The 56435-nt window shown below is 71.4% G+C and carries 54 protein-coding genes; 39 read left to right on the top strand and 15 right to left on the bottom strand.

The window, feature by feature from the left end; translation table 11 throughout:
- Window positions 1-259: 259 nt before the first annotated feature.
- The 8 genes from map to truA all read left to right on the top strand — a co-directional run bounded on the left by map (window position 260) and on the right by truA (window position 5869).
- Entirely contained in the window at window positions 260-1096 is an 837-nt protein-coding gene (gene map, locus ACPT94_RS11120; RefSeq protein WP_360332161.1) for a type I methionyl aminopeptidase, read from the top strand.
- Between the two features lie 322 nt (window positions 1097-1418).
- Window positions 1419-1640 carry a translation initiation factor IF-1 gene (infA, locus tag ACPT94_RS11125; protein ID WP_003948620.1) on the top strand — a complete coding sequence of 74 codons (222 nt, stop codon included), beginning with the start codon at window positions 1419-1421 and terminating at the stop codon, window positions 1638-1640.
- Between the two features lie 71 nt (window positions 1641-1711).
- On the top strand, window positions 1712-1825 hold the full coding sequence (gene rpmJ, locus ACPT94_RS11130) for a 50S ribosomal protein L36 (protein ID WP_004984509.1): 114 nt from the start codon (window positions 1712-1714) through the stop codon (window positions 1823-1825).
- A 203-nt stretch (window positions 1826-2028) separates the two neighbouring features.
- Window positions 2029-2409: a 30S ribosomal protein S13 gene (gene rpsM / locus ACPT94_RS11135; protein WP_055632357.1), complete on the top strand. Its 381-nt coding sequence runs from the start codon at window positions 2029-2031 to the stop codon at window positions 2407-2409.
- Window positions 2410-2477: 68 nt separating this feature from the next.
- Window positions 2478-2882: a 30S ribosomal protein S11 gene (gene rpsK, locus ACPT94_RS11140; protein ID WP_010354218.1), complete on the top strand. Its 405-nt coding sequence runs from the start codon at window positions 2478-2480 to the stop codon at window positions 2880-2882.
- A gap of 301 nt (window positions 2883-3183) precedes the next feature.
- Window positions 3184-4206, top strand: a complete 1023-nt coding sequence (locus tag ACPT94_RS11145; protein WP_003966937.1) for a DNA-directed RNA polymerase subunit alpha — start codon at window positions 3184-3186, stop codon at window positions 4204-4206.
- Window positions 4207-4409: 203 nt separating this feature from the next.
- On the top strand, window positions 4410-4925 hold the full coding sequence (gene rplQ, locus ACPT94_RS11150; RefSeq protein WP_360332164.1) for a 50S ribosomal protein L17: 516 nt from the start codon (window positions 4410-4412) through the stop codon (window positions 4923-4925).
- Between the two features lie 86 nt (window positions 4926-5011).
- Complete coding sequence (gene truA, locus ACPT94_RS11155; protein ID WP_360332167.1) at window positions 5012-5869, top strand: tRNA pseudouridine(38-40) synthase TruA; 858 nt, start codon at window positions 5012-5014, stop codon at window positions 5867-5869.
- Window positions 5870-5888: 19 nt separating this feature from the next.
- Here the strand turns inward: truA and ACPT94_RS11160 are convergent, their stop codons facing one another.
- On the bottom strand, window positions 5889-6764 hold the full coding sequence (locus ACPT94_RS11160) for a hypothetical protein (protein ID WP_360332170.1): 876 nt from the start codon (window positions 6762-6764) through the stop codon (window positions 5889-5891).
- A 441-nt stretch (window positions 6765-7205) separates the two neighbouring features.
- Here ACPT94_RS11160 and rplM point away from each other — a divergent pair, with 441 nt between their 5' ends.
- From rplM to glmM, 3 genes are all read left to right on the top strand, one after another.
- The gene (gene rplM / locus ACPT94_RS11165; protein ID WP_137303147.1) at window positions 7206-7649 is read left to right on the top strand and encodes a 50S ribosomal protein L13; all 444 of its coding nucleotides are present in this window, start codon (window positions 7206-7208) and stop codon (window positions 7647-7649) included.
- A gap of 44 nt (window positions 7650-7693) precedes the next feature.
- Window positions 7694-8206: a 30S ribosomal protein S9 gene (rpsI, locus tag ACPT94_RS11170; protein ID WP_146463584.1), complete on the top strand. Its 513-nt coding sequence runs from the start codon at window positions 7694-7696 to the stop codon at window positions 8204-8206.
- A 247-nt stretch (window positions 8207-8453) separates the two neighbouring features.
- The gene (glmM, locus tag ACPT94_RS11175; RefSeq protein ID WP_360332174.1) at window positions 8454-9812 is read left to right on the top strand and encodes a phosphoglucosamine mutase; all 1359 of its coding nucleotides are present in this window, start codon (window positions 8454-8456) and stop codon (window positions 9810-9812) included.
- Between the two features lie 121 nt (window positions 9813-9933).
- On the opposite strand, the gene ACPT94_RS11180 is transcribed toward glmM, so the two are convergent.
- Entirely contained in the window at window positions 9934-10866 is a 933-nt protein-coding gene (locus tag ACPT94_RS11180; protein ID WP_360332176.1) for a DUF389 domain-containing protein, read from the bottom strand.
- Between the two features lie 16 nt (window positions 10867-10882).
- Window positions 10883-11851 (bottom strand): type I pantothenate kinase, encoded by a 969-nt coding sequence (gene coaA / locus ACPT94_RS11185; RefSeq protein ID WP_360332178.1) that lies wholly within the window; start codon window positions 11849-11851, stop codon window positions 10883-10885.
- A gap of 172 nt (window positions 11852-12023) precedes the next feature.
- On the opposite strand from coaA, the gene glmS reads away from it, so the two are divergent.
- Entirely contained in the window at window positions 12024-13871 is a 1848-nt protein-coding gene (gene glmS, locus ACPT94_RS11190; RefSeq protein WP_360332181.1) for a glutamine--fructose-6-phosphate transaminase (isomerizing), read from the top strand.
- Between the two features lie 179 nt (window positions 13872-14050).
- On the opposite strand, the gene ACPT94_RS11195 is transcribed toward glmS, so the two are convergent.
- The 3 genes from ACPT94_RS11195 to ACPT94_RS11205 form a co-directional block, all read right to left on the bottom strand.
- A complete protein-coding gene (locus ACPT94_RS11195; RefSeq protein ID WP_425245735.1) occupies window positions 14051-15793 on the bottom strand; it encodes a M16 family metallopeptidase in 1743 nt (580 codons plus the stop codon).
- A 14-nt stretch (window positions 15794-15807) separates the two neighbouring features.
- Window positions 15808-16767, bottom strand: a complete 960-nt coding sequence (locus tag ACPT94_RS11200; protein WP_360332185.1) for a hypothetical protein — start codon at window positions 16765-16767, stop codon at window positions 15808-15810.
- 156 nt (window positions 16768-16923) lie between these two features.
- Window positions 16924-19395, bottom strand: coding sequence for a hypothetical protein (locus tag ACPT94_RS11205; protein ID WP_360332188.1), 2472 nt, complete (start codon window positions 19393-19395; stop codon window positions 16924-16926).
- Between the two features lie 132 nt (window positions 19396-19527).
- Between ACPT94_RS11205 and ACPT94_RS11210 the strand changes: the two genes are divergently transcribed.
- The 6 genes from ACPT94_RS11210 (at window position 19528) to ACPT94_RS11235 (ending at window position 25335) form a co-directional block, all read left to right on the top strand.
- Window positions 19528-19899 (top strand): holo-ACP synthase, encoded by a 372-nt coding sequence (locus ACPT94_RS11210; RefSeq protein ID WP_360332190.1) that lies wholly within the window; start codon window positions 19528-19530, stop codon window positions 19897-19899.
- 71 nt (window positions 19900-19970) lie between these two features.
- Window positions 19971-21404, top strand: coding sequence for an NAD(P)H-hydrate dehydratase (locus tag ACPT94_RS11215; RefSeq protein ID WP_360332192.1), 1434 nt, complete (start codon window positions 19971-19973; stop codon window positions 21402-21404).
- A 135-nt stretch (window positions 21405-21539) separates the two neighbouring features.
- Complete coding sequence (gene alr, locus ACPT94_RS11220; RefSeq protein WP_360332195.1) at window positions 21540-22715, top strand: alanine racemase; 1176 nt, start codon at window positions 21540-21542, stop codon at window positions 22713-22715.
- Between the two features lie 303 nt (window positions 22716-23018).
- Entirely contained in the window at window positions 23019-24272 is a 1254-nt protein-coding gene (locus ACPT94_RS11225; protein WP_360332198.1) for an alpha/beta fold hydrolase, read from the top strand.
- The gene (tsaE, locus tag ACPT94_RS11230) at window positions 24238-24750 is read left to right on the top strand and encodes a tRNA (adenosine(37)-N6)-threonylcarbamoyltransferase complex ATPase subunit type 1 TsaE (protein ID WP_360332200.1); all 513 of its coding nucleotides are present in this window, start codon (window positions 24238-24240) and stop codon (window positions 24748-24750) included. Before ACPT94_RS11225 ends, tsaE begins: the two co-directional genes overlap by 35 nt.
- Window positions 24751-25164: 414 nt before the next feature.
- Complete coding sequence (locus ACPT94_RS11235; RefSeq protein WP_360332203.1) at window positions 25165-25335, top strand: hypothetical protein; 171 nt, start codon at window positions 25165-25167, stop codon at window positions 25333-25335.
- A gap of 37 nt (window positions 25336-25372) precedes the next feature.
- Here the strand turns inward: ACPT94_RS11235 and ACPT94_RS11240 are convergent, their stop codons facing one another.
- The gene (locus ACPT94_RS11240) at window positions 25373-25921 is read right to left on the bottom strand and encodes a hypothetical protein (RefSeq protein ID WP_360332206.1); all 549 of its coding nucleotides are present in this window, start codon (window positions 25919-25921) and stop codon (window positions 25373-25375) included.
- Between the two features lie 242 nt (window positions 25922-26163).
- Between ACPT94_RS11240 and tsaB the strand changes: the two genes are divergently transcribed.
- From tsaB to ACPT94_RS11260, 4 genes are read left to right on the top strand one after another with little or no spacing between them, the layout of a single operon-like run.
- Window positions 26164-26817, top strand: a complete 654-nt coding sequence (gene tsaB, locus ACPT94_RS11245; protein WP_360332209.1) for a tRNA (adenosine(37)-N6)-threonylcarbamoyltransferase complex dimerization subunit type 1 TsaB — start codon at window positions 26164-26166, stop codon at window positions 26815-26817.
- A 29-nt stretch (window positions 26818-26846) separates the two neighbouring features.
- On the top strand, window positions 26847-27377 hold the full coding sequence (gene rimI, locus ACPT94_RS11250) for a ribosomal protein S18-alanine N-acetyltransferase (RefSeq protein ID WP_360332674.1): 531 nt from the start codon (window positions 26847-26849) through the stop codon (window positions 27375-27377).
- Entirely contained in the window at window positions 27370-28467 is a 1098-nt protein-coding gene (gene tsaD / locus ACPT94_RS11255; RefSeq protein WP_360332211.1) for a tRNA (adenosine(37)-N6)-threonylcarbamoyltransferase complex transferase subunit TsaD, read from the top strand. Before rimI ends, tsaD begins: the two co-directional genes overlap by 8 nt.
- 19 nt (window positions 28468-28486) lie before the next feature.
- Window positions 28487-28747, top strand: coding sequence for a hypothetical protein (locus ACPT94_RS11260; protein ID WP_360332213.1), 261 nt, complete (start codon window positions 28487-28489; stop codon window positions 28745-28747).
- 74 nt (window positions 28748-28821) lie between these two features.
- On the opposite strand, the gene ACPT94_RS11265 is transcribed toward ACPT94_RS11260, so the two are convergent.
- Window positions 28822-31137, bottom strand: a complete 2316-nt coding sequence (locus tag ACPT94_RS11265; protein WP_360332216.1) for a beta-xylosidase/alpha-l-arabinosidase — start codon at window positions 31135-31137, stop codon at window positions 28822-28824.
- Window positions 31138-31278: 141 nt separating this feature from the next.
- Here ACPT94_RS11265 and ACPT94_RS11270 point away from each other — a divergent pair, with 141 nt between their 5' ends.
- From ACPT94_RS11270 to ACPT94_RS11280, 3 genes are all read left to right on the top strand, one after another.
- Entirely contained in the window at window positions 31279-32352 is a 1074-nt protein-coding gene (locus ACPT94_RS11270; protein ID WP_360332219.1) for a LacI family DNA-binding transcriptional regulator, read from the top strand.
- A gap of 160 nt (window positions 32353-32512) precedes the next feature.
- A complete protein-coding gene (locus tag ACPT94_RS11275) occupies window positions 32513-33877 on the top strand; it encodes a glycoside hydrolase family 10 protein (protein WP_425245736.1) in 1365 nt (454 codons plus the stop codon).
- A 93-nt stretch (window positions 33878-33970) separates the two neighbouring features.
- The gene (locus tag ACPT94_RS11280; protein WP_425245737.1) at window positions 33971-35047 is read left to right on the top strand and encodes an LCP family protein; all 1077 of its coding nucleotides are present in this window, start codon (window positions 33971-33973) and stop codon (window positions 35045-35047) included.
- Here ACPT94_RS11280 and ACPT94_RS11285 read toward each other — a convergent pair.
- Window positions 35034-35708, bottom strand: a complete 675-nt coding sequence (locus tag ACPT94_RS11285) for a TetR/AcrR family transcriptional regulator (RefSeq protein WP_360332228.1) — start codon at window positions 35706-35708, stop codon at window positions 35034-35036. The two genes, ACPT94_RS11280 and ACPT94_RS11285, sit on opposite strands and share 14 nt — an antisense overlap.
- Window positions 35709-35828: 120 nt before the next feature.
- On the opposite strand from ACPT94_RS11285, the gene ACPT94_RS11290 reads away from it, so the two are divergent.
- The 3 genes from ACPT94_RS11290 to ACPT94_RS11300 are packed head-to-tail and all read left to right on the top strand — an operon-like array spanning window position 35829 to window position 39141.
- Window positions 35829-37322 carry an MFS transporter gene (locus tag ACPT94_RS11290; RefSeq protein ID WP_425245738.1) on the top strand — a complete coding sequence of 498 codons (1494 nt, stop codon included), beginning with the start codon at window positions 35829-35831 and terminating at the stop codon, window positions 37320-37322.
- Between the two features lie 47 nt (window positions 37323-37369).
- Window positions 37370-37726 (top strand): YciI family protein, encoded by a 357-nt coding sequence (locus ACPT94_RS11295; protein ID WP_360332677.1) that lies wholly within the window; start codon window positions 37370-37372, stop codon window positions 37724-37726.
- Between the two features lie 56 nt (window positions 37727-37782).
- Window positions 37783-39141 carry an RNA polymerase sigma factor gene (locus tag ACPT94_RS11300; RefSeq protein ID WP_425245739.1) on the top strand — a complete coding sequence of 453 codons (1359 nt, stop codon included), beginning with the start codon at window positions 37783-37785 and terminating at the stop codon, window positions 39139-39141.
- A gap of 153 nt (window positions 39142-39294) precedes the next feature.
- Here ACPT94_RS11300 and ACPT94_RS11305 read toward each other — a convergent pair whose 3' ends face one another.
- Entirely contained in the window at window positions 39295-40470 is a 1176-nt protein-coding gene (locus ACPT94_RS11305; protein WP_425245740.1) for a THUMP-like domain-containing protein, read from the bottom strand.
- Window positions 40471-40560: 90 nt separating this feature from the next.
- Between ACPT94_RS11305 and ACPT94_RS11310 the strand changes: the two genes are divergently transcribed.
- The 6 genes from ACPT94_RS11310 to ACPT94_RS11335 all read left to right on the top strand — a co-directional run bounded on the left by ACPT94_RS11310 (window position 40561) and on the right by ACPT94_RS11335 (window position 45764).
- Entirely contained in the window at window positions 40561-41487 is a 927-nt protein-coding gene (locus tag ACPT94_RS11310) for a polysaccharide deacetylase family protein (RefSeq protein ID WP_425245741.1), read from the top strand.
- A gap of 35 nt (window positions 41488-41522) precedes the next feature.
- Window positions 41523-42335, top strand: a complete 813-nt coding sequence (locus ACPT94_RS11315; protein ID WP_425245800.1) for a polysaccharide deacetylase family protein — start codon at window positions 41523-41525, stop codon at window positions 42333-42335.
- Between the two features lie 127 nt (window positions 42336-42462).
- A complete protein-coding gene (locus tag ACPT94_RS11320) occupies window positions 42463-42666 on the top strand; it encodes a hypothetical protein (protein WP_425245742.1) in 204 nt (67 codons plus the stop codon).
- Window positions 42667-43008: 342 nt separating this feature from the next.
- The gene (gene groES / locus ACPT94_RS11325) at window positions 43009-43317 is read left to right on the top strand and encodes a co-chaperone GroES (RefSeq protein ID WP_039652762.1); all 309 of its coding nucleotides are present in this window, start codon (window positions 43009-43011) and stop codon (window positions 43315-43317) included.
- 122 nt (window positions 43318-43439) lie between these two features.
- The gene (gene groL / locus ACPT94_RS11330) at window positions 43440-45065 is read left to right on the top strand and encodes a chaperonin GroEL (protein WP_360332236.1); all 1626 of its coding nucleotides are present in this window, start codon (window positions 43440-43442) and stop codon (window positions 45063-45065) included.
- Between the two features lie 276 nt (window positions 45066-45341).
- Complete coding sequence (locus ACPT94_RS11335; protein ID WP_360332239.1) at window positions 45342-45764, top strand: hypothetical protein; 423 nt, start codon at window positions 45342-45344, stop codon at window positions 45762-45764.
- Between the two features lie 132 nt (window positions 45765-45896).
- On the opposite strand, the gene ACPT94_RS11340 is transcribed toward ACPT94_RS11335, so the two are convergent.
- The 3 genes from ACPT94_RS11340 to ACPT94_RS11350 all read right to left on the bottom strand — a co-directional run bounded on the left by ACPT94_RS11340 (window position 45897) and on the right by ACPT94_RS11350 (window position 48201).
- The gene (locus ACPT94_RS11340) at window positions 45897-46586 is read right to left on the bottom strand and encodes an ester cyclase (RefSeq protein ID WP_360332242.1); all 690 of its coding nucleotides are present in this window, start codon (window positions 46584-46586) and stop codon (window positions 45897-45899) included.
- A gap of 76 nt (window positions 46587-46662) precedes the next feature.
- Complete coding sequence (locus tag ACPT94_RS11345) at window positions 46663-47436, bottom strand: SDR family NAD(P)-dependent oxidoreductase (RefSeq protein WP_360332245.1); 774 nt, start codon at window positions 47434-47436, stop codon at window positions 46663-46665.
- Between the two features lie 96 nt (window positions 47437-47532).
- Window positions 47533-48201 (bottom strand): MOSC domain-containing protein, encoded by a 669-nt coding sequence (locus tag ACPT94_RS11350; protein WP_425245743.1) that lies wholly within the window; start codon window positions 48199-48201, stop codon window positions 47533-47535.
- An 81-nt stretch (window positions 48202-48282) separates the two neighbouring features.
- On the opposite strand from ACPT94_RS11350, the gene ACPT94_RS11355 reads away from it, so the two are divergent.
- Window positions 48283-49179, top strand: a complete 897-nt coding sequence (locus tag ACPT94_RS11355; RefSeq protein WP_360332251.1) for a LysR family transcriptional regulator — start codon at window positions 48283-48285, stop codon at window positions 49177-49179.
- Window positions 49180-49379: 200 nt separating this feature from the next.
- Here ACPT94_RS11355 and ACPT94_RS11360 read toward each other — a convergent pair whose 3' ends face one another.
- Entirely contained in the window at window positions 49380-49706 is a 327-nt protein-coding gene (locus ACPT94_RS11360; RefSeq protein ID WP_360332254.1) for a WhiB family transcriptional regulator, read from the bottom strand.
- A 379-nt stretch (window positions 49707-50085) separates the two neighbouring features.
- On the opposite strand from ACPT94_RS11360, the gene ACPT94_RS11365 reads away from it, so the two are divergent.
- The 4 genes from ACPT94_RS11365 to ACPT94_RS11380 all read left to right on the top strand — a co-directional run bounded on the left by ACPT94_RS11365 (window position 50086) and on the right by ACPT94_RS11380 (window position 54717).
- Complete coding sequence (locus ACPT94_RS11365) at window positions 50086-50697, top strand: response regulator transcription factor (protein ID WP_003948568.1); 612 nt, start codon at window positions 50086-50088, stop codon at window positions 50695-50697.
- 512 nt (window positions 50698-51209) lie between these two features.
- On the top strand, window positions 51210-51797 hold the full coding sequence (locus tag ACPT94_RS11370) for a sigma-70 family RNA polymerase sigma factor (protein ID WP_360332257.1): 588 nt from the start codon (window positions 51210-51212) through the stop codon (window positions 51795-51797).
- Window positions 51798-51961: 164 nt separating this feature from the next.
- Window positions 51962-53467 carry an IMP dehydrogenase gene (gene guaB / locus ACPT94_RS11375; RefSeq protein WP_360332260.1) on the top strand — a complete coding sequence of 502 codons (1506 nt, stop codon included), beginning with the start codon at window positions 51962-51964 and terminating at the stop codon, window positions 53465-53467.
- A 125-nt stretch (window positions 53468-53592) separates the two neighbouring features.
- Window positions 53593-54717: a GuaB3 family IMP dehydrogenase-related protein gene (locus ACPT94_RS11380; protein WP_360332263.1), complete on the top strand. Its 1125-nt coding sequence runs from the start codon at window positions 53593-53595 to the stop codon at window positions 54715-54717.
- A gap of 366 nt (window positions 54718-55083) precedes the next feature.
- Here the strand turns inward: ACPT94_RS11380 and ACPT94_RS11385 are convergent, their stop codons facing one another.
- The gene (locus ACPT94_RS11385; RefSeq protein ID WP_425245744.1) at window positions 55084-56292 is read right to left on the bottom strand and encodes a nucleotide sugar dehydrogenase; all 1209 of its coding nucleotides are present in this window, start codon (window positions 56290-56292) and stop codon (window positions 55084-55086) included.
- Window positions 56293-56435 lie beyond the last annotated feature (143 nt).

The following is a 56435-nucleotide window of genomic DNA, read 5'->3' on the forward strand; positions in this document are numbered from 1 at the left end:
GCGCGACGTCCGGGTCTTCATGCTCCAGATTGCTCTCCGCCTGGGCGTAGCGGGTGGAGAGGTCCGGACGGCGGGCGATTTCGATCTCCTTGGCCCAGTCCCGGCCGAGCGCCTTCGTCGTCGAGAAGACCATCGACGACGGCGGTACGCCATGGTGCCGTGCTGGAACGGCGGCGGCGCCTGGCCGTTTCGGCGTACGTCTGTACGTACGCGTATCCTGGAGCGCCGCGATACCAGTGGCCAGGAGGCGCAACCCATCATGGTGCAGATCAAGACCCCCGAGCAGATCGCGAAGATGCGTGCGGCGGGGCTTGTCGTCGCCGCCATCCACGCGGCGACGCGGGAAGCGGCGGTGCCGGGGGCGACGACGAAGGACCTGGACGAGGTCGCCCGCAAGGTCCTGGCGGAGCACGGCGCGAAGTCGAACTTCCTCGGCTACGGCGGCTTCCCCGCGACGATCTGCACCTCCGTGAACGACGTGGTGGTCCACGGCATCCCCTCCGAGGAGGTCGTCCTCAAGGACGGGGACATCATCTCCATCGACTGCGGCGCGATCGTCGACGGCTGGCACGGCGACGCCGCCTACACCGCCTTCGTCGGCTCCGGTCACGCCCCGGAGCTGATCGAGCTCTCCCGGGTGACCGAGGAGTCGATGTGGGCCGGCATCGCGGCCATGAAGCAGGGCAACCGGCTCGTCGACGTCTCCCGTGCCATCGAGACGTACATCCGCCGCCAGCCGAAGCCCGGCGGCGGCCGCTACGGCATCGTCGAGGACTACGGCGGCCACGGCATCGGCACCGAGATGCACATGGACCCCCACCTGCTGAACTACGTCGACCGCCGCCGCGGCAAGGGCCCGCGGCTGGTCCCCGGCTTCTGCCTGGCCATCGAGCCGATGGTGTCCCTGGGCACCCCCAAGACGGAGGTCCTGGAGGACGACTGGACCGTCATCACGACGGACGGCACCTGGTCCTCGCACTGGGAGCACTCGGTCGCGCTGACCGAAGAGGGCCCGCTGGTGCTGACGGCGCCCGACGGGGGCAAGGCGAAGCTGGCGGAGCACGGGATCGAGGCGGCACCGGACCCGCTGGGCTGACGGCCTGCGCCACCGCCGCCGGTCGGAGGCCGGCGCAGCTGTGCCTCGGCTGGTCGGGTGGGGAGGGCGACGCCGGTCAGGGGTGCGAGGAACTGCGCGACCGGCCGTCGGCGGCCCGCACTCGCACGACCACGGAACTCGGCGGGCGCCTTTGCTTAATGATCTCCCCGATGGGGCAGGCTTTCCCGATTCGTGTTTCTGGGTGCGCTGACGTAGACTGACTCGTCGGCTCTTGTGCACCCGCATGTCTGCATGCGCTCGCTGATTACCCCAGCGGGAAAGCCCGGGAGTCGATCAAGGTAGTCGATTCGAAGGGCGAAGCGTGGCCAAGAAGCAAGGTGCCATCGAGATCGAGGGCACTGTCGTCGAGTCTCTGCCGAACGCCATGTTCAAGGTCGAGCTCCAGAACGGCCACCAGGTCCTGGCACACATCAGCGGCAAGATGCGTATGCACTACATCCGCATCCTCCCTGACGACCGGGTCGTGGTGGAGCTGTCTCCGTACGACCTGACGCGTGGCCGGATCGTTTACCGCTACAAGTAGATCTTGCCCATGCCCCGTGCCCTCCCTGTGCACGGGGTTGCCGGCAACTGACCCGGAGAACCTCACATCCCATGAAGGTCAAGCCGAGCGTCAAGAAGATCTGCGACAAGTGCAGGGTGATCCGCCGTCACGGCCGGGTCATGATCATTTGCGAGAACCCGCGCCACAAGCAGCGCCAGGGCTGATCGCACAGAGATCACAACCCTCTGCATCGATATCGCAGAGACTTCGCGCGACGCGAGCTGAATATGTTCATACGCAGGACCCAGGCGGGGTTTCTTCTTGCCTGACACCCCCGGTTCGGAGGCCGGGGACCCAGTTCGTACCTGGTACGGCGGCTGGGAACCGGTTCTGTGGAAGACCTCCGAAGATCACCAGGAGCCATTGAATGGCACGCGTTTCCGGTGTTGACATCCCGCGCGACAAGCGCGTGGAGGTCGCCCTCACCTACGTGTTCGGCATCGGCCGGACCCTCTCGCAGGAGACGCTGGCTGCGACCGGCGTCGACCCGAACACCCGCGTTCGCGACCTGACCGAAGAGCAGCTGGTCGCCATCCGCGAGTACGTCGACAACAACATCAAGACCGAGGGTGACCTCCGTCGCGAGATCCAGGCCGACATCCGCCGCAAGGTCGAGATCGGCTGCTACCAGGGTCTGCGTCACCGTCGCGGTCTGCCCGTCCGCGGTCAGCGCACCAGCACCAACGCCCGCACCCGCAAGGGCCCGCGTCGCGCCATCGCCGGCAAGAAGAAGCCGGGCAAGAAGTAGTCCGCAGCGGACTCGCCGTCCAGCGGTCTTCGCTGTAGGACCGACCACCTCCCCGTAGGAGTTAGTAGATGCCCCCCAAGGGACGTCAGGGCGCTGCCAAGAAGGTGCGCCGCAAGGAAAAGAAGAACGTCGCGCACGGCCAGGCGCACATCAAGAGCACGTTCAACAACACGATCGTGTCCATCACGGACCCGGCCGGCAACGTGATCTCGTGGGCCTCCGCCGGCCACGTCGGCTTCAAGGGTTCCCGCAAGTCCACGCCGTTCGCCGCGCAGATGGCCGCCGAGTCGGCTGCCCGCCGCGCCCAGGAGCACGGCATGCGCAAGGTCGACGTCTTCGTCAAGGGCCCGGGCGCCGGTCGTGAGACCGCGATCCGTTCCCTGCAGGCCACGGGCCTCGAGGTCGGCTCCATCCAGGACGTCACCCCGACCCCGCACAACGGCTGCCGTCCGCCGAAGCGTCGTCGCGTCTGACGCACCGGCTCACGACGGCTCGGCTTCCGGCTGGGGGTGTGGGGGTTATCCCCCACATGTCGCAGTACGGCTGCCGTCCGCCGAAGCGTCGTCGCGTCTGACGCCAGCGCTTGAAGGACTTGCTGTGGCTCCGGGCTTTTCGGCCGGGGGTGTGGGGGTTGCCCCCCACTGATAGCAGTCGGGCGGTACGGCTCTTTCGGGTCGTGCCGCCCGTACCCTTGCAGTACCCGTACCTCTCAGGGTGCGGTTTCCGTCGGACGTCAAATAGCGGGCGTCCACGAATGAAGGATCTGATCACCACATGCTGATCGCTCAGCGTCCCTCGTTGACCGAAGAGGTCGTCGACGAGTTCCGCTCCCGGTTCGTGATCGAGCCGCTGGAGCCGGGCTTCGGTTACACCCTCGGCAACTCCCTGCGCCGGACCCTGCTGTCCTCCATCCCCGGTGCGGCTGTCACCAGCATCCGCATCGACGGTGTCCTGCACGAGTTCACCACCGTGCCGGGCGTCAAGGAGGACGTCACCGACCTGATCCTCAACATCAAGCAGCTGGTCGTCTCCTCGGAGCACGACGAGCCGGTCGTGATGTACCTGCGCAAGCAGGGCCCGGGTCTGGTCACCGCCGCCGACATCGCGCCCCCGGCCGGTGTCGAGGTGCACAACCCCGACCTCGTCCTCGCCACGCTCAACGGCAAGGGCAAGCTGGAGATGGAGCTGACCGTCGAGCGCGGTCGCGGTTACGTCTCCGCCGTGCAGAACAAGCAGGTGGGTCAGGAGATCGGCCGTATCCCGGTCGACTCGATCTACTCGCCGGTTCTCAAGGTCACGTACAAGGTCGAGGCCACGCGTGTCGAGCAGCGCACCGACTTCGACAAGCTGATCGTCGACGTCGAGACCAAGCAGGCGATGCGTCCGCGTGACGCCATGGCCTCCGCCGGCAAGACCCTGGTCGAGCTGTTCGGTCTCGCCCGCGAGCTCAACATCGACGCCGAGGGCATCGACATGGGCCCGTCCCCCACGGACGCCGCCCTTGCCGCCGACCTGGCGCTGCCGATCGAGGAGCTCGAGCTCACCGTTCGGTCGTACAACTGCCTCAAGCGTGAGGGCATCCACTCCGTGGGTGAGCTCGTCGCTCGCTCCGAGGCCGACCTCCTGGACATCCGTAACTTCGGTGCGAAGTCCATCGACGAGGTCAAGGCGAAGCTGGCCGGCATGGGCCTGGCCCTGAAGGACAGCCCGCCCGGATTCGACCCGACCGCCGCGGCGGACGCCTTCGGCGCGGACGACGACGCGGACGCCGGCTTCGTGGAGACCGAGCAGTACTGAGCGCTCCGCGGGGAGGCCGTACTGCGTCTGCGGGCCGGTTGCGGCTGGTCGCGCCCACGCGGCGGAGCCGCATACCGATACAGCCCCGCGCCTTCCGGGAGCGCCCCTTCGGGGCTGCTCCCGGATCTCCGACGGGCAACCGCCCGCTCGGATACTGACCCCGGTACCTGACACGGCCGGGGCAGACACACAGGAGAAGAACAATGCCGAAGCCCACCAAGGGTGCCCGTCTGGGCGGCAGTGCCGCGCACGAGAAGCTGCTCCTCGCGAACCTCGCGAAGGCGCTCTTCGAGCACGGTCGTATCACCACCACCGAGGCGAAGGCCCGCCGTCTGCGGCCGTACGCCGAGCGTCTGGTGACCAAGGCGAAGAAGGGCGACCTTCACAACCGCCGTCAGGTGCTCCAGGTCATCACGGACAAGAGCGTCGTCCACACGCTCTTCACCGAGATCGGCCCGCGCTACGAGAACCGTCCGGGTGGCTACACCCGCATCACCAAGATCGGTAACCGCCGTGGCGACAACGCGCCCATGGCCGTCATCGAGCTGGTCGAGGCGCTGACGGTGGCGCAGCAGGCGACCGGTGAGGCCGAGGCCGCGACGAAGCGTGCGGTCAAGGAGGCCGAGGAGGCCAAGGTCGAGGAGACCAAGGCCGAGGAGACCCCGGTCGAGGACGCCAAGGCCGACGAGGCTCCCGCCGAGGAGTCCAAGGACGCCTGAGGCTCTGCCTCGCAGTGAACGGGTCCGCCCTTCGGGGCGGGCCCGTTCCACGTTTTCGTAGCGGACAGTGCTGAGAGGATCCAGGGGTGAGTGACGAAGTACAGCCCGGGTTCGTGCGGGTGCGGCTGGATCTTTCCTACGACGGGACCGAGTTCTCCGGGTGGGCCAAGCAGGCCGGGGGACGGCGGACCGTGCAGGGGGAGATCGAGGACGCCCTGCGGACCGTCACCCGGTCCAGGGAGACGTACGAGCTGACCGTGGCCGGGCGGACGGACGCCGGGGTGCACGCGCGGGGGCAGGTCGCCCATGTCGATCTGCCGGAGACGGTCTGGCGTGAGCACCACGAGAAGCTGCTGAAGCGCCTCGCCGGGCGGCTGCCCAGGGACGTGCGGGTCTGGGCGCTCAGGGAGGCGCCCAGCGGCTTCAACGCGCGGTTCTCGGCGGTCTGGCGGCGGTACGCGTACCGGGTCACCGACAACCCCGGCGGGGTCGATCCGCTGCTGCGCAACCACGTCCTCTGGCACGACTGGCCCCTCGACGTCGACGCCATGAACGAGGCGGCCCGGCGGCTGCTCGGCGAGCACGACTTCGCCGCCTACTGCAAGCGGCGGGAGGGGGCGACCACCATTCGCACGCTGCAGCAGCTGAGCCTGGAGAAGGGCGCCGACGGCATCATCACCGCCACCGTGCGGGCCGACGCCTTCTGCCACAACATGGTGCGCTCGCTCATCGGGGCGCTGCTGTTCGTGGGGGACGGGCACCGCCCCCCGGACTGGCCGGGGAAGGTGCTCGCCGCGGGCGTACGGGACTCGGCGGTGCACGTCGTACGGCCGCACGGGCTGACGCTGGAGGAGGTCGGCTACCCGGCCGACGAGCTGCTGGCCGCCCGCAACAAGGAGGCGCGGAACAAGCGGACGCTGCCCGGTGCGGCCGGGTGCTGCTGACGCCGGACGGCCTCCGGGATCACTGGCTCGCCGCGGCCGACGCCTGAGTCTCGCCGCGGCGGCGGATCTGCGTGAACGCGAACTCGGCGAGGTCGTCACCGGTGGTGAAGACCTGCGTGTCCTTCGTGGTCACGTCCTTGCCGTTGGTGAAGCCGGCGATGGTGAAGTAGGCGTAGCGGCCGTAGGAGTTGGTCGTCGAGCGGCAGACGGCGCCGTTGCAGAAGGCCTTGACGCCGTTGCCGGCGAGGGCCTTCACGAAGCTGTTCTTGTCGGCCTGCTCCTTGGCCTTGAGGGCCTGCGCCTCGGTGTCGAAGACGGCCACGCCGACCGTCACCGCGATGCCGTCCCTGGTGTACGTGACGCGCATCAGGCGGGTGCAGTCGTTGGCGGTCAGGACCTTGGGCAGGCTGCCCTGGACGCCGGTGGAGCAGTTCGTGGTGTCGGCCTTCGCGGCCTTCTTGTAGACGGCCGACTCCATCGTCAGCTGTGTGCCCGGGAAGAGCAGGTCCGGGCCGTTGGGCGCGGTGTCCTTGTTCTTGCTGGAGACGAACTCCTTCGGGTCCAGCGGCGGCGGGGCGCTGGTCGGGGCGAAGGAGGGGGTGGAGGACGCGCTGGGCAGGTCGGCGGACGCGGGCAGCGAGGAGGTCGGACGGTTCGTCTTGTCGTCGCCGTCCGCCGACACCACGGCCATGGCGACGGCGGCGCCGATCCCGATCGTCGCGAGCGCGCCCCCGCCTATGAACAGCAGCCGACGGCGTTTGTTACGCGTCTCGGACGCCTCGGCCAGCGCGGCCCAGTCCGGCGTCTGGTCCGTGGCGCCGCTGCTCCACGGCTGCTGGGAGTTCGGTTTCCACGGATCCCACTGGGACTGAGGTCCCCCCTGCCCATAGCTCATGGGCCGCATCTTAGACGTGGCAAGCGCTGTGCTGTTCCGTCTCGGCCAACGCCGGAGCCCCTCGCGTTCCAGGGATGAGTGCGGGCAAACATCGCATCTCCGGGTGCTTGGTGCGGCGTTCTCCCTGGCCGCGGTGGTGGGGGCGTGCGGCGGCGTCCGTCCGTGCGGGCGGTCCGTGTGGCGCGGGCCACCTCAGCTGCGGACATCCTCCGCCGCGGTCGGGGCGGACCCGTTTTGACCCGGCCCCGGCGGCGCGGGTATCCTGCATCTTCGTTGTGTATTGGCTTGCTCATTCTCACGGGACGGGCCCTTACACCGGTCCACCGGGCCGATGACCAGCGACCAGCACGCGGTTTGCGTCACCGCAGTGCGGTCTGGGCTGTCGTGATCGTCTTCGGTGACCTTGTCAGGACCACTCACTCGAAGCGAAGGCTACGAACCGTGCGTACGTACAGCCCCAAGCCCGGCGATGTGACGCGCCAGTGGCACGTCATCGACGCTCAGGACGTTGTCCTGGGCCGTCTCGCCAGCACTGCCGCCTCCATCCTGCGCGGCAAGCACAAGCCGATCTACGCCCCTCACGTCGACACCGGTGACTTCGTCATCATCATCAACGCCGACAAGGTGCACCTGTCCGGCAACAAGCGGACCCAGAAGATGGCGTACCGCCACTCCGGCTACCCGGGTGGTCTGCGCTCCGTCCGTTACGACGAGCTGCTCGACAAGAACCCGGAGAAGGCCATCGAGAAGGCCGTCAAGGGCATGCTCCCGAAGAACTCGCTGGGCCGTCAGATGCTCTCGAAGCTGAAGGTCTACAAGGGTGACCAGCACCCGCACGGCGCGCAGCAGCCGCAGCCGTTCGAGATCACCCAGGTCGCGCAGTAACACCGGCCAGACCAAACCAAGCCAAGAGAATCTGAGGAATCACCGTGGCCGAGACCACTGCCGAGCAGCCGCTCGAAGAGCTTGACATCGACAGCTACACCACCGAGTCCGAGGTCCCCGTCGAGGGCGAGTACACCTCGGAGTCCCTGGCCTCCCGCTTCGGCGAGCCCCAGCCGGCCGCCGGCCTGGGCCGCCGCAAGAACGCCATCGCCCGCGTCCGGATCGTCCCGGGCACCGGCAAGTGGAAGATCAACGGTCGCACCCTCGAGGACTACTTCCCGAACAAGGTGCACCAGCAGGAAGTCAACGAGCCGTTCAAGGTTCTCGAGCTCGAGGGCCGTTACGACGTCGTCGCCCGCATCGCCGGTGGCGGTGTCTCCGGTCAGGCCGGTGCGCTCCGTCTCGGTGTCGCCCGCGCGCTGAACGAGGCGGACGTCGACAACAACCGCGGTCCGCTGAAGAAGGCCGGCTTCCTCCGCCGCGACGACCGCGCGGTCGAGCGGAAGAAGGCCGGTCTGAAGAAGGCCCGCAAGGCTCCGCAGTACAGCAAGCGCTAAGCCTCGCTGCCTGCTCGTACGTCGCGGGCCTGATCGCTCGAACGTCGTACTCCGAACGCCCCGGCGGCACGCCACAGTGCCGTCGGGGCGTTCGTTTTCTCGCAGTCGTGGGCGTATAACGGCACAAGGTGCTCAAAGGCTTGTGTGATCGGATGTTCAGGGCATCAAATGCCTGGATGCGGGAGCCGCCGCTGATCAACCGACGCGCCGCACGGCTTTCGAAACTGACGCTTCCTCAGGAGGACAAGTGGGACGACTCTTCGGCACGGACGGCGTGCGCGGTGTCGCCAACGCGGATCTGACGGCCGAGATGGCGCTCGGTCTGTCCGTGGCGGCGGCGCATGTGCTGGCCGAGGCGGGCACCTTCGCGGGCCACCGGCCGGTGGCGGTCGTGGGACGGGACCCGCGCGCGTCCGGGGAGTTCCTGGAGGCGGCCGTGGTGGCGGGCCTGGCGAGCGCCGGCGTGGACGTGCTGAAGGTCGGTGTGCTGCCCACCCCGGCCGTCGCGTACCTGACCGGCGCGCTCGGCGCCGACCTCGGCGTGATGCTCTCCGCCAGCCACAACGCCATGCCCGACAACGGCATCAAGTTCTTCGCCCGCGGCGGCCACAAGCTCGCCGACGAGCTCGAGGACAAGATCGAGACGGTCTACGACGAGCACCGGCACGGTGAGCCGTGGGAGCGGCCGACCGGCGCGGCCGTCGGACGCGTGCGCTCGTACGACGAGGGGTTCGACCGGTACGTCGCCCACCTCATCGCCGTCCTGCCGAACCGGCTCGACGGGCTGAAGATCGTCCTCGACGAGGCGCACGGCGCTGCCGCCCGGGTCTCGCCGGAGGCGTTCACGCGGGCCGGCGCGGAGATCGTCACCATCGGTGCGTCGCCGGACGGGCTCAACATCAACGACGGCTGCGGCTCCACGCATCTGGAGAAGCTGAAGGCCGCCGTCGTCGAGCACGGGGCCGACTTCGGCATCGCGCACGACGGTGACGCGGACCGCTGTCTCGCCGTGGACCACACCGGCGAGGAGATCGACGGCGACCAGATTCTGTCCGTGCTCGCGCTGGCGATGCGGGAGCGGGGCGTGCTGCGCTCGGACACCGTGGTCGCGACCGTCATGTCCAACCTCGGCTTCAAGCTGGCCATGGAGCGGGAGGGGATCCAGCTCGTCCAGGCCGCCGTCGGCGACCGGTATGTGCTGGAGGAGATGAAGCAGCACGGGTACGCGCTCGGCGGTGAGCAGTCCGGGCACGTGATCATCCTCGATCACGCGACCACGGGTGACGGCACCCTGACGGGGCTCATGCTGGCGGCGCGCGTCGCTGAGACGGGGCGGTCCCTGCGGGAGCTGGCCTCCGTGATGGAGCGGCTGCCTCAGGTGCTGATCAATGTGCCCGACGTCGACAAGGCCCGTGTCGGGGACTCGGCCGAGCTGGCGTCTGCCGTCGGCGAGGCGGAGCAGGAGCTTGGCTCCACCGGGCGGGTTCTGCTTCGGCCGTCGGGGACCGAGCCGTTGGTGCGGGTGATGGTCGAGGCTGCCGACATCGACCAGGCTCGTTCTGTTGCCGGGCGGTTGGCCGACGCCGTGAAGTCCGCGCTGGGTTAGGAGCAGGGCCGGGCTCGGGCTCGGGGTTCTGTGCGTCGTGGGCCGCGGGTTCGTCGTGTTCCTCGCGGCCACGCGGCGGAGCCGCACATGAGCACAGCCCCCGCCGCTGAGGGGCGCTGTCCTAGCGCCCCTTGGCGCGTTGCCGTCTCCAGAGCCACTTCTGGAGCAGCAACGTCGATGTGCCTGCCAGGATGATGCCCAGGAGGTTCAGCAGAAGCTGTTCCGAGGAGCGCAGGGTCTGGTTGGTGTCCGCGTAGATCAGGGCCACGGCCGCGTTGGCGGCGGCCGGGACCGTGGTCACCGAGATGGCCACGCCGACCAGGGCACCCGACTTCGCCGAGGTGAGGGAGAGGGTGCCGGCGGCTCCGGCCAGGACCGCCACGACGAAGGAGAACCAGTCGGGGGCGTAGATGAAGCCCGTGTTCGGTCGGTCCGCCTCCAGTTGCTCCTTGGTGAAGAGGCCCACGGCGTCCATGAAGAGGCTGAAGCCCGCCGTCACCGCCATCGCCACCGCGAAGCCCACCAGCAGGGCGATCAGGGAGCGCAGGGCCAGACGCGGGGACCGCTGCACCACCGCGGTGCAGATGCCGGCCAGCGGGCCGAACTCGGGGCCCACCGCCATGGCCCCGACGATCAGGATCGCGTTGTCGAGCACCACGCCGCAGGCCGCGATCATCGTCGCCAGGGTGATGAACGCGACATAGGTGACGGAGAGGGTCGACTCCTCGTGGGTCGCGTCCGTCAGGTGCTCCCACAGGACCGCGTCGGCGCCCTCTCCCGGCGCCTCGGCCTCGGCCTTGTCGGCGCGCCTGGACAGCGACAGGTCGATGTTCTCGACGGCGATCGAGCCGCTCTTGTCCAGGTCCAAGTGCTGCAGACCGGTGAGGAGTTCGTCGCCCGCCTCCCTGGCCACGTCGCACAGGACGACGTCACCGGCCGGGTTGCGGGCGGCGCCCGGCAGCACCACCAGGTGGGTGGTGCCCACGGTGTTCTCGATCAGGCGGACCACGTCGTCGGTCTTCTCCGGCGGTGTGATCAGGCGCAGGTGCAGCATGGGGGCAGGGTAGCCGTCACAGTTTGCGCAGGCTCAGCCGCTGCACCTTGTGATCCGGGCCCTTGCGGACGACCAGGGTGGCGCGGCCGCGGGTGGGGGCGATGTTCTCGACCAGGTTGGGCTTGTTGATGGTGCGCCAGAGGGTGCGGGCGTAGGCGAGGGCCTCGTCCTCGGACACCTGGGTGTACTTCCTGAAGTACGAGTCCGGGTTCTGGAAGGCGGTCTGGCGCAGCTTCTTGAACCGGTTGAGGTACCAGCGCTCGATGTCCTCGGCGCTCGCGTCGACGTACACGCTGAAGTCGAAGTAGTCGGCGAGGCCGACGCGGGTGCGGCCGTCCTTGCCGGGGAGGGCGGGCTGGAGGACGTTCAGGCCCTCGACGATCAGGATGTCGGGGCGGCGGACCGTGAGCCGCTGGTCGGGGACGATGTCGTAGATCAGGTGGGAGTAGACGGGGGCCGTCACCTCGTCCTTGCCGGCCTTGATGTCGGCCACGAAGCGGGTGAGTGCGCGCCGGTCGTAGGACTCGGGGAAACCTTTCCGCGACATCAGGCCGCGGGCTTCCAGTTCCTTGGTGGGGAGCAGGAAGCCGTCGGTGGTGACCAGTTCGACGCGGGGGTGTTCCGGCCAGCGGGAGAGCAGGGCCTGGAGAAGGCGGGCGACGGTGGACTTGCCCACCGCCACCGAGCCCGCGACGCCTATGACGAACGGTGTGCCGGACTGGGAACCCTGTTCGCCCAGGAAGGTGTTGAGCGCGCCTCTGAGGCCGTCGGTGGCGCCGACGTAGAGGTTGAGGAGGCGGGACAGCGGGAGGTAGATGTCCCGGACCTCGTCGAGGTCGATGACGTCGCCGAGGCCGCGGAGCTTCTCGACCTCGTCGGCGGTCAGGGGCAGCGGTGTCTTGTCGCGCAGCGCGCTCCACTCGCTGCGGGTGAGGTCGACGTAGGGAGTCGCCTCCGGCCGGTGCCGGTGGGCGCTCCGGGGCATCGGGGAGACCGGAGAGATCACAGTCCATTGTTAACGGAGTTTGAACGGGATGGCGGGTGGGGTCCGTCACGCCGGGCGGGTGCGGTTGTTGGGCTCGTACAGGCGCGGGAATTTCCGAATTCGGGCACGCGAAGGCCCTTTCGGAGCGTGATTCGGTCGTAGGCTGCCGCGCATGTGCGGAATCGTGGGATACGTGGGGTCGCAGTCGGCGCTCGAGGTCGTGATGGCCGGGCTGAAGCGACTCGAGTACCGGGGATACGACTCGGCGGGTGTCGCCGTGCCGGCGGACGGGGGGCTCGCCGCGGCGAAGAAGGCGGGCAAGCTCGTCAATCTGGAGAAGGAGCTCAGCGACCGGCCGCTGCCGACCGGGACGACGGGCATCGGGCACACGCGGTGGGCCACGCACGGTGGTCCGACGGACGCGAACGCCCACCCTCATCTCGACAACGCGGGGCGGGTCGCCGTCGTGCACAACGGGATCATCGAGAACTTCGCGGTGCTGCGGGACGAACTCGCCGAGCGCGGACACGAGTTGGTGTCCGAGACCGACACCGAGGTCGTGGCCCATCTGCTCGCCGAGGAGTTTTCCGCCACGGCCGACCTCGCGGAGGCGATGCGGCTGGTGTGCCGGCGGCTGGAGGGCGCGTTCACGCTGGTCGCGGTGCATGCGGACGAACCGGACGTGGTGGTCGGCGCGCGGCGGAACTCGCCGCTCGTGGTGGGCGTTGGAGAGGGCGAGGCCTTTCTCGCCTCGGACGTCGCCGCGTTCATCGCCCACACGCGGTCGGCGATCGAGCTGGGGCAGGACCAGGTGGTGGAGCTGCGGCGCGACGGCGTGACCGTGACCGGGTTCGACGGGCGTCCGGCGGACGTGCGGTCGTATCACGTCGACTGGGACGCGTCAGCCGCGGAAAAGGGGGGTTATGACTACTTCATGCTCAAGGAGATCGCCGAACAGCCCAAGGCGGTCGCCGATACGTTGCTGGGGCGCATCGACGCGGCCGGCTCGCTGACGCTGGACGAGGTGCGGATCCCTCCGGGGGCGCTGCGGGAGGTCGACAAGGTCGTCGTCATCGCCTGCGGTACGGCCTTCCACGCCGGGATGATCGCCAAGTACGCCATCGAGCACTGGACGCGGATCCCGTGCGAGGTGGAGCTGGCGAGCGAGTTCCGCTACCGGGATCCGATCCTGGACCCGCAGACCCTGGTGATCGCGATCTCGCAGTCCGGCGAGACCATGGACACGCTCATGGCGCTGCGGCACGCCCGTGAGCAGGGCTCCAGGGTCCTGGCGATCTGCAACACCAACGGTTCGACGATCCCGCGCGAGTCGGACGCGGTGCTGTACACGCACGCCGGGCCGGAGGTGGCCGTCGCGTCGACGAAGGCCTTCCTGACGCAGTTGGTGGCGTGTTATCTGGTCGCTCTCTATCTCGGTCAGGTGCGCGGCACCAAGTGGGGTGACGAGATCCGGGCCGTCATCCGGGACCTCGCGCAGATCTCCGGTCAGGTCGAGCGGGTGCTGGAGACCATGGAGCCGGTGCGGGAGCTGGCCCGGTCGCTCGCCCACAAGAACACCGTGCTGTTCCTCGGGCGGCATGTGGGCTACCCGGTGGCGCTGGAGGGTGCGCTGAAGCTGAAGGAGCTGGCGTACATGCACGCCGAGGGCTTCGCGGCGGGCGAGCTGAAGCACGGGCCGATCGCGCTCATCGAGGAGGATCTGCCGGTGGTCGTGGTCGTGCCGTCGCCTCGGGGGCGGTCCGTGCTGCACGACAAGATCGTGTCCAACATCCAGGAGATCCGGGCTCGGGGAGCGCGGACGATCGTGATCGCGGAGGAGGGGGACGAGGCGGTCGTGCCGTACGCCGACCACCTCGTGCGGATCCCTGTCACGCCGACGTTGCTGCAGCCGTTGGTGGCGACGGTGCCGCTGCAGGTGTTCGCGTGCGAGTTGGCTACGGCTCGGGGGAACGAGGTGGACCAGCCGCGGAACCTGGCGAAGTCCGTCACGGTGGAGTAGTTCCTCACGGGGGTGGGGCGCCTACGGGGGTGGGGGGACGGGGTGCTGTGCGGGTGCGGGTGTGTGGGGGCTGGTCGCGCCCAGGCGGCGGAGCCGCATACGGGTACAGCCCCGCGCCGCTTGATCGCCTTCGGCGATCCGGGGGCGTCCCGTTCGCCCCGGCGCCCCCCTTCCCCTCGTCAGCCCCTTCGGCGTTTGCGGGCCTGGTAGAGCTTCCAGGTCATCAGGGCCAGGGGGATTTCCAGGGCCCATACGCCTGTCACCACGTCCCACTCCGGGGTTGCGGCGCTTGCCTCTTCGGCTGTGATCACGGCGCACAGCAGGCCCCAGATCGCGGCGAGGAGGCCGACCAGCCAGAGGGCGAGGGTCCAGGCCCAGGTCGGGCGGCCGGTGCCGGAGGGCTGTGGGGTGGCGGTCCGCTTGCGGGGTTGTGGGATCTGGTCCGGTTCGCGGGCCGGCATCCGTACCACCGCCGCCGCCGGTACGGCCGCGTCCAGGAAGGCGATGCGTTCCGGGGTGACGCCGTGGTAGAGGGTCGGTTCGACGGTGATGGCGAAACCGTCGTGGCCGGTGAGGGCGCGGGCGCCGTCGGGGCGGGCGGTCATGGCGGCGCAGGCGTCGTAGCGGACGGTGATCGGGCCCTTGGGCGTGGTGAGGGTGACGCCCTCGGTGCCGATGATCAGGGTGACCTGTTCGTTCTCCAGGGACTGGTGCCGCGTGCCGGTGACGGCCGTCGTGGAGAACTGGGGGGCCAGGGTGAAGCCGGCCCAGTCGACGCCCCGGCCCGGCACCTGGAGCAGACCGCCGTCCCAGGCCTCGCGGGCGACCTCGTGCAGGTCGGCGAGGGTCACCGCGTTCAGCTCGGCCCTGTGCTGTTCGGGGGAGAGGATCTGGTGACCGAGCAGCAGGCTCAGCGCGTACGACGGGAGCGAGGCGGCCCCCAGGTCGGGGGCGTCGTACATCTTGAGGAACTTGGTGCGGACGGAGTCCAGTTCGGACTGGTCGATGCGGCCCGCGCGCAGGCGGGCGAGGGCGTCGACGAAGCCGCCGATCACCGCGTCCTGCTTCTGCGGGAGCGAGTCGGCGTACGCGGTGAGGGTGGCGAAGTCGGCGTCGCGCGGGGAGTAGTCGGCCTCCGCCGAGTAGGAGTAGCCGCCCTCCTGGCGCAGGTCCTGGAAGAGGGCCCGGCCGAGGACGTCCGCGAAGACGGAGGCCGCGGTGGAGCGGCGCAGCACCGAGGTGAAGACGACGTGGCCGTCGTCGCCGTGGATGTGGGCCGGGGTGACGGGCAGCGCGCTGGTCGCGGCCGGCGCCGGGAAGCGGCGGCCCTCGGGCAGGGTGAGGTCCAGGCCCTCCGGCACGCGGCCGCTGGTGATCCACAGCACCGCGTTGTCCCGGGTGAACCGGGTCTGCGCCCACTGCCGTACCTGATCGGGCGTCAGGCTCCAGGTGCCGAGCTCGTTGTAACTGGACAGGCCGTAGCCCTGGGCGCCGTACCGCCACAGCGGGAGCTGGGAGAAGGGGCCGCTGCCGCGGCCCGCCGCCTCCGTGCGCAGGATCTCCTTCTCGGTCTCCAGCCGGTCCATCGGCAGGTCCCGCAGGCCCGCGCACACGGTGTTGAGGTGGGCGACGACCTCCTCCTCGCTGCCGGTGACGTGGAAGAGGGTGTACGCGTTCGCCGTCGCGCCGTTGTAGTGCAGGTCGGACAGGCCGAGGCGGTGCAGGGCGAGGTGCTCGACGAGGTGGGTGATGCCGGCGGTGGCCAGGGTCTCGTCGGCGCGGCCCACCCGGAAGAAGAGACCGGCGGTGATCTCGTTGCCGGAGGACGGGGCGTAGAGGGTGGGGACGCCCTGGGTGGTGGTGTGGGAGATCAGGCCGTCGAGGACGGCGAGGCCGTTGTGGTCGTGCAGTTCGGTGGTCATGTGTCCCGGCCCCCTCAGGCTTCCGTCGCGGACTTGCGGAACTTCAGGAACGAGGCCTTCGGGTCGCTCAGGTAGTCCCACGGGGACTCCGAGGCGCGGTCGCCGAGGAAGGCGAAGTGCGGGGCCGCGTCCGCGAAGTGACCGCCGAGCGAGAAGGCGAACGCGAACGCGCTGTGCGCCCCGATCGAGTTCCAGCTGGGACGGTGGGCCGGGTGCAGCACCGAGACCTGGGCGGCGAACCGCAGGTCGTCGCGGACCGGCAGACCCCGCAGGTAGGCCCCGCGCTCGGTGCTCTCCAGGTCCAGCCAGTGCTCGATGTGGGCGAGCGCGACCAGGGCACCGGCGGTCGAGCCGTCGGGCGCGGCGGTCGCGCACTCCCGGGCGAAGCCGTGCGCCGCGTCCCAGGAGCCGCCCCACTTGGGGCAGACCTGCTGCAGCAGTTGCGTCTGCGCGTGGTAGAGGTGCGGGTGGTGGGCGGACAGCCGGTCGTAGCGGCGGCGCGCCTCGGCCTGTCCCAGCTCCAGACCGCGCACGGTGATCAGCCGGACGACCCAGGCGGGTGCGTACGCCGGCTGCTCGGCGCACACCTCGATCAGGATCTGCTCGGCCCGGCGCAGCCAGGCGTGGAACTGGTCGAACTGCTCCCGCGAGACGTACTGCGCGCGGGAGCTGCTGCGGATGTCCCAGCCGATGTAGACGTACCGGTGGGCGAGCAGCGTGCGCGGCAGCGGGTCGCCGGGCAGTTCGGCGACCGCCCGCTCCAGGAAGTTCTCGACGCCGGCGATGTCGGCGAGGAGGGAGGAGGCCGAGCAGACCTTCTCGACGGAGTCGAGGCCCGCGATGTAGGCCCGGACGGCGGGCCAGTGGCCGGCCTGCGCGGCCGAACGCAGGGGGATCAGCTCGGGCGTGTTGTCGTACGGGTCGAAGGTGGGTCCTCCGGAGCCCGTGGATCTGCCGCTGGTGGTACTGCTCATTCCTCCGCCCCCTGGCGTTGCTGTCCGCGGCGCGCAGGCTGGCCCCCGAGGGCGCGCGGCGGTGGTGTGAGTGGCTGATATGACTCGTGTGACTGGTGTGAACGAGTCGCCGCAGGCTAGCAGTCGGCTGTGACAACCGGGGTGGCGGGCGGAGCGTCAGCTGGGTGGAACCGGCTGCTCCGAGGCCTGCGACAGGCGGGTCAGGAGCGGTAGCAGTTCGTCGCGGATACGCAGGAGCTGTTCGTGGCGGGAGGGTTCTGGTGTTTCCACCGGGCGGAAGGTCAGGACGGCGGAGCCCTGGTCGCCGGCGAAGTGGATCACACCGCGAAGGGCCGGCTCCAGGTGGTCGTCCGGGACGGAGGGCGGGGGCAGCGCCGGGAGAGGGAGGCCGGGGAGGACCTCGGCGGCGGCTGCGCGAAAGGCGTCGTAGGACTCGGCCGCGCCCTCGCCCGCGGGCAGGACGAGGAGCAGGCGGGACGGGGGGACCAGGCGGACGGCCTCGGTCAGTTGCCGGAGGGTCTCGGGGGCGGTGCCGCAGGCGGGGACGAGGACGAGGTGGGCGAGGGGGAGGGCGGCGGCGAGAGGGGCCTGCCAGTCGTCCTCGGGGAGGGGGAGGCGGGCGAGGCGGGGCGGCGGGGGCGACTCGCCCGGGTCGCAGGCGATCCGCAGCAGTCCCGTCGCCCGGAAGACGGTCCGTATGTCGTGGTCCAGGGGCCACCGCCAGACCGACAGCGGCAGCGGGTCCTCGCCACGCGGGCGCAGGTACAGCACGGTCGGCTGGCGTCGGAGGTCGGCGGGGCGCGGGCGTCGGCGGATCTGGGCCGCCTGCCGGAAGTCCCGTACCCCCGCGAGCGCGTCGAGCGCGCTCCAGGGGACGAGGACCGCCGCGTAAGGAACGAGGGGACCGGTGAGCTGTCCCCGGACGGTCCACAGGACGACGAAGGCCAGCACGGTCCCCGCGCCCAGAAGGCGGGTCACACCCCGCACGGTGAGGCTCCGGTGGGTCTGTCCGACGGCCCTCTCCCGTTCCACGACCCGCAGGATGTCGGCGCGGATGCTGATGCCCCGGGGCCACCGCTCCAGGGTCTCGGAGCCGATCCATTGCGTCCGCCAGTGCCGGGGCCGCCAGGGTGCGCGGCGGTCGAGGGCGTCCTCGTAGGCGCCGGTCTCGTCCCGGTGCCATTCGGCGACCCAGACGCGCAGGCCGAAGGGGCCGGGCCAGCGCCACACGAGCCGGGCCAGGGTCCGCTGTCCGGCGAAGGGGTTCGGTTCCCTCGGCTCGCCCTCCCCGTCGTCGGGGAGCAGGACCTCGACGGCGTCCCGGCCCATGCCGCGCATCAGCGAGCCGAGCCTGATCGCGGGCAGGACGATGGACGCCAGGACCGGGATCAGGGCGATCCGCTCCGAGATGAGAAAGCGGTCCCAGTTGGCCGCGCACTGCTGGGCCAGGAGGCCGAGGCCGGCCAGCAGCAGGGCGATGACCTGCCAGTGCCAGCGGAACGTCAGGGGGCGGACGATCCGTCCGGGCAGTGACCGCTCCACCTCGTCCAGCAGCGGCCGGACCTGGGTCCGCAGCGCCGAGCGCCAGCGCGCGTGCTGGGTCGGGCCCGGCTCCGCGGTGGGATCGAACGGCGTGAGCCGCGCCGTCCAGTCGTCATCGAAACGGACGACTCCGCGCACGGGGAAGCTGTCCTTCAGCTTCTGGGGCCGGCTCCGCCGCGGATGGTCGGGCAGGACCGGCGCCGGGGGCAGGGTCTTGCCGGTCGGCCGCAGTTCGGCCTCCCGCTGCGCGAAGTAGGCGGCGGCGCCCGACCGGAAGCGGTGGTAGGCCTCGCGTCCGTCGCCGACCACCAGCACCAGGCGGGACGGAGGCAGTACGCGAACGGCCTCCGTGTACTCCCACAGCGTGCCCGCCGCCCTGGCCGAGTCCCGGCCGGCCGCCGCGACGAGGACCACGAGCCGGGCCCGCCGGATGTGCTGGGCGACCTCCTCCTTCCAGCCCTCTCCCGCCCTGGGCAGGTAGAAGCGCCGGGCGCCCGGCAGGGGATAGGGCTCGTCGGGGCGGCCGACCGCGTGCACCGAGCCGAACCGCTCGAACAGCCGGACGAGCCGGGCCTCCCAGGTGTAGTCGAAGGGGGAGATCCGGTACGCGAAGTGGCTCGCCAGGGAGCTCAGGATGTTCCTGCCGCCCGCGGGTTCCATCCGGAACAGCGCGTTGTCGACGCCGAACGGGCGGAGGTAGAGGACGTAGCCGCGGTCCTCCTGCGGTTGCCGGGAACGCAGAGAGGCCCGCATACGGGCCGTCAGATGCTTGCCGGCGTTCCGGCTCAGGTCGATGGCGTACACCAGGCTGATGAGCGAGCAGAGTGCCGTCAGTGCCACGAGCCAGGGTGAGGAGCCGCGTTCCAGGCTTCCGGCCAGCCAGAACGGCAGCATGGCCAGGAGGAAGCCCATCGAGGTCTCCGCCCAACCGACAACCGCCAGGAAGAACCAGCTCTTTCGGGTGCGAGGGGCGGGGTCGCGCTCGCCGTCCCGTCGACGGTCACGGTCACGGTCGCGGTCCTGGTCGTGGTCACGGTCGCGTTCCTGGTCGTGGTCACGCTCGCGGTCGTCGATACCCTGCGTCATGGGGGCATTACGGCAGACGCGCGGAAGGCTGCCAAGAGGGTGGTCAACCGTCCTTTTCCTGGACATTTGTTCGCCGTCCCCGGCTTCGACACCCCTGCGCCTCCAGTGACCCCCGCTCCGTAAGGTGCTCGCATGAGCATCATCGGGGTCGGGATCGACGTGGCCGAGATCGACCGGTTCGCGGCGTCGCTGGAGCGCACGCCGGGGCTGGCCCAACGGCTCTTCGTGGAGAGCGAGTTGCTGCTGCCCAGCGGGGAGCGCCGGGGTGTCGCCTCGCTCGCGGCGCGGTTCGCGGCGAAGGAGGCGCTCGCCAAGGCGCTGGGGGCGCCGGCCGGGCTGCTGTGGACCGACGCCGAGGTGTACGTCGAGGACAGCGGGCGGCCCCGGCTGCGGGTGACGGGGACGGTGGCGGCGCGGGCCGCGGACCTGGGCGTACGGTCCTGGCACGTGTCGTTGAGCCATGACGCGGGGGTGGCCTCGGCGGTGGTCGTCGCGGAGGGGTAGGGGCGGCGGCAGCGGTTCCTCGGCAGGGAGGCGCAGGCGCCTTCGAGCGCTCCGGTGTGAGACTGGGGCGTATGCGTACTGCCTACAGCGTGGACACGGTCAGGGCCGCCGAACGGCGTTTGATGGCGCGGCTCCCGGAGGGAGCGCTCATGCAGCGGGCCGCCGCCGGGCTCGCCGCCGCCTGCGCGGATGTGCTGGGGCGGGTGTACGGGCGGCGGGTCGTGCTGCTGGTCGGCAGCGGCGACAACGGTGGTGACGCCCTGTACGCCGGGGCGCGGCTGGCCCGGCGAGGGGCCGGGGTGACGGCCGTGCTGCTCGCGCCCGGGCGGACGCACGCCGGGGGGTTGGCGGCCCTGCTGCGGGCGGGCGGGCGTTCGGTCGCGCCGGGCGCTGCGGAGGAGGCCGTTCGGCGGGCCGACCTCGTGCTCGACGGCATCGTCGGCATCGGCGGCAAGGGCGGACTGCGGCCGGACGCGGCCGCGCTCGCCGGCCTTGTCGCCGCGTCACGTGCCGCCGTTGTCGCCGTCGACCTGCCGAGCGGGGTCGAGGCGGACACGGGGGAGGTGCGGGGGGCCGCGGTGCTGGCCGATCTCACCGTCACCTTCGGGACGCACAAGCCGGGCTTGCTGATCGACCCCGCGCGCGAGTACGCCGGGGTGGTGCGGCTGGTCGACATCGGGCTGGACCTGCCCGAGGAGCCCGAGCTGGAGGCCTTGCAGCACGCCGACGTGGCCGCGCTGTTGCCGGTGCCGGGGGCGGAGAGCGACAAGTACCGGCGGGGGGTCGTCGGGATCGCGGCCGGGTCCGCCCGGTATCCGGGGGCCGCCGTGCTGGCCGTCGCGGGCGCCCTGCGGGGCGGGGCGGGGGCCGTGCGGTACGTCGGGCCGGCCGGGGAGGCGGTCATCGCGCGGTTCCCCGAGACGCTCGTGTCCGACCAGGGGCCCAAGCAGGCCGGGCGGGTGCAGGCGTGGGTCGTCGGACCGGGGGCCGGGGACGACGCGGGGACGGTGGCGGAGGTACTGGACGCGGATGTGCCGGTCCTCGTGGACGCGGACGGACTGCGGCTGGCGGAGGTCGCGGCGGTGCGGGGGCGTACGGCGCCGACGCTGATGACCCCTCACGCCGGGGAGGCGGCCGCGCTGTTGGGCGTCGCCCGGGAGGAGGTCGAGGCGGGACGGCTGGCGGCGGTGCGGGAGTTGGCGGAGCGGTACCGGGCGACGGTGCTGCTGAAGGGGTCGACGACGTTGGTCGCCGGCCCGGGAGGCGGAGCCGTGCGGGTGAACGCCACCGGGACGTCGTGGCTGGCCACGGCCGGGAGCGGGGACGTGCTGTCGGGGCTGGTGGGGTCGCTGCTGGCGGCGGGACTGCCGGCGCTGGACGCGGGGAGCGCGGGGGCGTATCTGCACGGGCTGGCCGGGCGGTTCGCCGCCGAGGGGGCGCCGGTGGCGGCGCATGACGTGGCGGCGGCTGTGGCAGGCGCGTGGCGGGACGTCGTACGGGGATGAGAGATGCCGGTGCCCGGGGTGCGGGGGACTCCCCGGGGTGCCCCTGTGCGCGGGCCTCGGCCCCGAACACCGGAAGGGCCGCCTCGCTGGCCCGGCGCTCGGGGGGTGTCCGAGGGCTCTGAGACACTGGGCGCGATGAGTGAGACTGCACAGCCGACCGCCCACCCGTCGCGCGCCCGCGCCGAGATCGACCTGGCCGCGCTGCGGGCCAACGTGCGGACCCTGCGGGCCAAGGCGCCGGACGCCGCGTTCATGGCCGTGGTGAAGGCCGACGGGTACGGACACGGCGCGGCGCCGTGTGCCCGGGCCGCCGTCGAGGCGGGCGCCACCTGGATAGGGACCGCCACGCCCGAGGAGGCCCTCGCGCTGCGCGCGGGCGCCGGGCTGCCGGCGGACGTCCGGATCATGTGCTGGCTGTGGACGCCGGGCGGACCCTGGCGGGAGGCCGTCGAGGCGGACCTGGACGTGTCCCTGAGCGGGATGTGGGCGCTGCGGGAGCTCGTCGAGGGGGCCCGGCTCGCGGGGCGGGCCGCTCGGGTGCAGCTCAAGGCCGACACCGGGCTCGGGCGCAACGGCTGCCAGCCCCGCGACTGGCCCGAGCTGGTCGCCGAGGCGCTGCGTGCCGAGGCCGACGGGCTCCTCAGGATCACCGGGCTGTGGTCGCACTTCGCCTGCGCCGACGAGCCCGGGCACCCCTCCATCGCCGCCCAGCTCTCCCGCTTCCGCGAGATGGTGACGTACGCCGAGCGGCAGGGCGTACGCCCCGAGGTGCGGCACATCGCCAACTCGCCGGCCGCGCTGACGCTCCCGGAGACCCACTTCGACCTCGTCCGCCCGGGCATCGCGATGTACGGCGTCTCGCCCAGCCCGGAGCTCGGCTCCTCCGCCGACCTGGGGCTGCGCCCGGTGATGACGCTGGCGGCCTCGCTGGCCCTGGTGAAGCACGTCCCGGGCGGGCACGGCGTGAGCTACGGCCACCACTACACGACCCCCGGCGAGACCACCCTCGGCCTGGTGCCCCTCGGATACGCCGACGGCGTCCCCCGGCACGCCTCCGGGACCGGCCCGGTCCTGGTCGGCGGCAAGTGGCGTACGGTCGCCGGACGCATCGCGATGGACCAGTTCGTCGTCGACCTCGGTGGCGACGAGCCCGGGGAAGGCGCGGAGGCCGTGCTCTTCGGACCCGGCGACCGGGGCGAGCCCACCGCCGAGGACTGGGCGCAGGCCGCGGGCACCATCGGATACGAGATCGTCACACGCATCGGAGCGCGCGTTCCGCGCGTCTATGTGAACGAGGAACGAAACGGGTAACCCGCACGCGGGCAGGAGTACGGGAGCACAGGAGTAGGGGTGACGGCCTGAACGCCGGGGCCGGGGCGGGGACGTGCACCTGCCCGGCGACGGTTCTCCGAGCCGTTCGACACGGCACCCGCACTCCCGCACCGGCGCCACAGGGGCTCAGGCGACACACGCCACAGCAGTACTGGAGCACGGCAGTACAGAGCACGGCAGTACAGAGCACGGCAGTACAGAGCACGGCAGTACAGAGCACGGCAGTACGAGAGCAACAGCGGTAACAGCAGCACCCATCCATCCGGCGAAGAGGAGCGGTACGTGAGCGAGAGCAGTGCGGAGGCAGTGGCGAGTGCCGCCTCGGCGGCCGTCGCCGCCTCCGCCACGGGGGCGACCGCGGGCTGGCGCCGGGCGACCGGTATCGCCGGCGCCGCGATAGGCGTGATCGCCGCGGGCGCCGCGGCCGGAGTCGCCCTGGAGCGAATGACCGTGGGCCGCGGCATGCGCGCCAAGGCCCGGCTCGCGCTCGACTCGGCGGGCCCGTACGGCGCGCTGCGCGGCACGCCCGGCAAGGCGTTCGCCGACGACGGCACCGAGCTGTACTACGAGGTCGACGACGTGGAACCCGAGGGCGGTTCGGCCCCCCGCCGCCGACGCCTCTTCGGCCGCAAGGCCCCACTCCCCGTCACCGTCGTCTTCAGCCACGGCTACTGCCTCACCCAGGACTCCTGGCACTTCCAGCGGGCGGCGCTGCGGGGTGTCGTACGGACCGTGCACTGGGACCAGCGCAGCCACGGGCGCTCCGCGCGCGGGGCCGGCCAGGTCCAGGACGGCACGCCGGTCACCATCGACCAGCTGGGGCGCGATCTGAAGGCCGTCATCGACGCGGCCGTGCCGGAGGGGCCGATCGTGCTGGTCGGGCACTCCATGGGCGGGATGACGGTGATGGCGCTGGCCGCGCAGTACCCCGAACTGATCGGTGAGCGGGTCGTCGCCACCGCCTTCGTCGGTACGTCCTCGGGGCGCCTCGGCGAGGTCAACTTCGGGCTGCCGGTCGCGGGCGTCAACGCCGTACGGCGGGTGCTGCCGGGCGTGCTGAAGGCGCTGGGGCAGCGGGCCGAGCTGGTGGAGAAGGGGCGGCGGGCCACCGCCGATCTGTTCGCCGGGATCATCAAGCGGTACTCGTTCGCGTCCCGGGACGTCGACCCGGCCGTCGCCCGGTTCGCCGAGCGGATGATCGAGGGCACGCCGATCGACGTGGTCGCCGAGTTCTACCCGGCCTTCACCGACCACGACAAGACCGAGGCGCTCGCCTGTTTCCAGGACATGCCGGTGCTGGTGCTGGCCGGCATCGGGGATCTGGTCACACCCAGCGAGCACAGCGAGGCGATCGCCGATCTGCTGCCGGACGCCGAGCTGGTCCTCGTCCCGGACGCCGGACACCTGGTGATGCTGGAGCACCCGGAAGTGGTCACCGACCGCCTCGCGGACCTGCTCACCCGCGCGGGTGCCGTGCCCGCAGGGGCTACCGTGGGTGGTTATGGAAGCACCAGCAGCACCGCACAACCCGGCTGAGACCGAGCTGATCGTCAACTCCCCCGAACAGATGCGGGAGTTGGGCCGCCGCTTGGCCAAGCTGCTGCGCGCGGGCGACCTCGTGATGCTCAGCGGGGAGCTCGGCGCGGGCAAGACGACGCTGACCCGCGGGCTGGGCGAGGGGCTCGGGGTGCGGGGCGCGGTCACCTCCCCGACGTTCGTGATGGCCCGCGTCCACCCCTCCCTCGGGGACGGCCCGCCGCTCGTCCACGTCGACGCGTACCGCCTGTCCGGCGGGCTCGACGAGATGGAGGACTTCGACCTCGACGTGTCGCTGCCCGAGTCGGTGGTCGTCGTCGAGTGGGGCGAGGGGAAGGTCGAGGAGCTCACCGAGGAGCGGCTCCAGGTCCGCATTCACCGGGCCGTCGGGGACACGACGGACGAGGTGCGGCATGTGACGGTCACCGGGCTCGGTGAGCGGTGGGCTTCGGCCGACCTGAGCGTGCTGGCGGCCTGAGGGGGCGGTCCCCGGCGTCTCCAGGCGCCGGGCGGCTCACGCCGGGGCGGGCAGGAGAGGCCCGCTGGGCTTGCCCGAAGGGGGCTCTGGATCGAGACCCTGGAAAGGCCGCGTCGGCTTCCCTGGGGGCGCCTGAGCCGCCCTGGAGGGCTACGTGAGGCCGCCCTGGAAGGGGCCACGTGAGCCGCCCTTCAGGCCCTTCCGAGCGGCCCTGAAGGGCCCTCTGAGCTGTCCTGGAGGAACACCGGGGCGTCGTGCGCAGCCGCTCCGGGGTTTGTCGTGTCCGACGTTCGTATGAAGGTTCCGACAAGACGTCGGCAAGATGTTGCGTTCGGCGTCTTGTGCGTGGTCACATGGTATCCAGTTCCTGGTTAGGTCTACCTAACCAGGCCGCCCCGGCCCCAGGAGGCGTCCATGCCGGCCACCGAGCCCAAGGCCCAGCCGAAGCCGTTCGCGCTCGCCGGGGTGTCCATGCACGATCTGCTGGCCTCCTGCGCGGCCGCGGCCGCCGTGTCCCGCCCGCCGCGCGAGCCCGAGCAGCGCAAGGACCACCGGACTCCCCGGGAACACCGCGAGGCCGCGTAGCCGGACCGCGCGGGCAGGGCCTGTCCGGCCGGCACGGCTAACGGATCACGACGACCCGTTCGCCGATCGTCGCGAACTGCCACATCGCGTCGCCGTCCGCGCGTGACTGACGGATTCCGCCCGTGCGCACCGCCGGATCGCGCACCGGTGCCGAGCCGTTCACGGCCACGCTGAAGCCGATGACCACCCCGCCGACGGTCGCGAAGCGCACCACGTGCTCGATGGGGACGCCGTCGCTGCCGGTGGTGGCGTTGGAGCGGGAGGTGACGTTGTAGGTACCGGGCGCCGGGTCGACACTGCCCGGGGTGACCTTGAACGTCCGCTCCACCCTGTCGGTGGCGCTGACCAGCCAGACCCGGTCGTCGTCCACCGAGTACACGACCCGCTCACCCGTGCCGGTGCCCTTCGGCAGTGCGGTGGGGCGCTTCTTGTCCCGGGGTGCCTTCGGCGCGGTCGGTGAGGCGCCGGCCCGCGGTTTGCCGCTCGCGACGGGCCCGCTCGCGGACGCCTGGAAGGCGAGGAACCCGACCGTCGCGAGCGCCGCGGCGGTGAGCCCGGCAACGAAGGTCGAGCTGCTGCTTGCCACCGGCGACCACCTCTTTGTCGTACTTCTTCCTGCTTCGCGGTGACGTTAGCAGCCGGCGCGGGCTTGATCGGGGTGGTCGCGGGCGGGGTGGGGACCGTGTCGGGGCGGCCGGGTCTAGAGGGCTGTCCGCGGTGGCCGAGGGCATGGCGCGCCCGGGCACGGCCATGGCGGTGCCGGGTCCGCGCTTCGGGCGGGTGACGGGGCGTCCGACACCGGGCCCCCGGGAGCCGTAGGCTGTTTGCGTGCTCTTGCTCGCTCTGGATACCGCCACTCCCGCCGTCACCGTCGCCCTGCACGACGGTACGGACGTCATCGCCTCGTCGAGCCAGGTGGACGCGCGCCGGCACGGTGAGCTGCTGCTGCCGGCCGTCGACCGGCTCCTCGCCGGGGCGGGGCGCGCGCTCGACGCCGTCACCGGGATCGTCGTCGGCATCGGCCCCGGCCCGTACACCGGGCTGCGCGTCGGTCTGATGACCGCCGACACCTTCGGTCTCGCGCTCGGCGTCCCCGTGCACGGCCTGTGCACCCTCGACGGACTCGCCTACGCCGCCGACCTCGAAGGCCCCTTCGTCGTGGCGACCGACGCCCGGCGCAAGGAGGTCTACTGGGCGCGCTACGCCGACTCCCGCACCCGGATGACGGACCCCGCCGTCGACCGTCCGGCCGACATCGCCGAGCGGGTGGCCGGACTGCCCGCCGTCGGCGCGGGCGCGCTGCTCTACCCGGACACCTTCCCGAACGCGCACGAGCCGGAGCACGTGTCCGCCGCGGCCCTCGCCTCACTGGCCGCCGAGAAGCTGGCCGCCGGCGAGGAGCTCCCGGCCCCCCGTCCGCTGTACCTGCGCCGGCCGGACGCCCAGGTCCCCAAGAACTACAAGGTGGTCACCCCCAAGTGACCGAGCCCGTCATCCCCGTGCTGCGCGAGATGCGCTGGTGGGACATCGACCAGGTCCTCGAGCTCGAGAAGGACCTCTTTCCCGAGGACGCCTGGTCGCGCGGCATGTTCTGGTCCGAGCTGGCGCACTCCCGCGGCCCCGAGGCGACCCGCCACTACGTCGTGGCCGAGGCCGGCGAGCGGATCGTCGGCTACGCGGGCCTGGCGACCTCCGGCACCGCGTCCGACGGCGGCTCCGCCGCGGGGGCCGATGTGCAGACCATCGCGGTGGCCCGCGACCACCAGGGCACCGGCCTCGGCTCCCGCCTGCTCACCGACCTCCTGCGCGCGGCGACCGCCTTCGAGTGCGCGGAGGTCATGCTGGAGTGCCGGGTCGACAACACCCGCGCCCAGAGGCTCTACGAGCGCTTCGGCTTCGAGGCCATCGGTTTCCGGCGGGGCTACTACCAGCCGGGGAACGTGGACGCCCTGGTGATGCGCCTCACCACGGCATCCGACAGCGGCTCCGCCGCGTCATCGACATCAGTGCAAGGAACCCAAGGAACCGAGATCAATGGCTGACGAACCGCTCGTCCTCGGCATCGAGACCTCCTGCGACGAGACCGGCGTCGGCGTCGTCCGCGGTACCACCCTGCTGGCGGACGCCGTCGCCTCCAGCGTCGACGAGCACGCCCGCTTCGGCGGCGTCGTGCCGGAGGTGGCGAGCAGGGCCCACCTGGAGGCGATGGTCCCGACCATCGACCGGGCGCTGAAGGAGGCGGGTGTCTCCGCGAAGGACCTGGACGGCATCGCGGTGACGGCGGGCCCGGGGCTGGCCGGCGCGCTGCTGGTCGGCGTCTCGGCGGCGAAGGCGTACGCCTACGCCCTCGGCAAGCCCCTCTACGGAGTGAACCACCTCGCCTCGCACATCTGCGTGGACCAGCTGGAGCACGGCCCGTTGCCGGAGCCGACGATGGCCCTGCTGGTCAGCGGCGGCCACTCGTCCCTGCTGCTCTCCTCGGACATCACCTCGGACGTCCGTCCCATGGGCGCCACGATCGACGACGCGGCGGGCGAGGCCTTCGACAAGGTCGCCCGCGTGCTGAACCTCGGCTTCCCCGGCGGCCCGGTGATCGACCGTTACGCCCGCGAGGGCGACCCGGCGGCGATCGCGTTCCCGCGCGGTCTGACCGGCTCGCGCGACCCGGCGTACGACTTCTCCTTCTCCGGTCTGAAGACGGCGGTCGCCCGCTGGATCGAGGCCAAGCGGGCGGCCGGGGAGGAGGTGCCGGTGCGTGATGTGGCGGCCTCCTTCCAGGAGGCGGTTGTGGACGTCCTCACCCGCAAGGCCGTGCGGGCCTGCCGGGACGAGGGCGTCGACCACCTGATGATCGGCGGCGGCGTCGCCGCCAACTCCCGTCTGCGCGCCCTCGCCCAGGAACGCTGCGAGAAGGCCGGCATCCGCCTCCGTGTCCCCCGCCCCAAGCTCTGCACCGACAACGGCGCGATGGTCGCCGCTCTGGGCGCGGAGATGGTCGCGCGGGGGCGTTCCGCGTCGAGCTGGGACCTCTCCGCCGACTCCTCCCTCCCGGTGACGGACCCGCACGTCCCCGGCGAGGCACACGACCACGACCATGTGCACGAGGTCAGCAAGGACAACCTCTACTCGTGAAGGCCCTGAGGATCACGCCATGACGGTCGCGCTGATGTGGGAGGCCCGGGCGGCGGACGGGCGGGGAGCGGAACTCCTCGCCTGGGCGCGGACGCAGCGGCTCGACCCCGAGCCGCTGCGCCGGGAGACGTTCCGGGCGCCGGGTGACCGGGTGCTCGTGATCACCTGGTGGGACGCGGAGTACGACGCCGTGGTGCCCGAACTTCCCGATCCTCACGGAGAGTTGGTGAGCCGGGCGGTGCATCGGTGGCGGTTCGAGGCCGTGGCGGGGGAGGGGTAGGACCGCGGCGGGGCGGCTGCGGCACACTCCACGGCGGACCCCGCCGGATCGCAGGCCGCCGCCCGCCCCGTACCTCAGGCGGGCGACACCTCCACCTCGCACCTCAACCGCCGCCCGGCCCCGGCCTCCCGCACGGACCCCGTGAGCTTCAGCCGCCTGGTGTGCCGTACGTCCGCACTGGACGCCCCCACCCGCAGCTCCAGCACCCCCGGCTCGACCACCCGCCTCCCCTCCCGGTCGGTGAACGCCGACAGGTCGGTGTGGAAGTGGAAGGTCACGCGGGTCGACTCGCCGGGTTCCAGCTCGACGCGCTGGTAGCCGACCAGGCGCATGTCCGGGCGGGTCACCGAGGCGACCGGGTCGTGGAGGTAGAGCTGGACGACCTCCGCCCCCGCCCGGTCGCCGGTGTTGCGGACCGTCAGCGAGACGTCGTACGTGCCGTCCGTGCCGATCTCCGTCTCCTCGGCCCCGCCGGAGAGGTCCTCCCAGGCGAACGTCGTGTACGAGCGCCCGTGGCCGAAGGGGTACAGCGGGGTCGGGTCCAGGTTGCTGACCTCTCCGGCCAGGCCCAGGGGCGGCTGGAGGTAGGTCCAGGGCTGGCCGCCGGGCACGCGGGGCACGCTCACCGGCAGACGGCCCGAGGGGGTGACGCGGCCCGACAGCACACCCGCGACTGCCGGGCCGCCCTCCTCCCCCGGGAAGAAGGCCTGGACGACCGCGCCCAGCCGGCCGTGCCAGCGGCCGAGGGCGTAGGGGCGGCCGGTGAGGAGGACCAGGACCACCGGGACGCCCGTCGCCACCAGCGCGTCCAGCAACTCGCCCTGCACGCCGGGCAGGTCGAGGTCCGTGACGTCGCAGCCCTCGCCCGAGGTGCCCCGGCCGAACAGGCCCGCCCGGTCGCCCAGGACCGCCACGCAGACGTCCGCCTCCGCGGCCCTCGTCACGGCCTCCTCGAAGCCGCTCGGGTCCGGGTCCAGGACCCCGCAGCCCTCGGCGAACGTCACCTTCGCGTCGGGGAGTTCCGTCCGCAGGGACTCCAGCACCGTCGGGATCTCGATACCGAGCTCCACCTCGGGGTGGTGGGTGAGGACGTGGGAGGGGAAGGAGTAGCAGCCGAGCATCGCCAGGGCGTCCGCCGCCCGCGGGCCCACCACCGCGATACGGGCGTCGGGGGACAGGGGGAGCAGGCCGTCCGGGTTGTCCAGCAGGACCACCGACTCCTCCGCCAGCCGGCGGGCCAGAGCACGGTTCGCCGCCGAGTCGAGGTCGATCCGCTCCGGGGTCTTCGGCCGCCAGTCCTGGTCGAGGAGGCCCAGCTCGCACTTCTGCACCAGCACCCGGCGGGCCGCCCGGTCGATCAGCTCCTCCGGTACCTGGCCCGCGCGGACGGCCGCCACCAGCGCATCGCCGTAGTACTTCACCGTCGGCAGCTCGACGTCGATGCCCGCCTCCAGCGCCAGGTGCGCCGTCTCCGCCGGTGTGCCCGCCACCCGGTGCAGCGTCTGCAGGAAGCCGATGCCGAAGTAGTCGGCGACCACGGTGCCCGTGAAACCCCACTCCTCCCGCAGGAGGTCGGTCAGCAACTCCGGGTCCGCCGAGGCGGGGACGCCGTCCCGTTCCGTGTACGCCGCCATGACCGAGCGCGCCCCGCCCTCGCGCAGCGCCATCTCGAACGGCGGGAGGGTGACGTCGGCGAACTCGCGGGTGCCCGCCCGCACGGGGGCCAGATTGCGGGCGCCGGCCGAGGAGGCGTACCCGGCGAAGTGCTTGAGGGTGGCGACGACCCCGGCCGACTCCAGGCCGCGGACGTAGGCCGTGCCGATCGTGCCGACCAGGTACGGGTCCTCGCCGATCGTCTCCTCGACCCGTCCCCAGCGCGGGTCGCGGACGACATCCAGGACGGGGGCGAGGCCCTGGTGGACGCCGACCGCGCGCAGGTCGCGGCCGATGTGCCGGGCCATCTCCTCCACCAGCGGCGGGTCGAAGGCGGCGCCCCAGGCCAGCGGGACGGGGTAGGCGGTGGCCCGCCAGGCGGTGAAGCCGGCCAGGCACTCCTCGTGGGCGATCGCGGGGATGCCGAAACGGCCCGCCTCGGCGATCCGGCGCTGGGCGCGGGCCAGGGCGCGGGCGCCGAGCGCCGGATCCACGGGGGCGGTGCCGAAGGAGCGGGTCAGCTGGCCGAGTCCCCGGGTGATCAGCTCGTCCCAACGGTCGGCGTAGTCGGATGTCATGTCGTGCTGGTGCGGGGCGACTCCGTCGCCGTCCGTCTCGGCGCCCACCCACACGCCGTACAGCTGGGCCGTCTTCTCCTCGAGGGTCATCCGGGAGAGCAGGTCGTCGACGCGGACGGCGGCGGGCAGGGCGGGGTCACGCCAGGGGGCGGTGGTCATGAAACTCCTGTCAGAGGGTCGGTGAGCCACCAGTCGGGAATCCAACCGTACGAATGTTTCGAGCTGTACTCCGAATGTTCCGGGAACCTATGGCCCGGCGAAGGGTTCGTCAAGAGGTCGTGCGGGGATACGATCGCCGCCATGACACCCTCGGAGCCCGCTGAAACGCGGACGGAAGACCGGCCGACACGGCGATCGACAGCGCAGACGGCCACGCTCGCCGAGATCGCCCGCGAGGCCGGCGTCTCGGCGCCGACTGTTTCGAAGGTCCTCAACGGCCGCGCCGACGTCGCCCCGGCGACGCGCACCCGCGTCGAGGAGCTGCTGCGGGCCCACGGCTACCGGCGCCGACGTGCCGAGGCGACCCGTTCGCCCCTGATCGACCTGGTCTTCCACGAGCTGGAGAGCGCGTGGGCGATGGAGGTCATCAGGGGTGTGGAGAACGTGGCGCGGGACTTGGGGCTGAGCGTGGTGCTGAGCGAGAGCGCCGGGCGGCTCACGCCGGGGCGGACCTGGGCCGACCAGGTCGCCGCCCGTCGCCCGCACGGTGTCGTCCTCGTGCTGTCCGGGCTCGACGAGTCCCAGCGGGCGCTGCTGACCAGCCGTTCCATCCCGTTCGTGGTGATGGACCCGGCGGGGGACCCGGGGGCGGACGTGCCCTCGATCGGGGCCACCAACTGGCAGGGCGGGCTCGCCGCCACCCGGCACCTGGTGGAGCTGGGGCACCGGCGGATCGGCGCGATCAGCGGGCCCCCGCAGATGATGTGCAGCCGGGCCCGGATCGACGGCTACCGGGCGGCCCTGGAGACGGCCGGGCTGCCGGTCGACCCCGGGTTGATCATGACCGGCGACTTCCACCACGAGACCGGCTACCGGCTCGGCCGCGAGCTGCTCGCCCGCCCGGACCGGCCCACCGCCGTGTTCGCCGGCAACGACCTCCAGGCGCTCGGCTTCTACGAGGCCGCCCGTGAACTGGGGCTGCGCATCCCGCAGGACGTCAGCGTGGTCGGCTTCGACGACCTGCCCGTGGCCCGCTGGATGGGCCCGCCGCTGACGACCGTACGGCAGCCGCTGACCGAGATGGCCGAGGCGGCGGCCCGGCTGGTGCTGGAGCTGGGGCGGTCGGAGGAGGCGCCGACGGCTACCCGCGTGGAGCTGGCGACCAGCCTGGTGGTCCGCACGAGTACGGCGGCGCCGCCGGCCGAGGGTTCCTAGGGCTGTCGTTCCGGGCCCCGCGTCTGCGGGGTGATCCCAAGCGCCCGGGCCCTGGAGGTCCCTGTGGCCGAAAGCTGACGTATTGACGGGTCTGGGGCACGCCTCCACACTCCTCCGAAGTCAATCGGACGCACGACCGAAACTTTCGGAGGCACCCCCCATGAGACCCTCCAGAACGTCTCTCGGGCGCCGCATCGCGGCCCTGTGCGCCGGCGCCGTCACCGCCGGCGCCCTCCTCACCGCCGGCACCCCCGCCGCCCACGCCGCCGACACACCCCTGCGCGACCTCGCCGCCGCCAAGGGCAAGGTCATGGGCACGGCGGTCACCGGCTCCAAGCTCACCGGGACCTACGGCGACATCGCGGGGCGGGAGTTCAGCTGGCTCACCCCCGGCAACGCCATGAAGTGGGGCTCGGTCGAGCCGACCCAGGGCACCTTCAACTGGGCCGAGGCCGACCAGATCGTGAACTTCGCCGAGGCCCACGGCCAGGAGGTGCGCGGCCACACCCTGGTCTGGCACAGCCAGAACCCGAGTTGGCTGACGGGCGGCAGCTGGACGTCCGCCCAGCTCACCACCCTGCTCCAGAACCACATCGACACCGAGGTCGGCCGCTACAAGGGCCGTGTCGCCGCCTGGGACGTCGTCAACGAGCCCTTCAACGAGGACGGCACCTACCGCTCCACCCTCTGGTACAACGGCCTCGGCGCCGACTACATCGCGAACGCCCTCACCTGGGCGCGCGCCGCCGACCCGGCCGCCAAGCTCTACATCAACGACTACAACGTCGAGGGCGTCAACGCGAAGTCCACCGCCCTGTACAACCTGGTCAAGTCCCTGAAGGAGCGCGGCGTCCCGATCGACGGCGTGGGGCTGCAGGCGCACCTGATCCTCGGTCAGGTGCCGTCCACCCTCCAGCAGAACATCCAGCGCTTCGCCGACCTCGGCGTCGACGTGGCGATCACCGAGCTGGACATCCGGATGCAGCTCCCGTCGGACACGGCGAAGCTCACCCAGCAGGCCGCCGACTACAAGGCGGTCATGAACGCCTGCCTGGCGGTGACCCGGTGCACCGGCGTCACGGTGTGGGGCTTCACCGACTCCGACTCCTGGATCCCCAGCACCTTCCCGGGGCAGGGCGCGGCGACGCCGTACGACGATAACTACGCGCCGAAACCGGCGTACCACGCGATCGTCGAATCGCTCGGCGGCACCACGACCCCGCCGCCCACGGGTGCGTGCACGGCGGTGTACAGCGTCACCAGCCAGTGGAACACCGGCTTCACCGGGCAGGTGCGGATCGGCTGCTCGGGGGCGGCGCTGTCCTCGTGGAGGGTGAGCTGGACTTTCGGTGCGGGGCAGCAGATCACGCAGGCCTGGAACGCGAACTGCACCCAGTCGGGGGCGGCGGTCACCTGTTCCAACGCCTCGTACAACGGCACGGTTCCCGACGGCGGTTCGGTCAGCTTCGGGTTCAACGGGTCGTGGAGCGGGAGCAATCCGGTTCCGGTGGTGACACTGGGCTGAGCAGGGCCCGGGAAGTATGAGAATTTCCGAAGAAGTTCGTCTCGGCGTTCCGTTCCTGACAGCCCCCTAATAATTCGGACTTACGTTCTTCATGTGACGGGACACGACGCGAACGGGCACGGGGGAAGGCAGCACGGGGACAGACAGCGGGGCCGGCGGTCGAAAGCGCTCAGGGCCGTCGGCCTCACCCTGGCGGGCACGCTGGTGCTGGGCGCCGCCGCGGCCGGCTGGACCTACTGGCATCTGAACGACAACATCGCGAGCGTCGACATCGACAACGCGCTCGGCGACAACCGTCCCGCGCGCGCGGTGACCACCCCGTCCCCGTCCGGCACGGCCTCCGCCACCCCGCTGCCCACCGAGGCCGTCAACATCCTCGTCCTCGGCTCGGACTCGCGCAGCGGCGCGGAGAACCAGGAACTCGGCGGCGGCGACAGCACCGGCGCCCGCTCCGACACCGCGATGGTCGTGCACATCGACGCCGGCCGCACCGGCGCCACCGTCGTCAGCATCCCGCGCGACACCCTCGTCACCCGCCCGTCCTGCCCGCTGCCCTCCGGCGGTTCGACGGCGGTGGCGTACGGCGTCATGTTCAACACCGCCTACTCGGTGGGCGGACCGGCCTGTGCGGTGAAGACCGTCGAGTCGATGACCGACGTCCGTATGGACCATTACGTCGAGGTCGACTTCTCGGGCTTCGCCAAGCTCGTCGACGCCCTCGGCGGAGTCACCGTCACCACGACCGAGGACATCGACGACGAGGACAGCCATCTGCGCCTCGCCGCCGGCACCCACCACCTCGACGGCACCCGGGCCCTCGCCCTGGCCCGCACCCGGCACGGCATAGGCGACGGCAGCGACCTCGGCCGCATAGGCCTCCAGCAGACCCTGGTGAAGGCCCTCCTGGAACAGATCTCCTCCACCGACCTGCTGACCAGCCCCACCCGGCTCTACCGGGTCGCCGACGCCGTCACCGGCAGCCTCACCACCGACACCGGCCTGGACTCCCTCGCCGAGCTGACGGAACTCGGCCAGAGCCTGAAGGGTCTGTCGGCCGCGCACGTCACGACCGTGACGATGCCGGTGGTGACGGCGCCCTCGGACCCCAACCGGGTGGTGGCCGACGAGCCCGAGGCGAGCGAGCTGTGGGAGTCGCTCAGGCGGGCGTGACCCCACGGGCGAGCAGCCCGTCCACCACCGCCGCCACCTGCTCGGCCACGTCGTAGTCGGCCGTCACGTCCTCCCACTGCGCCGACAGGGCGGCCAGCCGCGGGAGTTCGCCGACGTCCTCCGCGGTGACGAGGGACGGGAAGAACGGCTTGCGAGCAGGGTCGGCGGCACGACGGGCCTCGGCGCGCCGGAAGACCAGGGCGCCGTGGACGACGTACCAGATCGTGCGGTACGCGTGGATCGCCTGCCGTGGCGTCAGGCCGCAGCGGACGGCCGAGTCGATGATCTCCTCCGGCATCCACAGTGCGCCCTTGTCGGTGAGATCGCCCCTGCTCAGCACGTCGACGACCCAGATCATCCCGCTGAGCACGGAGTGCATGTGCACGGCGGTGGCGACGATGCGGTCGCGCGGGTCCGCGGGCAGCTCGGGGCGCGGCACGGTCGACGCCATGCCCGCCAGCGTGAGCATCAGCAGCTCGTCCTTGTCGCGCACATGGTGGTAGAGCGCCATCGGGGTCGCGCCGACCTCCTTGGCCACCCGGCGCATCGAGACCGCCTCGACGCCCTCCTCCTGGAGGATGCGCCGCGCCACGTCGACGATCTGCTGCTTCTCGATGCGCGGCGGCCGTCCCACCGCCCGCTTCTGCCCGTCACCTGTCACCCGGGCATTCTCCCGCCCCCGACTCCACCCGGTCGGGTCCGGGCCCTCCTGCGCCCTGGCCCCAGACCGGTTTCCGTACGCGTATAGCTAATTTCTGTACGCGTATATTAACCTGCTCGCATGGCGAATCCTCCTGCGAACTCCCAGGCGTATCCCTCCCGTTGGTTACTCCTGGTGCTGCTCACCGTGCAGTTCCTCGTCTCTCTCGACGTGTCCGTCGTCAACGTCGCCCTGCCCGACATCGGTCACGGCCTCGGCTTCGGTGCCGAGTCGCTGGCCTGGGTCGTCAACGCCTACGCCCTGACCTTCGGTGGGCTGCTCATGCTCGGTGGGCGGCTCGCCGACGTCGTCGGACGGCGCCGGATCCTGGTGGCCGGCTTCGCCGTGTTCGGCGCCGCGAGCCTGGCCGGCGGGCTGGCGCAGACGCCGGGGCAGCTGATCGCCGCGCGGGCCGTGCAGGGCGCCGGGGCCGCCGCGCTCGCCCCGGTCGCACTCGCCCTCATCACCGTCACCTACGCGGCCGGACCCGCCCGTTCACGCGCCCTCGGGCTGTGGGGCGCCGCGGGCGCGGCGGGCGGGGCGGTCGGCGTCCTCGCGGGCGGACTGCTCACCGACTGGGCCGGCTGGCGCTCGGTGATGCTGGTCAACGTGCCGGTGGTGGCCGCGGCACTGGCCCTCGCCCGCCCGGCGGTCCCGGCCGACACCGCACGCCCCTGCGCCCCGCGCCTCGACATCGGCGGCGCCCTCCTCGTCACCTCCGGCACCTCGTTCCTCGTCCTGGGCCTGGTGCGGACGGAGACATACGGCTGGACGGCGTGGCAGTCGGCGGGGACCCTGGCCGTCGCGGCAGTCCTGCTGGCCGCGTTCGCCGTGACCGAGACCCGCGTACGCCAACCCCTGCTGCGGCTCGGACTGCTGACCCGGGGCCCGGTGCTCGCGGCGAACGTCTTCGCGCTGCTGATGTCGGCCGGCCAGTTCGCCGCGTTCTACTTCACCTCCCTCTACCTCCAGCAGGTCCTCGACTACGGCCCGACGGCCGCCGGCTCCGCCTTCCTGCCGTTCTGCGTCGGCGTCGTCGCCGGGACCGTGATCGCGACCCGTGCGATGGCCCGGTTCGGCGCCGGGACGCTGCTTCTGGCCGGCGGTCTGCTCGGAGCCGCCGGCATCGCCCTGTTCGCGGCGACGGTGGCCGTGGACGGCGGCTTCCTGCTCTCCGTCCTGCTGCCGTCGGCGGTCGCGAGCGTCGGCATCGGCATGTGTTTCGTACCGCTGGGCACCGCGGCCACGGACGGCGTCGCCCCCGAGGAGACGGGCATGGCGTCCGGCCTGCTCAACAGCTCGCGCCAGGTCGGCGGCGCGGTCGGCCTCGGCGTACTGGTCACGGTCGCGGGGGCGTACGACGGCACGGGCGGCCGGCGGGGGCTCGTCGACGGGTACGCGGTGGCGTACTGGGTGTCGGCGGCGCTGCTCGCGGCGGGGGCGCTCGCGGCGTGGGCGCTGTACGGAAAGAAACGCCCGCGACCTGCTCGAACGCCGTCGGAGACACCCGCCGGAAAAAAACCCTCGAAAAATTCCGGCGAGGGTGTCGATCGGAGCGTCTCCCGTTCGACGTAGAGGTGAGAGGCCGGGAAGAGCCCGGCCCCCGCACACCAGGAGTCACCATGCCCCGCTACCTCTCCCTCATCCGGATCGACGAGTCGACCGCCCCCTCCGAGGGACCCAGCCCCGAGCTGATGCAGCGCATGGGCGAACTCATCGAGGAGATCACCAAGGCCGGCGTCATGCTCGACACCGCCGGGCTGCTCCCGTCGGCACAGGGCACCCGGCTGCACCTGAAGGGCGGCGACATCTCCGTCACCGACGGGCCCTTCACCGAGACCAAGGAGGTCATCGGCGGCTACGCGATCATGCAGTGCAAGGACAAGGCCGAGGCGATGGAGTGGTCCAAGCGTTTCCTGAAGGTCCACGGCGACGAGTGGACCATGACTCTCGAGGTGCGGGAGATCGAGGAGGGCTGAGGGTTCCTCCCGGCCTTCCTTTCGTGGAGGCCGCCCGGGGTGTTCGATGGTGGGCTGTGGAACAACAGCCCGCCACCGGCCCCCGCGCCGCCACAGATCCCCGCGCCGCCGCCGGCCCCCGCGCCGCCACCGACCCCCGCGCCGCCATCGAAACCGTCTTCCGCCTCGAGTACGCCCGCGTCATCGCCGCCGTCACCCGGGTCGTCCGGGACGTCGGTCTCGCCGAGGAGTTGGCGCAGGACGCGCTGGTGGCCGCGCTGGAGCGGTGGCCGGGGGACGGCGTGCCGGACAACCCCGGTGCCTGGCTCACCGCGACCGCCCAGCACCGCGCGGTCGACCTGGTCCGGCGCAGGGAGACGTACGCCCGCAAACTGCAGGAGGTCGGCCGCGACCTGGAGACGACGGCGGCCCCGCCGGAGCCCGCCGCCTCCTACGACCCCGACGACATCGACGACGACCTGCTCCGCCTGGTCTTCACCGCCTGCCACCCGGTCCTGTCCGCCGACGCCCGCATCGCCCTCACCCTGCGCCTGCTCGGCGGCCTGACCACGCCCGAGATCGCCCGCGCCTTCCTCGTCCCGGAAGCGACGGTCGCGCAGCGCATCGTCCGCGCGAAGCGCACGCTCGCTACGAAGAACGTCCCCTTCGAGGTGCCTTACGGCCCCGACCGCGAGGCCCGTCTCGGCTCGGTGCTCGACGTCATCTACCTGATCTTCAACGAGGGATACGCGGCCACCGCCGGCGAAGACTGGCTGCGCCCGGCGCTCTGCGAGGACGCCCTCCGCCTTGCCCGGCAGCTCGCGGCCCTGATGCCGAAGGAGCCGGAGGTCCACGGCCTGGTCTCGCTGCTGGAGTTCCAGGCGTCCCGCACGGCGGCCCGTACCGCTCCCGACGGCACTCCTGTCCTGCTCAAGGACCAGAACCGCCGCCGCTGGAACCGCATGCTCATCGCCCGTGGCACCGACGCCCTCGCCCGCGCCGAGGCCACCTCCCCCCCTCTCGGTTCCGCTCGGGCGGGGGGACCCCCATCCCACGTCCCGGGCCCGTACGTCCTCCAGGCCGCCATCGCCGCCTGCCACGCGCACGCGTACTCCTACGAGGAGACGGACTGGCCGGCCATCGCCACCCTCTACAGCCTCCTCGGGGCCCGGTCCCCGTCCCCGGTGGTCGAACTCAACCGCGCGGTGGCCGTGTCGATGACGCGGGGCCCCGGCCCGGCCCTGGAGATCGTCGACGCCCTCGCCCGCGAACCCGCCCTCCGCGACTACCACCTCCTGCCCAGCGTCCGTGGCGACCTGCTCCTGCGCCTGGGCCGTACGGCGGAGGCGCGGGCGGAGTTCGCCCGGGCGGCGGAACTGACCGGCAACGAACGGGAACGGGAGCTGCTGCTGCACCGGGCCGACCAGGCGGGGTGAGGGGCCGGTCGGGGTGACCGATCAGGCCGCCGACATCCGGCGAGGCGACTCCGGGCGAGGCGACCCCAGGCAAGGCGACCGCGGGCAAAGGGATCCGCGGCCCGGTGACCTCAAGCCGGCTGACCCCCGGCCGGGTGACCTCAGGGGGTGACCTCAGGCTGGGTGACCGATGAGCATCGTCGGCGCCCCCGCCACCCGCGTCAGGAACACCGTCGCCGAATGGGGCCCCTGCGGCTTCACCTTCTTCCGCAGTTCCTCCGGCTCCACCGCCGACCCCCGCTTCTTCACGGTCAGGATCCCCACCTCCCGCTCCCGCAGCAGCGCCCTCAGCTTCTTGACGTTGAAGGGGAGCTGGTCGGTGATCTCGTAGGCGGTGGCGTACGGGGTCGTGTGCAGCTCGTCGGCGGTGACGTAGGCGATGGTGGGGTCGATCAGCCCGCCGTCCAGGTCCTCGGCCACCTGGGCGACCAGGTGGGCGCGGATGACGGCGCCGTCGGGCTCGTACAGGTACCGCCCGACGGGGCGGACCTCGGGGTCGGGCAGCATCGTGTCGGGCGAGGCCCGGATGCCGGCTTCCGTGGGCAGCAGCATCGCCCGACGCGCCCCGGGCGTCCGGCCCGAGCCGAACCACAGCACGGCCTCCTTCACGTCCCCTCCGTCCGAGATCCATTCGGCCTCGGCCTCGGCGGGGATCACCTCGTGCGGGATGCCGGGCGCGATCTTCAGGGCGGCGAGCGGAGCCCGGAGCGCGGCGGACACGGCCCAGGACAGGGGAGGGGAGTAGGCCTCGGGGTCGAAGATCCGGCCGCGTGCCCCGGAACGCCGGGCCGGGTCGACGAACACGGCGTCGTACGAGGACGTGTCGACCTCCGTCACATCCGCCTCGCGCACCTCGATCAGCTCGGCGAGGCCGAGCGCGGCGGCGTTGGCTCGCGCCGCCTCGCAGGTCAGCGGATCCCGGTCGACGGCGAGCACCCGGATCCCGGCGCGCGCGAACGCGATCGCGTCGCCGCCGATCCCACAGCACAGGTCCGCGACGGACCGGATCCCCAGTGCCGCGAAGCACTCGGCCCGATACGTCGCGACACTCGCCCGCGTCGACTGCTCGACCCCGTTCGGCGTGAAGAACATCCGCTCCGCGTCCGCCCCGAACTTCGCCGACGCCCGCTGCCGCAGCCGGGCCTGCCCGAGGGCCGCCGAGACGAGTTCGGCGGGGTGCTCGCGGCGCAGCCGGGTGGCGACGGCGAGTTCGTCGGCGAGGGCGGTGCCGCGCACGGCGTCGAGGAGGGCGCGGCCCTCGGGGGTGAGGAGGGGAGCGAGGTCGTTCACCGGCTCATTGTGGGCCAGTCGGTGGATGGTGCGCCTCCGGCAGCGGTGTCGGACGGGTTCGGGGGGCGGTGACTGCGATGATCCGGCGCCATGGGATCAGTAGTACAAAATGATAAAAAGGGGATGCGGCGGATGGGATTCCGTGGCGGCCTGGCCGTCCTCGCCGCGACCGCCATCGTCTCGGGCTGCGCGGAGGGCAGCGACTTCGCGATCCGTCCCGCCTCCGGTCAGCAGCCCGGCCAGGCCCCGCCGGCCGGCGCCCTGCACTCGTACGCCGAAAGGCTGCGCGCCCACCACTCGGCCAGGGTCGCGGCGGCGAAGCGCTGGGGCCTGAGGAAGGTCCCGCTGACACCCCCGGCACCCCCCAGGCCGAAGCCGGCGATCACCACCCGCGAAGGCTTCGAGGTGACCGGCCACGAGGAGCTGGACCTCCCCCCTGTCTTCACCACGATCCCCACCCGTCACAAGGTCGTCTTCCTGACCATCGACGACGGCGCCGAGAAGGACCCCGAGTTCCTGCGGATGATGGGCGAACTGAAGATCCCGTACACCGCCTTCCTCAGCGACTACCTCGTCAAGGACGACTACGGCTACTTCGAGAAGATGCAGGACACCGGAGTGGCCCTGAACAACCACACCCTCCACCACCCGTACCTGCCGGGTCTGTCCTACATGCGCCAGAAGCGCGAGATCTGCGGCATGCAGGACGTGATCGAGGAGCGCTTCGGTCAACGGCCCACCCTCTTCCGGCCGCCGTTCGGGAACTACGACCGCGACACCCTGCGTGCCGCGAAGGCCTGTGGCGTGAGGTACGCGCCACTCTGGAACGAGGAGGTCTTCGCCGACCACTGGGAGTACCGCGAGGGGGACCGCGACCTCCACCCCGGCGACATCGTCCTGAGCCACTTCCGCGGCCGGGCCGAAGGGGCGGGCACGATGCCCGACATGGTCCGCCGGTTCCTGAACAAGGTCACGGAGAAGGGATACGCGGTGGCCCGCCTGGAGGACTACCTGTGAGAGAACGCGGGCGCGCAGCCGCCCTGCTGACCCTGATGGCACTGACGCTGACGACCCTGACCGGCTGCGCCCAGTCCGTCGACCCGATCGAACGACTGGGCAGGAAGGCGGCGGAACGCGTACGACCGGACCACGGCCCGGCACCGGAACAGCCGCTCTCGGCTCCGCTCGAGCGGGGGGACCCCTATCGCCGCTGGGGCCTGACGGCCCCCCTCTCCCCGCCCCCCACCCCCGCGTCCGGACCGAGCACCGCGAGCCACACGTCCCTCCCCCCGGTCGTCGACCACATCCCGACCCGCGACAAGGTCGTCTTCCTCACCTACGACGACGGCGCCGAACGCGACCCCCGCTTCACCGAGCTGGTCCGCGACCTCCGTCTCCCGGTGACCATGTTCCTCACGGACAGCGTGGTGGGCCCCGCCTACGCCCACTTCGCCCGCCTGCGGTCCGTCGGCGCCGGCATCCAGAACCACACCCTCGACCACCCCGCCCTGCGCGGCCTGCCCTACGCCGGCCAGCGCGCCGAGATCTGCGGCCAGCAGGACAAACTCAAGTCCCGCTTCGGCCTGCGCCCCCGCCTCTTCCGCCCGCCCTACGGCACCTACGACACCACCACCCTGCGTGCCGCCGCCGACTGCGGCATCACCGCGATCGTCCTCTGGCGCGCCTCGATGGGCCCCACGGACCTCACCTTCACCCACGGCTCCCGCCACCTCCGTCCCGGCGACATCATCGCCGTCGACCCCGACGAGGCGACGGGCCCGAGCCTCAGGGAACGGACGACCAGGCTGCTGCGGCGGGCGCAGGAACAGGGCCTGACGGTGGGCCGGTTGGAGGACTACCTGTAGCGCCTCCACCGGCACGGGCAGCGCCGCCAGACAGCACCCGGCGGTGGGACACGGATGACGGGCGGGGGGACGGTACGGCAGCCAACTCGGCTTGTTCGGCGTTCGAGAACGAGGGTTTGTCGCGACCGTGCTGGTGCTGGTGCTGGTGCTGGTGCTGGTGCTGGTGCTGGGGCTGATGGGGCTGACGGGGCTGATTGGGCTGATGGGGCTGATGGGGCTGATGGGGCTGATGGGGCTTTGGGGCGCTGGGGAGTGGGCGGCGGCCCGCCACCCGTCGGTCACGTTGTTCTGTTCCGGCGGGGGTATCCCGTCCACCCGCCCGAAGGGGTGAACTTCGCGGCGCGGGGCCCGCAAGATCAGCCCGTCCGGCGATCGAGGACGAGGCCCGTCCAGGGCCGAAGCGGGGGTCCGGGGGCGGCAGCCCCCAGCGGCGCCCACCCGAAGACACGGCCACAACGACACTCACGCCAGCTGAAAAACCTGCCGACGCGCCGCAGGCATTGGCACTCCGCTTGACCGAGTGCTAACCCCGGTCATAGTCTCAGCTCTGGCACTCCCCGTTGGAGAGTGCCAACAACGCGACGGGCAGGTCCGGCACCCGCGACGACGGATCGACCTGGTCGCCACCTCAGACAGTTAACCCCGTGAGATCTCCGAAGGGGGAGGTCGGATCGTGACGACCGCCAGCTCCAAGGTTGCCATCAAGCCGCTCGAGGACCGCATCGTGGTCCAGCCGCTCGACGCCGAGCAGACCACGGCCTCTGGCCTGGTCATCCCGGACACCGCGAAGGAGAAGCCCCAGGAGGGCGCCGTCCTCGCCGTGGGCCCGGGCCGCTTCGAGAACGGCGAGCGCCTTCCGCTCGACGTCAAGGTCGGCGACGTCGTCCTGTACAGCAAGTACGGCGGCACCGAGGTGAAGTACAACGGCGAGGAGTACCTCGTCCTCTCGGCTCGCGACGTCCTCGCGATCATCGAGAAGTAATTCACCTCGAGCAATTTGTTGCTTGAAGCTGCGCCCCTGGCCCCCGCGACCACATAAGAAGCCGGGCGCCCGGGGCGCAGTGTCTTTTTCACCCACAGATTTCCGAGAGGGCTCCCGCTGTCATGGCGAAGATCCTGAAGTTCGACGAGGACGCCCGTCGCGCCCTCGAGCGCGGCGTCAACAAGCTGGCCGACACGGTCAAGGTGACGATCGGCCCCAAGGGCCGCAACGTCGTCATCGACAAGAAGTTCGGTGCCCCCACCATCACCAACGACGGTGTCACGATCGCCCGCGAGGTCGAGATCGAGGACCCGTACGAGAACCTCGGCGCGCAGCTGGTGAAGGAGGTGGCGACCAAGACCAACGACATCGCTGGTGACGGCACCACCACCGCCACGGTCCTGGCCCAGGCGCTGGTCCGTGAGGGCCTGAAGAACGTCGCCGCCGGCGCCTCCCCGGCCGCCCTGAAGAAGGGCATCGACGCCGCGGTCAAGGCCGTCTCCGACGACCTGCTCGCCTCCGCGCGCCCGATCGACGAGAAGTCCGACATCGCCGCCGTCGCCGCGCTGTCCGCCCAGGACCAGCAGGTCGGCGAGCTCATCGCCGAGGCGATGGACAAGGTCGGCAAGGACGGTGTCATCACCGTCGAGGAGTCCAACACCTTCGGTCTGGAGCTGGACTTCACCGAGGGCATGGCCTTCGACAAGGGCTACCTGTCGCCGTACTTCGTGACGGACCAGGAGCGCATGGAGGCCGTCCTGGAGGACCCGTACATCCTCATCAACCAGGGCAAGATCTCCTCCATCGCCGACCTGCTGCCGCTGCTGGAGAAGGTCATCCAGACCAACTCCTCCAAGCCGCTGCTGATCATCGCCGAGGACGTCGAGGGCGAGGCCCTGTCCACCCTCGTCGTGAACAAGATCCGCGGCACCTTCAACGCGGTGGCCGTCAAGGCCCCGGGCTTCGGTGACCGCCGCAAGGCGATGCTGCAGGACATGGCCGTCCTGACCGGCGCCACCGTCATCTCCGAGGAGGTCGGCCTCAAGCTCGACCAGGTCGGCGTCGACGTGCTCGGCTCCGCCCGCCGCGTCACCGTCACCAAGGACGACACCACCATCGTCGACGGCGCCGGCAACTCCGAGGACGTCCAGGGCCGCGTCGCCCAGATCAAGGCCGAGATCGAGAACACCGACTCCGACTGGGACCGCGAGAAGCTCCAGGAGCGCCTCGCGAAGCTGGCCGGCGGCGTGTGCGTGATCAAGGTCGGCGCCGCCACCGAGGTGGAGCTGAAGGAGAAGAAGCACCGTCTGGAGGACGCCATCTCCGCGACCCGCGCCGCGGTCGAGGAGGGCATCGTCTCCGGTGGTGGCTCCGCGCTGGTCCACGCCGTGAAGGTCCTCGAGGGCAACCTCGACAAGACCGGCGACGAGGCCACCGGTGTCTCCGTGGTCCGCCGCGCCGCCGTCGAGCCGCTGCGCTGGATCGCCGAGAACGCCGGCCTCGAGGGCTACGTCATCGTCTCCAAGGTCGCCGAGCTCGAGAAGGGCAACGGCTACAACGCCGCCACCGGCGAGTACACCGACCTGATCAAGGCCGGCGTCATCGACCCGGTGAAGGTCACCCGCTCCGCCCTGGAGAACGCCGCCTCCATCGCCTCCCTCCTCCTCACGACCGAGACCCTGGTCGTCGAGAAGAAGGAAGAGGAAGAGCCGGCCGCCGCGGGCCACGGCCACGGCCACGCCCACTGACATAAGTCAGAGTTGAGGCCCGGCACCCCGAGGGGTGCCGGGCCTTCGCGTTGCCGTGCCCCTCGTCAGCCCGTGCTGACGCAGGTGGCCGACGACTGACGCGGTGTCCGACCGCCCCTCACGCATGCCGGGCCGGCTGGTTGATCGCCTACACCACGAGTACGGATACCGTGCGAAATATCCAAAATTAGAGTGAGATCAACCTCGCCAGTGCCACAGTGAGGCATGGTGTGGACAACGCTGGCGCCGCTCATCGGCGTCGTACTCGGCGGGCTCATGTCGTTCCTGGCCCAGCACTCGTCAGGACGCGCGTCGGAGCGGGCCGAGGCGCGACGCAGCGTTCGCGAACGCGCCGAGGCGCGCCGTAGCGAACGCCTCACCCACCTCATCGCTTTCCTGACCGCGGTGCAGGAAGCCGAACGGGTCGCCGTGGACCGCTATCACCACCGCTTGACCGACGAACAGTGGCAGGCACGGGCAAAGCAGACCCTGGACAAGATGTGGGTGGCGCAGAAGACGATTCACATGCTGTGCGCGTCCGAGGTCAACGAGGCGGCACGTCGGCTCGCGTTCGCCGTTCAGGACGTGATCAGGAACGGCCCCGATGATCCGGGAGAACCACAGGACGAGAAGATCTGGGCGTACATCCGGCCGAGTCGACGGGAGTTCCTCGACGTCGCGTGCGACCAGCTGACGTGAGCGTGCTCGACTCCGAGCCCCCGTGTGCCGGATGAAGCGACCACGAAAGCCCCGCTCCGCACACACGCGCCGGAGCGGGGCCTTCCTCCTGACCGATCCCCTTCGTCGAGCTTCTTCGCTGATCCTCGCGGGCTACCGACCGAGTACCCCCAACTGCTCCAGCAGCCCCGCCCGGTCGTACTGCCACCACGCCTCGCAGATCTGCCCGCCCCGGAACCGGTGCCAGGTCATGCCGGTCATCGTGGCCTCCTGACCGGTGGCCGAGATGCCGAGGAAGTCGCCCTTGTGCCGGCCCTGCCAGGTCCAGCGGCTGCACACCAGATCGTCCTGGGCGAGCTGGCCGTCCACCCGGATCGAGAAGTCGAAAGCCCGCCGCCAGCCGGTGACCTCGTCACGCGCCGCCCGCAGCCCCGTGTCCTGCGGATTCGCCGGGTCGTGGTCGACGTAGTCGTCGGCGACCCGCTCGAACAGCCGGTCCACGTCGCCCCGCCCGAGCCCCTCGAGGAACTCCCGCGCCACACCGCGGTTGAGCTGCTCGTCCCGCACCACGTCCAGATCGGTGAAGGTGGGCACCTCGTCGCAGAGGGCCACCATCTCGCGGAAGATCCGGTCGGTCTCCGGAAGGTTCGAGTTCCGCATCGCCTCCTCGTACGACGGGAACTCCACGATCTCGATGAGATGCGTCGCGTCCGACCGGTCCTTGCCGACCAGCGCGTGTGTCGCGGTCCGCTTTCCCCTGGTCTGTTCGACCCACGTGTCCAGCAGCCGGTTCATCTCGTCGAACCGGCTCGTCCTGCAGTCGATGAGCTGTACGAATGTCATGACGCCGCCTCCGGCCCCCCTGGGTCCGGTCTGGTCACGCCCATTTTCCCACCGGAGCGCCGACGTCACCCGCCCACTACTGAGGCCCGTACTTGCGCCCCGTCCTCGAGCTGACCCCGCCCAGCAGCGACCGGGGCGTCACCTTCACCAGTCCCATCAGCGCCTTGTACCGCGGGTCGGGAATCGACACCGACTTCCCGCGCGCCAGATCGTGCAGCGCCGCCGCGACCAGCTTGTCGGCGTCCAGCCACATCCAGCCGGGGATGTTGTCCGTCCCCATCCCGGCCCGCTCGTGGAACTCCGTCCGCACGAACCCCGGGCACAGCGCCATCAGCCGCACCCCGCTGCCGTCCAGGTCCTTCGCGGCCCCCTGCGTGAACTGCACGACCCACGCCTTGGACGCCCCGTACGTCCCGCGCGGCAGGAAGGCCGCGACCGACGCCACGTTGACGACCCCGCCGCGCCCCCGCTCCCGCATCGCCGCGGTCGCCGCCGACGTCAGCCGCAGCACCGCCTCGCAGTGCACCTTGAGCATCCTCAGCTCGTCGGCCATCGGTACGTCGAGGTAGCGGCCCTTGTTGCCGAAGCCCGCGTTGTTCACGAGCAGGTCGACGGGGTTCTTGCGGTCGCCGAGCCGTGCGGCCACCGCCTCGATGCCCTCGTCCTCGGCCAGGTCGGCCGTGAGCACCTCCGCCTCGATGCCGTGCCGGTCGTGCAACTCGGTCGCCTGCTCACGCAGACGCTTGGTGTCCCGTGCGACGAGGACGAGATCGTGCCCGTCCGCCGCCAGCCGGCGTGCGAACGCGGCACCGATGCCCGCGGTCGAACCCGTAATCAGAGCCGTTGTCATGGCAGAAGCGTAGTGACCCGGACTGACGGCGTCCGTTCTCTGCACGGCGCCTCCAGACGGTGAAGACGTCGTGTGCACGCCACCCGGGGCGGCGGCTCAGCCCCCGTACTGCTCCACGTACTTCCGGGCCGCCTCCCGCGCCTCCGGGTGCAGTGCGTCGCCCGCCGCCAGCAGCCGTGGCAGCAGCTCGCGGTGCGTGGTCGTGGCCTGGAACTCCATCCGGGCCGTCACCTCGTGCTCCGGCAGGTGGACGATCTCCACCGGATCCCCCGCGCTGATCTCGCCCGGCACGATCACCCGCAGATACGCGCCCGTCGCGGCCTTCTGTGTGAACCGCTTGACCCACCGCTGCTCGCCCACATGGCCCTGGAAGGTCAGGCAGGGTATGCGCCCCGAGGTGACCTCCAGGACGACGGTCGGGCCGATGCGCCAGCGCTCGCCGATCCGCGCGCCGGAGACGTCCAGACCGGTGGTGGTGAGGTTCTCGCCGAAGGCGCCGTTCGCCAGCGTGCGCCCCAGCTCGCGCTCCCAGTCGTCGAGGTCCTCGCGCGCGACGGCGTACACCGCCTGGTCGTTCCCGCCGTGATGGCGCAGGTCGCACACGGCGTCCCCGGCGAGCCCGCTCCCCGCGGTGCCCTTCGGTCCCGGCGCGGCCACCCGTACCGGCCCCTCGACGGGGCGCTTGTCGATGCCGGTCAGTCCCTGCGGCTGGTCGGTGTACGGCACGGCCTTGGGGCGGCCCACGTTGACGGACAGAAGCCTCATGGGCCGCACGGTAGGGGACCGGCGGTCAAAGTGTCGACGCATTATTCGTCGCCGTACCCAAGACTCACTTATGCTCGAAAGGTGATCGAGGCCCGTCATCTCCGTGTGCTGCGCACCGTGGCCGCCACCGGTTCCTTCTCTGCGGCGGGGCGCGAGCTGGGGTGCACACAGCCGGCGGTCAGCCAGCAGATGAAGGCCCTGGAGGCGTCCGTGGGCACGCCCCTGCTCGTCCGCAGCGGCCGCGAGATGCGCCTGACCCAGGCGGGCGAGGCCCTCGTACGGCACGCGGCCGGGATCCTCGCGGGCCTCACCGCCGCCGAGGAGGAGGTCGCCGCCATCGCCGGACTGCGCGCCGGCCGGGTCCGCCTCGTCTCCTTCCCCAGCGGCAGCTCCACGCTCGTCCCCACCGCCCTGGCCGCCCTGCGCGCCGCCCATCCCGGAACCCGGGTCTCCCTGGAGGAGTCCGAGCCGCCCGAGTCGGTCGACAAGCTGCGCGCGGGCGACTGCGACATCGCCCTCGCCTTCCGCTACGAGGATGCGGCGGGCGCCGAGGAGTGGGCCGACCTGGTCGTCCGCCCGCTGCTGATGGACCGTCTCGTCGCCCTCGTACCCGAACGGCACCGCCTCGCGCGCGCGGAGTCCCTCGCCATCGGCGAACTCGCCCGGGAGCCCTGGATCGCCGGGTGTCCGCGCTGTCGCGGCCAGCTGGTGGAGGTGTGCGAGGGCGCGGGCTTCACCCCCCGCATCGATTTCGCGACCGACGACTACCCGGCCGTCGCGGGCCTGGTCGGCGCCGGCCTGGGCGTGGCCGTCCTGCCCCAGCTCGCGATCGAGTCCGTACGGCCCCGAGGGGCGCGCGCGGTCACATTGGAACCGGCGGTGCGGCGGGAGATCGTCGCGCTCACGCTCCCCGACCTGGCCCAGGTGCCGGCGGTGGCGGCCACGCTGGAGCAGCTGGGGCGGGCGGCGGCGCGGTAGGGGGCGCGCGAGCGGGCGGCGAGGGCCGTGGCAGCCGTCGGCGCCGGGGGTACTTGCCGTCCTGGCCGCAGTGGGTGGCCGTGGCCGAGCGGGGCGGCCGGGGCCGTGGCCGAGCGGGCGGCCGGGGTCGTATCAGGAGGGGCCGAAAAAGTAACAAGGGCACGCGCGTGCGTGCCCCAGAGATGTGCAGAAACGTTCCTTCAGGCGTTCGGAGCGGTGTCTCCGCTCGTCGACGCCGACACCAGCCGATGGCGCGCCCGCCCCATGAGCTCCTCGCGCTCGTCCTCGGTCAGCCCACCCCACACGCCGTACGGCTCTCTCACCGCCAGCGCGTGCGCCGCGCACTGCGCGCGCACCGGGCACCTCATGCAGACCTCCTTGGCCGAGTTCTCGCGAGCGCTCCGCGCCGCCCCGCGCTCGCCCTCCGGATGGAAGAAGAGCGAACTGTCCACCCCGCGGCACGCAGCCAGAAGCTGCCAGTCCCACAGGTCCGCGTTCGGTCCGGGAAGGCGGGAGAAATCTGCCATTGCGTGACCCCTTGTAGCCGTTCTGAGCGGATACGGTGTCCACGACCGTACAACTACGATCTAAGGAGATGAAAATATGACCCATTGCGAATCTAGCCTTAGACGCCAGCAAATGGGAAGAAAAGGGGCTGAATGGGGCACGGGTTGTGATGAAAGCTTGAGGGTCCGCGCGGCTGTCTCCACCGTGTCCGCACCCTCACGTAGAGTGCCGAAGAGTGCACGCAGCCCCGTAACTCTTTCGAGTGACCATCGTTGAGAGTGCGGAGGCGGTTGAAAACACAAACGCTCGGGCAGGCGTCCGAGACGGTCGACCGCACAGGTGACGATTCGTACCAGCCTGGAGGCACAAGGTGACGCGCATCAGCTGCGGAGGGCGGCCATGACTTCCGTCCTCGTCTGCGACGACTCCCCGCTTGCCCGAGAGGCGCTCCGCCGCGCGGTCGCGACCGTGCCCGGCGTCGAGCGCGTGACGACGGCGGCCAACGGCGAGGAAGTCCTCCGCCGCTGGGGCGCCGACCGCTCGGACCTGATTCTGATGGACGTGCGGATGCCCGGACTGGGAGGCGTCGAGACCGTCCGGCGGCTGCTGTCCGCCGACCCGGGCGCCCGCATCATCATGCTGACCGTCGCCGAGGACCTCGACGGCGTCGCGCTCGCGGTCGCCGCCGGCGCCCGCGGCTACCTGCACAAGGACGCCTCACGCGCGGAACTGCGCGCGACCGTCACCCAGGCTCTCGCCGACCCGACCTGGCGCCTGGCACCCCGCCGGCTGCGCTCCGCCGAGATGGGCGCGGCGCCCACCCTCACCGCGCGGGAGATCCAGGTCCTGGAGGGCATGAGCCACGGCCGCTCCAACGCGGAGATCGGCCGCGAGCTGTTCCTCTCCGAGGACACCGTCAAGACCCACGCCCGCCGGCTCTTCAAGAAGCTCGGCGCCTCGGACCGCGCGCACGCCGTGGCGCTCGGCTTCCGCTGGGGGCTGGTCCGCTAGGAACCGTCCGGCGGACCACGTCGAGAAGAAGCAGCGGCACCTTGTGGACGCCGGTGTGCGGGGTGAGGAGTGTCCCCGCGGGAGCGGGCCGGGAGTGGGCGCCGGGCTCGGGGGCCCGGCTCGGGGGCGGGCTCGGGAGAGCCGCAGCCGACGACCACGCCGTCGGGGGTCTGACTCGGGGCAGGCCCTGCCGACTTTTCGGAGCAGGCCGACTTCAGCGAAGGGGAGCGGGGGCATGGGTGAACGTCCCTGTTCGCACGGGGTCGAGAGCATGCGGGAAACCCCCGTCCGCCGGGCGGTGGACGGGGGCGGCACAGGGCCTCGCCGGGTGCCCGCTGCTCGTTTCGCCGCGGATGCCGCATCCTTGAGGTGTGGAGTTCCTCGCGGACGAGTCGGTCGAGCGGAAGGGGAGGGCGCAGGGGATGAGTGCCGGCGCACCTGCTCATAACGCTTCGGTGCACAACGACGGGCACGGTGCCGCGGCCGGTACGGCCGCGGTGCACCATGGACCGATGCGCGAAGACGAGGCGGTCCGTGCCCAGGGAACGATCGGCGGCCTCGTGCACCGCGCCGTCGACGGCGACGAGCAGGCCACCCACGACCTGCTCGCTCACGTCCACCCCCTGGCGCTGCGCTACTGCCGCACCCGGCTGTCCCGCCTTCCGGGCGACGCACGCCACTTCGTGGAGGACCTCGCCCAGGAGGTCTGCGTGGCCGTCCTCCTGGCCCTCCCGCGCTACAAGGACACGGGTCGTCCCTTCGAGGCCTTCGTCTTCGCCATCGCCGCCCACAAGGTCGCCGATCTCCAGCGCGCGGCGATGCGCCACCCGGGGTCGACGGCGGTCCCCTCCGACGAGATGCCCGAGCGGCCGGACGACTCCCTGGGGCCGGAGGAGCGGGCCCTGCTGAGCAGCGACGCCGAGTGGGCGAAGAAACTGCTGGCCAACCTGCCGGAGAACCAGCGGGAGCTGCTCCTGCTGCGCATCGCGGTGGGCCTCACGGCCGAGGAGACCGGCCAGATGTTGGGAATGTCACCCGGCGCGGTCCGCGTGGCCCAGCACCGGGCGCTGAGCAGACTGCGGGCGCTCGCCGAGCAGTGACCGCCTCGTCAACCGGCCCCTCAGGCGCCTTCGGTGAACAGGCCGGTCGTGATTTCCGTACGAACATACGAAGCCCGGAGTGACGTCGGACTGTGGAATTCGGGAGGTGCGCTTCCCGTTAGCATGGACATCCGCACCGATCAAGGCCATTTGGGGAAGGTGTCATGACTGCCAACGTCGACGGAGTGCCCGGAAAATTCGCGACACTCGGGCTGACCTACGACGACGTGCTGCTGCTGCCGGGCGCATCCGAGGTGCTCCCCAACGCGGTCGACACCTCGTCCCGCATCTCCCGCAACGTCCGGGTCAACATCCCGCTGCTGTCGGCGGCGATGGACAAGGTGACCGAGTCCCGCATGGCGATCGCGATGGCCCGCCTCGGCGGCGTCGGTGTGTTGCACCGCAACCTCTCCATCGAGGACCAGGCCAACCAGGTCGACCTGGTGAAGCGCTCCGAGTCCGGCATGGTGGCCAACCCGATCACCATCCACCCCGACGCCACGCTCGCCGAGGCCGACGCCCTGTGCGGCAAGTTCCGCATCAGCGGCGTCCCGGTCACCGACCCGGCCGGCAAGCTGCTCGGCATCGTGACCAACCGTGACATGGCCTTCGAGACGGACCGCTCACGCCAGGTGCGCGAGGTCATGACGCCGATGCCGCTGGTCACCGGGAAGGTCGGCATCTCCGGCGTCGAGGCCATGGAGCTGCTGCGCCGCCACAAGATCGAGAAGCTGCCGCTGGTCGACGAGTCGGGCGTCCTCAAGGGCCTCATCACCGTCAAGGACTTCGTCAAGGCCGAGAAGTACCCCAACGCGGCGAAGGACGCCGAGGGACGTCTGCTCGTCGGTGCCGCCGTCGGCGCCAGCCCCGAGGCCCTGGAGCGCGCCCAGGCGCTCGCCGAGGCCGGGGTGGACTTCCTGGTCGTCGACACCTCGCACGGCCACAACAGCAACGCCCTCAGCTGGATGTCGAAGATCAAGTCGAGCGTGAGCGTCGACGTGATCGGCGGCAACGTCGCCACCCGCGACGGCGCCCAGGCGCTGATCGACGCCGGCGTCGACGGCATCAAGGTCGGTGTGGGCCCCGGCTCCATCTGCACCACCCGCGTGGTCGCCGGCATCGGCGTCCCGCAGGTCACCGCCATCTACGAGGCCTCCCTCGCCGCCCGCCCGGCGGGCATCCCGCTGATCGGCGACGGTGGTCTGCAGTACTCCGGCGACATCGGCAAGGCGCTGGCCGCCGGTGCCGACACGGTGATGCTGGGCAGCCTCCTCGCGGGCTGTGAGGAGTCGCCCGGCGAACTGCAGTTCATCAACGGCAAGCAGTTCAAGTCCTACCGCGGCATGGGCTCGCTCGGTGCGATGCAGTCCCGCGGCCAGGGCCGGTCGTACTCGAAGGACCGCTACTTCCAGGCCGACGTCGCCTCCGACGACAAGCTGGTCCCCGAAGGCGTGGAGGGCCAGGTGCCCTACCGCGGCCCGCTCTCCAACGTGCTGCACCAGCTCGTCGGCGGTCTGCGCCAGACCATGGGCTACGTGGGCGCCGCCACCATCGAGGAGATGGAGTCCAAGGGCCGCTTCGTCCGCATCACCTCCGCGGGCCTGAAGGAGAGCCACCCGCACGACATCCAGATGACGGTCGAGGCGCCGAACTACAGCACCAAGCAGTAGCGCGAAGCGACGCACGCGCGCGTGACGGCCGATCGAGGGCGGCTCCGGGGCATCCGGGGCCGCCCTCGTCGTACCCGTCGGCGATACTGGAAGACGCTGAAACGCATCAGGGAAAGGCCACAGACGTGACTGAGATCGAGATCGGGCGCGGCAAGCGCGGCCGCCGGGCGTACGCCTTCGACGACATCGCCGTCGTCCCCAGCCGTCGTACGCGCGACCCGAAGGAGGTCTCGATCGCCTGGCAGATCGACGCCTACCGTTTCGAACTGCCGTTCCTGGCCGCCCCCATGGACTCGGTCGTCTCCCCGGCCACCGCGATCCGCATCGGCGAGATGGGCGGCCTGGGCGTGCTGAACCTCGAGGGCCTGTGGACGCGGTACGAGGACCCGCAGCCGCTGCTGGACGAGATCGCCGAGCTGGACGCGGCCACCGCGACCCGGCGCCTCCAGGAGATCTACGCCGCTCCCATCAAGGAGGAGCTGATCGGCGCCCGCATCAAGGAGGTGCGCGACTCGGGCGTGGTCACCGCGGCCGCGCTCTCCCCGCAGCGCACGGCCCAGTTCTCCAAGGCCGTGGTGGACGCGGGCGTGGACATCTTCGTCATCCGCGGCACGACGGTGTCGGCGGAGCACGTGTCGGGCTCGCACGAGCCGCTGAACCTGAAGCAGTTCATCTACGAACTCGACGTCCCGGTGATCGTCGGCGGCTGCGCCACCTACACCGCCGCCCTGCACCTGATGCGCACCGGCGCGGCCGGCGTCCTGGTCGGCTTCGGCGGCGGCGCCGCGCACACCACGCGCAACGTGCTGGGCATCCAGGTCCCCATGGCGACCGCCGTGGCGGACGTGGCGGCGGCCCGCCGCGACTACATGGACGAGTCCGGCGGCCGGTATGTGCACGTGATCGCGGACGGCGGTGTCGGCTGGTCCGGCGACCTGCCCAAGGCGATCGCCTGCGGCGCCGACGCGGTCATGATGGGCTCCCCGCTCGCCCGCGCGACCGACGCGCCGGGCAAGGGCCACCACTGGGGCATGGAGGCCGTCAACGAGGAGCTGCCGCGCGGCAAGAAGGTCGACCTCGGCACGGTCGGCACCATCGAGGAGGTCCTCACCGGCCCGTCCCACAACCCGGACGGCTCCATGAACTTCTTCGGCGCCCTGCGCCGGGCGATGGCCACCACCGGGTACAGCGAGCTGAAGGAGTTCCAGCGCGTCGAGGTGACGGTGGCGGACTCGGTGCACCGGCGGTAGTCGCCGGAGGGCCGTCCGCAGGACGTCGGCAGGGGCCGGTCAGCTCACGCAGGTGAGCTGACCGGCCCCTTTCGCATGCCGGGCGGGCTTGGGGTGTGCGGCGCGGGCCGGGGGCGCACGGTTCGTGCCGTCTACAGGGTCATGGGCGGCGTCGTGGAAGGGGGCGCCCATGGGACGCCACCGCAATTGCGGCTTTTCGGATGGTGAGCGGCCGCCCCTATACAGGCTAGGGGCGGACACCCGTAATCCATCCAGGAGCCTGCCGCAGTACCCGCTGCGGTGGGCTCCACCGGTTTCGTACGTTACCGGCGCGACCTGGCCCACGCCACCAACCCCGGAGTCCGCCCACGTCCTGTGCGCCCCGTCTCACAACCGGTGCGCCGCCCCCGTAGGCGTGGCCCCCCGCGTGTCCAGCAGCAGTTGCGCCTTCACGGACAGGCCCTGCAGGTCGTACGTCCGGTGCTGCTGGAGGAGGATCGTCAGGTCGGCGTCGGCGGCGGCCTCGTAGAGGGAGTCGGCGCGGGGGACCGGGCGGTCGAGGATGCTCCAGGACGGGACGTGGGGGTCGTGGTAGCTGACGGCGGCGCCGAGTTCCATCAGGCGGATCGCGATCTCGCGTGCGGGGGTGTTCTGCTGGTCGGCGAGGTCGGCCTTGTACGTGACGCCGAGCAACAGCACGCGCGCGCCCCGCGCCGACTTGCCGTGCTCGTTGAGGAGGGCGGCGGCGCGCTGTACGACGTAGCGGGGCATGCGGCTGTTCACCTGCTGGGCGAGTTCGACCATGCGCAGGGGCCCGCCGGGGTGGCCGGTGCGGTCGAGGGGGACGGAGTGGCCGCCGACGCCGGGGCCGGGGCGGAAGGCCTGGAAGCCGAACGGCTTGGTCTCGGCGCAGCGGATGACGTCCCAGAGGTCGACGCCCAGGTCGTGGCAGAGCACGGCCATCTCGTTGACCAGGGCCATGTTGACGTGCCGGAAGTTGGTCTCCAGGAGCTGGACGGTCTCGGCTTCCCTGAGGCCACGCGCGCGTACCACCTTGTCGGTGAGGCGGCCGTAGAAGGCGGCGGCCGACTCGGTACAGGCGGGGGTGAGCCCGCCGATGACCTTCGGGGTGCAGGCGGGAGTGAAGTCGCGGCGGCCGGGGTCGACCCGGCTGGGGGAGTACGCGAGGTGGAAGTCGCGGCCCGCGCGCAGGCCGGACGCCTCCTCCAGGAGCGGTCGCAGGCATTCCTCGGTCGTCCCCGGGTACACGGGCGACTCCAGGATCACGGTGGTGTGCGGGCGCAGGTGTCCGGCGAGGGTGCGGGCGGCCGCCTCCACCTGGCTGAGATCGAGCCCGCCGTCCGCGTCGCGCGGGGTCGGGGCGCAGATGACGGCGGTGCGCACCCGCCCGAGTTCGGCGGGGTTGGTGGCAGGCCGGAAGCCCCCCGAGAGCATCCGGCGCAGTTCGGCGGGGCTGAGGGAGCCCGCCTCGGGACCCGTGCGGTAGCCGAGCGTGGGAATGCCGGCGGCCACGGCGGCCTGGGCCAGGGGCAGTCCGAGCGAGCCGAGTCCGATGACGGCGAGATCTGCGGGCATGGCGTGGGCCGTCCTTCCCAATAACCGAAGCGGGACAGGTGCGCAAGCCCGGTGGACAAGATGAGCGAGCGCAATGTCAGACTAGGAGTAAATATGACCGTTATGCGGGATTGATCGGCTGTGTTGACCTGCTGTGTTGTCCG

The sequence above is a fragment of the Streptomyces aurantiaciflavus genome (genome assembly GCF_049808595.1).
GTDB lineage: Bacteria > Actinomycetota > Actinomycetes > Streptomycetales > Streptomycetaceae > Streptomyces.

Coding starts and splice junctions, on each gene's coding strand:
- tsaE (WP_360332200.1), top strand. CDS start 24,238: ATGGAAGCACCAGCAGCACCGCACAACCCGGCTGAGACCGAGCTGATC.
- ACPT94_RS11195 (WP_425245735.1), bottom strand. CDS start 15,793: ATGACCACCGAACTGCACGACCACAACGGCCTCGCCGTCCTCGACGGC.
- rpsM (WP_055632357.1), top strand. CDS start 2,029: ATGGCACGCGTTTCCGGTGTTGACATCCCGCGCGACAAGCGCGTGGAG.
- ACPT94_RS11210 (WP_360332190.1), top strand. CDS start 19,528: ATGAGCATCATCGGGGTCGGGATCGACGTGGCCGAGATCGACCGGTTC.
- ACPT94_RS11235 (WP_360332203.1), top strand. CDS start 25,165: ATGCCGGCCACCGAGCCCAAGGCCCAGCCGAAGCCGTTCGCGCTCGCC.
- ACPT94_RS11370 (WP_360332257.1), top strand. CDS start 51,210: ATGCGCGAAGACGAGGCGGTCCGTGCCCAGGGAACGATCGGCGGCCTC.
- ACPT94_RS11145 (WP_003966937.1), top strand. CDS start 3,184: ATGCTGATCGCTCAGCGTCCCTCGTTGACCGAAGAGGTCGTCGACGAG.
- ACPT94_RS11265 (WP_360332216.1), bottom strand. CDS start 31,137: ATGACCACCGCCCCCTGGCGTGACCCCGCCCTGCCCGCCGCCGTCCGC.
- alr (WP_360332195.1), top strand. CDS start 21,540: ATGAGTGAGACTGCACAGCCGACCGCCCACCCGTCGCGCGCCCGCGCC.
- groL (WP_360332236.1), top strand. CDS start 43,440: ATGGCGAAGATCCTGAAGTTCGACGAGGACGCCCGTCGCGCCCTCGAG.
- ACPT94_RS11160 (WP_360332170.1), bottom strand. CDS start 6,764: ATGAGCTATGGGCAGGGGGGACCTCAGTCCCAGTGGGATCCGTGGAAA.
- ACPT94_RS11340 (WP_360332242.1), bottom strand. CDS start 46,586: ATGACATTCGTACAGCTCATCGACTGCAGGACGAGCCGGTTCGACGAG.
- ACPT94_RS11290 (WP_425245738.1), top strand. CDS start 35,829: ATGGCGAATCCTCCTGCGAACTCCCAGGCGTATCCCTCCCGTTGGTTA.
- guaB (WP_360332260.1), top strand. CDS start 51,962: ATGACTGCCAACGTCGACGGAGTGCCCGGAAAATTCGCGACACTCGGG.
- ACPT94_RS11310 (WP_425245741.1), top strand. CDS start 40,561: ATGGGATCAGTAGTACAAAATGATAAAAAGGGGATGCGGCGGATGGGA.
- rimI (WP_360332674.1), top strand. CDS start 26,847: ATGCGCTGGTGGGACATCGACCAGGTCCTCGAGCTCGAGAAGGACCTC.
- ACPT94_RS11335 (WP_360332239.1), top strand. CDS start 45,342: ATGTCGTTCCTGGCCCAGCACTCGTCAGGACGCGCGTCGGAGCGGGCC.
- ACPT94_RS11215 (WP_360332192.1), top strand. CDS start 19,971: ATGCGTACTGCCTACAGCGTGGACACGGTCAGGGCCGCCGAACGGCGT.
- ACPT94_RS11205 (WP_360332188.1), bottom strand. CDS start 19,395: ATGACGCAGGGTATCGACGACCGCGAGCGTGACCACGACCAGGAACGC.
- rpmJ (WP_004984509.1), top strand. CDS start 1,712: ATGAAGGTCAAGCCGAGCGTCAAGAAGATCTGCGACAAGTGCAGGGTG.
- map (WP_360332161.1), top strand. CDS start 260: ATGGTGCAGATCAAGACCCCCGAGCAGATCGCGAAGATGCGTGCGGCG.
- ACPT94_RS11295 (WP_360332677.1), top strand. CDS start 37,370: ATGCCCCGCTACCTCTCCCTCATCCGGATCGACGAGTCGACCGCCCCC.
- ACPT94_RS11315 (WP_425245800.1), top strand. CDS start 41,523: ATGGCACTGACGCTGACGACCCTGACCGGCTGCGCCCAGTCCGTCGAC.
- ACPT94_RS11365 (WP_003948568.1), top strand. CDS start 50,086: ATGACTTCCGTCCTCGTCTGCGACGACTCCCCGCTTGCCCGAGAGGCG.
- rplQ (WP_360332164.1), top strand. CDS start 4,410: ATGCCGAAGCCCACCAAGGGTGCCCGTCTGGGCGGCAGTGCCGCGCAC.
- coaA (WP_360332178.1), bottom strand. CDS start 11,851: ATGCCCCGGAGCGCCCACCGGCACCGGCCGGAGGCGACTCCCTACGTC.
- ACPT94_RS11385 (WP_425245744.1), bottom strand. CDS start 56,292: ATGCCCGCAGATCTCGCCGTCATCGGACTCGGCTCGCTCGGACTGCCC.
- tsaD (WP_360332211.1), top strand. CDS start 27,370: ATGGCTGACGAACCGCTCGTCCTCGGCATCGAGACCTCCTGCGACGAG.
- ACPT94_RS11350 (WP_425245743.1), bottom strand. CDS start 48,201: ATGAGGCTTCTGTCCGTCAACGTGGGCCGCCCCAAGGCCGTGCCGTAC.
- glmS (WP_360332181.1), top strand. CDS start 12,024: ATGTGCGGAATCGTGGGATACGTGGGGTCGCAGTCGGCGCTCGAGGTC.
- ACPT94_RS11260 (WP_360332213.1), top strand. CDS start 28,487: ATGACGGTCGCGCTGATGTGGGAGGCCCGGGCGGCGGACGGGCGGGGA.
- ACPT94_RS11360 (WP_360332254.1), bottom strand. CDS start 49,706: ATGGCAGATTTCTCCCGCCTTCCCGGACCGAACGCGGACCTGTGGGAC.
- ACPT94_RS11270 (WP_360332219.1), top strand. CDS start 31,279: ATGACACCCTCGGAGCCCGCTGAAACGCGGACGGAAGACCGGCCGACA.
- rpsK (WP_010354218.1), top strand. CDS start 2,478: ATGCCCCCCAAGGGACGTCAGGGCGCTGCCAAGAAGGTGCGCCGCAAG.
- ACPT94_RS11275 (WP_425245736.1), top strand. CDS start 32,513: ATGAGACCCTCCAGAACGTCTCTCGGGCGCCGCATCGCGGCCCTGTGC.
- ACPT94_RS11200 (WP_360332185.1), bottom strand. CDS start 16,767: ATGAGCAGTACCACCAGCGGCAGATCCACGGGCTCCGGAGGACCCACC.
- ACPT94_RS11180 (WP_360332176.1), bottom strand. CDS start 10,866: ATGCTGCACCTGCGCCTGATCACACCGCCGGAGAAGACCGACGACGTG.
- ACPT94_RS11345 (WP_360332245.1), bottom strand. CDS start 47,436: ATGACAACGGCTCTGATTACGGGTTCGACCGCGGGCATCGGTGCCGCG.